The sequence below is a fragment of the Paenibacillus residui genome (genome assembly GCF_042677205.1).
Classification (GTDB): domain Bacteria; phylum Bacillota; class Bacilli; order Paenibacillales; family NBRC-103111; genus Paenibacillus_L; species Paenibacillus_L residui.
In genome coordinates this window covers 1-57671 of the sequence record NZ_JBHTIU010000012.1, presented here as the reverse complement: position 1 = coordinate 57671, position 57671 = coordinate 1, and the positions used below count along the sequence as shown (strand labels likewise).

Below are 57671 nucleotides of genomic sequence, written 5' to 3'. Positions count from 1 at the left end.
AAGGAGTCTGAAATTTGTTTATCATTTTCCGTAATACAGGCTCATTTGATTTGGAAGCTCCTACAGCATGCAGCTCAACCATTCTTTTGACCATTATCCTGTTGACTCAGACATGGCAGCTCAATCGGTTTTTTGCTCGTTATCCCAACAGCCCAGATAAGCGGCTCAATCAACCTTCTGACCGTTATCCCAACAGCTCAGCTACTCTGCTCAAACAGCCTTTTGACCGTTACCCCAACAGCTCAGATACGCGACTCGACACACTTTTGTCCGTTATCCCAATGACTCAGATACGCAGCTCAATCAGCCTTCTGACCGTTATCCCAATAGCTCAGATACGCGACTCGACCACACTTTTGTCCGTTATCCCAATGACTCAGAACTGTAATTTTCCCATTAGCTCATAAAGTCTACTGCAGCGCCTGGTACATCTCAACTTGGTTAGAAAAAGTAGGAATTATTGATTAAAAAACAAAAGACTTACCAATTTAGAGGAACATTGAGGTTTCCTGAAGTGAAAGGATATCGGTTCCAATTTGAATGAACGAAGTGTTATAAGGCAAGGAAGTGTCAGTAGGCCAACCGATTATATGGGATAGAGGTTGAAAGCAGGTAGGGGTACTCCTCCTGAACAGAGGGGATAACAGTCAGAGGCAGAGTGAGAGCAGTCCAACGAATCAAGCCCGGCAAAACGAACAGTTGAAGAATCAAGGAGCGGTGCAGCTTCCTGAACAGAGGGGATAACAGTCAGAGGCAGGGGAAGAGTAGACCAACAAATCAAGTGAGCTAAGTGGAGTGTTTGAAAATTAGGAAGTGGGTACAGTTCCTGAACAAAGGGGATAACAGTCAAAGGCAAGTAGAGGTGGCAATCATCGAATGAAATGTGCTAAAAGGGAACAGCCGAAAATTGAGAAACTGGTACGTTTCCTGAACAGAGGGGATAACAGTCAGAGGCAGGGGAGAGTAGATCAACAAATCAAGTGAGCTAAGTGGAGTGTTTGAAAATTAGGAAGTGGGTACGGTTCCTGAACAAAGGGGATAACAGTCCAAGAGATGTGAAGACAGCCATTCCAACTGAATCTGCGCGTTAGCAGTATAATGGAGGCTGATAGCGAAAGAAAAGGGAAGTGCTGGCTGAGCGGATTTTGGAAGGGACGGGTTGGGTTCGTTCGCCCGTTCCTTCAGTTTGTTGGAACCGAGTAAGTTAGATCTCGAGGAGCAGCCCTAAAAGTGCAGGTTTGCTAAATCGGACGCTGGAGTATTAACGTAGAGTATTTAACTTATGTAGAATGCTTCCCGAGTGTTGTGTTATGACTACTTTGTTACGATTGTCATACGATTGTTGCTGCGGCTCTAGGATTATGGGCCGGTTAATGGTAAAATTTCTATGAAACCGAACGGTCCTGTCTCCATGGCAAAAATCCTTCCATACTTTCGGCGAAGGGTAGGAGGTATCAAAACTTTCTACGGAGGTGTAAGAGGTATCAAAACTTTCTACGGAGAGTAAGAGGTATCGAAACTTTCCACGGAGGGTAAGAGGTATCAAAACTTTCTACAGAGAGTAGAGGTATCAAAACTTTCGACGAAGGGTAAAAGGTATCAAAGAGCTGACAGGAGATGATAGCAGGTACGCCATACTTATACACGAATATAGAGAGAAAAGGAGCTCGCGAATGATCATCGTACGCAATCTTACCAAACGATTTGAATCCGGGCACGAAGTGCTTTCCAAGATAAGCTTTCAAGCGGACAAGGGGGATTTCATCGCCATCCTTGGAGGAAGCGGCAGCGGTAAAACGACCTTGCTCCGTTGTTTGTCCTTGCAGGAATCCTGGAGCGAAGGGCAGTACATCTATGAAGGCAGCGACATTACGGAATTGAACTTTGTCGAGAAAATGAAGATGCGGCGTAAATGGGCCATGATTGAGGAAAAACCTTATTTGAATCTGAATTCGACGGCCATCCAGAATGTCTTGAGCGGCCGCTATAAAAATACGTCTGTCTTCCGGTTTCTAACAAGAATTGCAGCCAAGGACGACCATCTCGAGGCTATGGATTTATTGGAGCATGTGGGACTGCTGGATAAGGCCAGGGAGAAGACATCCAAACTAAGCGGAGGAGAGAGACAGAGGATCGCCATTGCACAGGCACTCGTCCAGGGGACCGAGATTTTATTCGCTGACGAGCCGGTCACGGGCTTGCCGCCTGAATCCGCTAACCGGGTGATGGAAGATTTGAGGAACATCAGCCGCAAGAAGCAGGTGACGATCATCTGTACGCTTCACAATGTGGAATTGGCTGAACGGTTCGCCAGCAGAATCTGGGGGCTTGCGAGCGGCAAAATTGTGCTCGACATTGCGGCCAGGAAGCTGACCTTGCGGGAGAAAGACATCATTTTTAAATAATCATCGGGTCAAGAAGGCTTAGCCGCCGATTTGCGGTATTGTATTCATTAATGAAAGGCTTATCAAGCAACAGGCACTCTTGAACCGCAGCAAAGGGGGAGTGGCCGGTTTGGGTCACCTAAGAACGAGTCAGAAGGAGCAAATCCATGTCATCTACATCGTTCGAGCGTTGGCCATTCTAGGAGTAATACTCGTACATGTCTCATCCCTTCCGATTGGAGAAATCATTGATAAACAATCATTCATGTATCAATTCTTCAATTTCATTAATGTATTTAACCGATTTGGGACAACGACATTTATTTTTCTAAGCGCCTTCGTTCTTTTTTACAGTTATTATGATCGCAAGATGGATAAGAAGCTGATCGCCACCTTTTATAAGCGAAGATTATTATACATACTTGTACCTTACCTGATTTGCTCGATTTATTATTATACGATCCAGATGTACTATTCTTATGGGGAAGATTGGAATCAGTTTTTTCAGAATGTATCGCTGGCCGATTTTTGGTCTGCTCTGGTGATGGGGAAAGCGTTTTACCATCTGTATTTTATTTTCATAAGCATTCAATTTTATTTATTGTTTCCGTTCTTCCTTTGGCTTCTGCAGCGGATTAAGCTTCTGGCCAAGCATTTGATCTGGATCGGTCTGGTGCTTCAATGGATCTTTGTTCTGCTGGATTATTTCTATTGGAATTATGCGGATAAATCGTTTCTGGCGACGAGCTATATGTCCAATTATTTGCTCGGGGCATTCTTCGGAATACATTATCATGCCATTAAAGGCTGGATAGAAGTAACTTGGAAAAAGCTGTTAAGCCGGCAGGCCTTCTATTGGATTCCATTATGGATAGTATGGGCGGGCGCGAGCTTAAGCCATGTGTACTTGTGGTATCGGACCAGGGCTTACGATGTTTTTGCCCATGGACTGGTATACGAAGGTCTATGGTTCTTACATAGCTATACATCCGGGTTAATCCTGCTTCAGCTCTCGGCCGGGCTCTATCGTTTACTAAGCCCTTTCTGGACAACTGTTCTGTATCGGCTTGGCATGGCCTCCTTTGGAATCTATATCATTCATGCGGGGATTTTGTTCTATTATTCCCTGCTTCCCGCCAGCTATAATCCGAAATTATACTACGCTTATGTGGCCGGCGGATTTGCGGTTACTCTCGGAGCATCCTGGGGAGTTGTGGCGCTGGCGCAGAAGTATATGAAGCATTCCTGGGTATTGTTCGGTGCTTTACCCAAGGGCAAACCGGTTATTCCTGGAAGGACGGCGCCGGTTCATGGACATTCGCGTACTGAGGCTGGCTAGCGGCAGATAATTTGAGTTTGCCCCCGTCTTTAATTAGAATGGTAGAAGGAATGAATTTGGATGGAAAGAGGAGGATAACAATGAAAATCACGTTTTACGGGCATTCGTGTCTGCTGGCGGAACATGAAGGAACTCGGGTTATTATCGATCCCTTCATATCGGGGAATCCCGCTTCGGGGATCCGTCCTGCCGACCTTCGCGTAGATGCCGTATTGCTGACGCATGGACATGATGATCATTTTGGCGATTCTCTGGAAATTGCCAAAGCGAATGATTGTCCCATTGTTGCCAACTTCGAGCTGGCAAGCTACTGCGAGCAGAAAGGAGCCAAGGTTCATGCGATGAACACTGGCGGTTCTTATTCATTCGACGGTTTCAGGGTCAAGTTTACATTGGCCTTCCATGGCTCTTCCCTGCGGGAAGGCGACAGCTTCCTGTATGCCGGACAGCCCGCGGGAATTCTGCTGACGATGGGGGACAAAACGCTGTACCATGCCGGAGATACCGCTTTGTTCGGGGACATGAAGCTGATAGGGGAATTAAACCGGATCGATGCGGCCGCGCTTCCGATAGGCGACAATTTCACGATGGGTCCGGAAGATGCGGTCCTTGCTGCACAATGGGTTCGGGCCAAGAAGGTCATCCCGCTGCATTACAACACGTTCCCGGTTATCGCTCAGGATCCCGACCGCTTCGTTGACATGCTGAAAGAGGTCGGAATCGAAGGGAAAGCGTTAGGTATCGGCGAAAGCCTCGAGATCTAGAAGCTAGATCATCTTCGAATGGCTCACAATATTATGCTGAAATTTTGGATTATCAATTTTTGAATGGGAAGGGAGTGCTTCCCGATTCAATAGCGCCTCCTGTCCACTATGTGGATAAGGAGGTTTTTTATGCTAACCCTAATTATATCGCAATAATGAGTGGTTAGAAAAACCTGCAATCGCAAAAAACAGGGGTGGATTTCATGACGGATAACAGCTTGCTGATGGCGCTCAGATTAAATTACCTGTATGCCGAAAAGTACTCTTTTCCGAAAAAATGGACTTATTACGAAACAATGCTTCCTTATTCGATGATCCGGTTTATTCACAAAGGGAAGGCCAAATTCATTATTGATGAGATGACATATGAGGTGGAGCAGGATGAGCTGGTCTATATTCCGCAGGGAAGCACCTTGTTTTGCGAGGCGCTGTCGGATGAATTTACTTTTACGAGTGTCCGCTTTACGGCTGCTTTTCCGCTGCAGGACAGCACGATATGGTCGGAAATACTTGGCTTCGACACGAAAGTGAAGTGCGACGATCCCCAGATCGGCCGTTATTTTGAGTGGATGGTTAAGGAAAAGAATGCCCCCAGCCGGGGAAAAAACTTTCTTCTGAGAGGGTATCTGGAGCTTATTGTCGGTTATATGGTCAACCAATCGGAGGCGTCTCCGAATAGAACCCGCAAGCCTAAGAAATTAAAGACGGACAGCAAGAATGATAATCGGGTGGAAATCGTCCTCGATTATATGATCAACCATTACCATTCGAATATCAGTATTGAAGAGATGAGCAAGATGGTACACATCAGCTCCTCTTCGCTCCGCCGATTATTTAAACGGCATACCGGCAAATCACCGAGTGAATTTTTGATTGAGCTGAAGATGGTTGTAGCAGCCAAAAAAATACTGGAAACCGACGAGCGAATTTCGGATATTGCTTACATGGTCGGGATTGAGGACCCGAACTATTTCTCCAGATTATTCAAGAAGCATTTCGGCGTATCCCCTCATTCATACAGACAGCTTGCGAGAGATTAGTTGGGTAAAACAGGATCGTATGATCGATTAGTGCTAGGATTGATTGATTTGCTATATTCAAGCCCTCTCTGCAGTTTGATATTGTTAAAGACATGGAAGGTCAAGCAAGCACACTTCAATACCGTATATTGAATATGGTGTAAGCGGATACTGATTGAGGGAGGGACAGGCCGTTTGCACCGCATTCTTCAAGGGTAATCCGTGTGTGAAGCAGTAGCATTATTTGATTACAGAGAGGGGTCACTGCACATGAAAAGAAAACTGCCGCTTATATTGACAGCCGCCATGGTTCTCTTGACGACGGCCTGCGGCAAAAATGCGGAGCAGCCGGCAGCCGGTGACGATGGAGCTTTAAAAGGCGAAATCGTGCTATGGCATTCTTTTACCCAGGGGGCAAGAAACGATTTCATGCGGGAAGCCGCGCAATCGTTTATGGATGAGCATCCGGGGGTTAAAATTACGATCGAAACCTTCGCATGGCCTGAGTTTTACACGAAGTGGACGACAGGCCTGCTGTCGGGACAAGTTCCGGATGTCAGCACGGCATTGCCGAATCATGTCGTAGAGATGATGGATGCCGACGCTATCCTTCCGCTTAATGACGTGATCGATCATATCGGTCGGGACCGCTTCTATGAAGCTCCTCTGAAAGAAGGGGATCTGGATGGGCAGAATTATTCCATCCCGCTATACTCGCATGCCCAGGTGATGTGGTACCGCAAGGATTTATTGGAGCAGGCGAATTTGCAGGTTCCGCAAACATGGGACGAGCTGTATGAAGCTGCAACCAAAATTAACAATCCGCCGGACGTTTACGGGTTATCCGTTCCGATGGGGCTGGGAGATATGATGGCGACACGCTTCCTGAACCTGTATGTCCGCTCGGCCGGAGATACTCTGATTACGGAGGACGGCAAGGCGAATCTGACGAGCAAGGCGGCGATCGACGGTATTAATTACTGGGTCAAAATGTATAAAGCAGCTTCTCCGAACGGCTCCGTCAATTTCAAGGTGCTGGATCAGGCCACTCTGTACTACCAGGGTAAAACAGCCTTCGACTTTAACAGCGGTTTCCAGATCGGCGGCGTAGAAACGAACTCTCCGCAACTGTTGGACAAAATCGATGCGGCTCCGATACCGAAAGTAAATGCGGAAGACCCGGCCCAAGGCATAGAAACATCCAACATTCCGATGGTTGTATGGAAAAACAGCAAGCATCCCGAAATTGCCAAGGCGTTCGTGGAAAGCTTGTACGAGAAGGAAAGGTATATCAAGTTTCTGCATTCGGTTCCTGCAGGAATGCTGCCGGCCATGAAGGATATTGCGGAAGCTCCCGAATTCCTGAATGAACCGACGATCCAGAAATTCAGCCACGCGGTGAAAGTAATCAGCGATGCTGTCGATCAGGGGACAGCGATTGGCATGGAGTACAAACCGACGCTGCAATCTGGAATTATTACCAGCCAAGGTATTATCGAGAAGATGTTCCAGGACGTTGTGCTGAAGAACGTGCCAGTGGAAGAAGCGGCACAGAAAGCGGAAAAAGAGCTTAATGACTTATTTCAATTAGCCAACTGAAAATAGGGGGAAGTCCCCCCTATTTTTTGAGGAGATCCAGAAGTCTATCGAGCAGACAGACTTGTTCAACGGTTAACTAAGCTTTGCTTAGGAAGGAGAGATTGTTTGAAATAGCCTTCAAAGAAGGAGTGACATCGATGATTTCCAGTGGTGGAAAAGCGAAAAGATGGAACGTGACAGGGCTGCTTTTTGTCCTCCCTGCCATATTAATCGTCATTCTATTGTTAATTTATCCTATATTTTCAAGTATTTATTTCAGCTTCACGTCTAAAAACTTGATCAAACTGAATTATTCCTGGGTATGGCTCGACAATTTTAAATTTGTTCTTACCAATGCGGACTTCTATAGAGCCTTTCTTAATTCAATCAAATGGACGGTCCTGTCCATAGCGGGTCAATTATTAGTAGGCTTTGCCGCGGCATTGGCGCTTAACAAGATCCCCAAATTTCCGGGGTTTTTCCGCACGCTGCTTATTATTCCATGGGCTTTCCCGGCGATCGTCATCGCTTTTTCATGGAAGTGGATTTTTAACGATGTGTATGGATTTGTTCCGAATTTATTGACGTTAGTCGGGATAACGGACCAGAATATGAATTTGTTGGCTGATCCGGCGTTCGTATTCGGCGCCGTCGTCTTCATAAATATATGGTTCGGAGCACCGCTGTTCATGGTGAACATTCTGTCAGCGCTCAAGACGATTCCGATGGAGCAGTATGAAGCGGCTCTGATGGACGGAGCGACCGCCTGGCAGTCGTTCTGGGCGATTACGATCCGCCACATCCGGGGAGTGATCGGATTGCTTCTGGTGCTAAGGACGATCTGGGTATTCAACAACTTTGATCTCCTGTACCTGCTGACCGGCGGAGGCCCCTCCGACTTGACGACTACGCTGCCTATCTTCGCTTACAAGGCGGGGTGGGGGCTGAAACAGCTTGGAGTGGCGTCGGCGATAACCGTTATCCTGCTGCTGTTCTTGTTGGCTGTCTGCTTGCTGTACTTCAGACTGCTCAATAAATGGGAAAGGGAGGATCGATGATGGCCGGTGTAAATAAAAATAAATTTACTCTAGTGTTGCTGTATCTTTTTCTTTCAATTTTGGCTGTCGCAGCCGTCTTTCCCCTGATCTGGATCATTCTGTCCTCGTTCAAATCGTCCGGGGAAATGGCCAGCCACCCTCTGTCGTTCTTCCCGCAAGAACTGACGTTTGAGTACTACAGCAGAGTGCTGAACAATTTGAATTTCACAACGAATATCAAAAACAGTCTAATAGTTTCATTATGTGCGACGTTAATTACGATTGTCGTTTCCTCCTTGGGGGCTTACGGAATCGTACGGTTCTTTCCAAGGACTGGCAAGAAAATGACCAAGCTGTTAATTACGACGTACATGTTTCCGCCGATTCTGCTTGCTGTTCCCTATTCCATTATCATCATCAAGATAGGATTGGTGAACACATGGACCGGTCTGGTTATTACGTATCTTTCCTTTTCGATTCCGTACGCTATATGGATGCTTATCGGATTTTTCCAAACGGTTCCGCTCGAGATCGAGGAAGCGGCGAGGGTTGATGGAGCAGGGAAGCTGCGGGTTTTTCTCCAGGTGGTCCTGCCGGTTGTCGCACCGGGCGTAGTTGCCACTGCCATTTATACTTTTATAAACACCTGGAACGAATTTTTGTTTGCTCTATTGCTTATTAACAGCTCGGAAAAAATGCCGATTTCCGTAGCTTTATATTCCTTGACAGGTTCGGAAATTCTCGATTGGGGAGAAATGATGGCGGCATCCGTCATTGTCATCCTGCCTTCGGTTGTGTTCTTCATGCTGATACAGAAGAAGATCGCCGGCGGTTTGGCGGAAGGATCTGTAAAGTAAATTTGTCATTCTGGAAGGAGTCATTATAAATGAATACAGTTAATTATGCTGTCGTAGGTACAGGTTATTTCGGTGCGGGTCTGGCAAGAATCCTTCATCAATTGGAAAGCGCAAGGGTCGTAGCGGTTTATGATCCCGCTAATGCCGAACCGTTAGCCGAGGAATTGAATTGCGATATTGAGCCCAGCATAGAATCTCTGTGCAGCAGGCCGGATGTGCATGCGGTCATCGTCGCATCGCCAAACGGTTACCATAAGGAGCCCGTTTTGTGTGCAGCCGATCATGGCAAGCATGTGTTCTGTGAGAAGCCCATTGCTCTGTCCTATCAAGATTGCAGCGAAATGATCCGCAGAACAAAGGAGAAGGGGCTTATCTTCATGGCCGGTCATGTCATGAACTTTATGAATGGGGTACGGACTGCCAAAAGATTGATTAACGAAGGCAAAATCGGAGAAATTCTGTTCTGCCACGCCGAACGGAATGGTTGGGAGGAGGCGCAGCCGGAGATTAGCTGGAAGAAAATCCGGAAAATCTCGGGGGGCCATCTGTACCACCATATCCATGAGCTGGATTTTATTCAGTTTCTGATGGGACCTGCGGAGAGAGTTTGCATGACAGGCGGAAATGTTGCTCATCAGGGAGAGCAGTTTGGCGATGAGGAGGATATGCTGTTCATTTCGCTGGAGTTCCCTAACAAGCGCTTTGCGACGCTGCAATACGGCTCCGCCTTCAGATGGAGCGATCATTATGTCAAAATCCAGGGTAACTTGGGAGCTATCTTGATCGATTTGCAGGATGTCAAGGTTGTTCTGAAGACACCGGAGGGAGAAGAGAGGTTCCTGTTACATGAATCGAAGGAGGAGGACGAAGACCGCACCCGGATTTATATAGGGCTGGAAACGGACGGGGCGATCGCCTATGGCAAACCTAGTCTAACGCCTCCGATGTGGCTTAACAGCATAATGAAGAAGGAAATGGCCTATTTCCACAGCATTATGCAAGGTGCGGAAGTCGAGGAAGAATTCAAGCCGCTGCTGGACGGAACCGCCGCCAGAGCTTCCATTGCGACGGCAGATGCCCTGACTCTGTCGCTTGCCGAAGACAGGAAGGTAAGCGTCATAGAAATTACCGGACGAGAGGCTGCCGCTCAATGATTTATGACAAAATCGCGAATGCCGGATTATATCGATTCGATCATCCGGGTTTAATGGGAGCCATCCGGGACATGCTGTGCAACCTGCACGGGGAATTCGCAGAAGGGGCAGGCTTCCGGAAAAATACGATCGTTTTTACCACGGTTCCCAAGGAAGAAAAAAGATACGAGGCCCATAAACGGTTTATCGATATACACGTTGTTCTGGAAGGTAAAGAATATGTGGAGATCGCCCCTGTTGACTGCTTGAGCAATTCAACGGCTTATGACACCGAAGCGGATATCTATTTCGGCGAAGTGACGGCGACCTGTAAATTCAGCGGTTATTTAGAGAAGGGGCACTTTCTCTTGTGCTTTCCCGAGGATGCTCATTTGGTCGGAGCCCATGAATCAGATAAGGAAGCAAGCGGGCAGCCGGTGAGTAAGATTGTTTACAAAATTGCCGTGTAGCTGTAAAAGAGCCCGGTTTGGTTAACAGCGGACGCGGTCGAAGACGGCACGGCGTGCCTATTCTGTCCAAGAAAAGGAATGAGAGGATGATGGAGATGGATTGGGCATCGAAGTTTGCAGGCATCTACGTGGCCATGTATTCCGCGTATGACGAAGCCGGAAATGTTGATTTGGCCAGAGTGAAGAAGCTTGCGCGGTATTATGTAACGACCGGCATCCGGGGCTTGTACGTTGGAGGCAGCTCCGGGGAAGGAATTTTGCAAAGCGTAGCCGAAAGAAGGCAGGTGGTGGAGGCGGTCATGGAAGAGGTTAAAGGAGAATTAACCGTAATCGTCCATGTCGGTGCCAATTCCACGCGGGACAGTGTCGAGCTGTGCAAGCATGCCGAGCAATGCGGTGCGGATGCCGTGTCCGCCATCCCCGCAATTTACTACCGGCTATCGGAGAAGGCCGTGGAAGCACATTGGCAGCAGATGATCGACAGCACCTCCCTGCCGTTCATTATTTACAATATTCCCCAAACGACAGGGTTCAAACTGACGATGAATTTGCTTAGAAGGATGGCTGAACAGGATAAGGTCATCGGCGTGAAAATGTCCGGAGAAAGCACGTTCGAGTTACAGCAATTCAAAGCGGCCGGTGGAGAACACTTCCTTGTATTTAACGGGCCGGATGAGCAGTTTCTGGCCGGGAGGATTATGGGAGCGGATGGAGGGATCGGGGGCACTTACGGCGTCATGCCGGAGCTCTTCTGCACGCTTAACCGTTACTATGAGGCAAATCAAATTGAAGCGGCCCGGGTGCTTCAGAATCAAATCAACGAGATCATCAAGAAGTTGCTGAGCTACCCGTCCTTATATGGAGCTTGTAAGTATATTTTGAGCCTGCGGGGCATCGAGACCGGTCAACCCCGGCTGCCGCTGCTGCCGGTTACATCGGAACATCACGCTTCTCTGGCAGAGCTGAATGAAAAAATTGAACAATTAACGGCCAGATATACGGGGACAACGACAGGCTAATTCCAACTTTGCTGAGAGAATGAATAAAACATATGCTTACCGCCCGATGCTGTTTCTACAGTATCCGGGCTGTTTTTTTTGCTCAAGTCATATTCCCCCGAAATGGAGTTTGGTCAGAGGAATAGTGCATAACCTTCCAGCGATTAACAAATAATACCTATGTTTACTAAGCAAGGAGGGTAAAAGGCGATGAGTGTTGGAATGCTTGGCAAGCGGGGGCTTTACGGCTTTTTTCTACTGCTGATGATCCTGTCGGCAGGATGTACGACCAACAATTCGGTCAAAGTCGGGATAGAGAGCAACTTCCGTCCGTTCACTTATACGGAAGCAGGGGAAGGCAAAGGGTTCGAGGTAGAGCTATGGCAAGCTATCGCCGAGAAAGCGAACCTGAAGTACGAGCTGATTCCGATGGAATACCGGGAATTAAATGAAGCGGTTAAATCCGGCAAAGTCGATCTTGCTATCGCCGGGATGACGATCAACAACGCACGTAAGGAGAAATTTGCCTTTTCCGACCCTTATTTTCAGACCGGGCTGGTCATTCTCACTGCTTCGGACAACGAAATGATCAAAACCGAGGATGATCTGGCAGGAAAGGTGGTAGCGACCAGGCTCGGTTCGACGGCGTATACCTATACCGGCGATATTAAGGGAATCAAGGAAATCAGAGGCTTCCCTTCTATAACTGAAGCCTACGATCAATTGAAGGATAAAAAGGTAGACGCTGTAGTTTTCGACGAGCGCAATGCCCATGATTTTATACAAAAATCCGGGGACGGAAAAGTGAAAATAGTAGGGGAAATGCTGAACAAAGAAAGCTATGGCGTCGTATCCAAGAAGCGAAACCAATACATCGGGAGGGTTAATCTCGGGATTGAAGCCGTCGTCAAAGACGGAACTTACGCAGCCTTGTATAAGAAATGGTTCGGCAGCGAGCCTTCCAAATTGCCGGGGGAATAGAAGATAAGGGCATACAGCAAGAGTTAAACCCGCATGATTTGCGGGTTTTTTTGTACTTCCAACATTTGCGGAAGGAATTTCATTTAGCTTCAGTAAGATCGTCGCTCTAGTCCTTCTAACCGGTATCCCCTTAAATCAGGAGGCAGCGAGAAACCATAATAAGCCCGATTGGGCTAGGGAAAGAATTTCGTGCGGAAGCCGGAATATGATCATTTTTGGACTACTAATGAAAGATAGAATAGTTTAATATACTTGCATAGGACTTGGCCCACCTATATGGAATAAATTCGGATATGATCATTTATCGGCAGGGGGCCTATAGTAAAAAGGAGATATGTTTCATGGAGATCATCGGAAAGCAAGTGGTCCTTGATAAAGTGACCGTTCATGATTTGAATTTTATATGCAGGATAGAATGCGATGAAGAGTTATGGCATTATGAAGAAGAAGTAGAGTCGGATGAAGAGGCGGTTAAGGAACAATATTTGCAAAAAATCAATGATGCCGATGAAGCGACAAGCTACGATTTTATTATAAGGCTAGTCAAGGATACGGGGAATACGCCTATCGGATTGGCACAAATTTGGAGCTACAGCGAATATAGAAAGAGCTGGGAAATAGGGTTTGCCCTGCTTCCCGAATATTGGGGGCATGGTTATGGAAGGGAAGCGGCCGGGCTTTTACTGACCTTTGCCTTCGAACAGTTGCAAGCCCATAAAGTCGTTGGTATGTGCAATTCCAACAATACTCGTTCAGCGGCACTTATGGAACATGTCGGCATGACTAAAGAAGCCGTTTTTAAGGAAGAGCTTTTTTGGAATAACCGTTGGACGGATCAATTTTATTTCTCTATTCTGGAAAAAGAGTATTTCTCGGCAAAACAATAGAGGCAAAGGTATACTCTTATGGAAAACTCCCCCGCTGTCGCAAAGGCGGGGCTGCATGAAGGAGGCTGAAGGTCCCTTGCTGGAACTTAGGAGCTTCGTGGGTGCGCATGATAAAGATTGGGAAGATCAGCGCCTCTGGAGCCATCGGGAGATGGACCATCCGGTCAGCTGAAGAAGAAGGAGGATAATCAATCATATGATAGATTTGAAATCGCTCGCTACACCCGAAGTACTGAGGAAACGGCTGCTTGTTGCGGCGGCTCTGGACTTGATCCTGTGTCCGGAGGAATGGCTTCGATACCACCACTATATCCCGCAATGGGCACCGGGCGTTACGCTTGCGAAAATCGATAACGGTGCAGGTGATCATTTGTTTGCGTTATTTACGGAGGATGGCACGATTATCAAAGGATTCGATCACGAATCTGCATTAAGTCCGCATGCCGGCGATGAATATGAGGTTTGGCCGGGAATTTACGAAGAGGTCCCCGCTTCACTGCTGTCCTTATTGGAAGCGGAAGAACTGGAGAAAGAAGAAGTCACCTTCTGCATATGGCGTGAGAACCAAGACACTGTCTGGAGGACCGGAGAGGTGGATATTCCTCCTGGGGAAGACGATGGCTCCGGATTTTTGCTGGGGACGATTTTTGAAACAGCGGAGGATTACGCAGATTGGGCAGAAGCTTACTTCGATATGCCGATTCCGATTGATATCGTTACAAGATTTTATGAGGATTCACCCATTACGGAAGAGATGGTCCACTTGTTGAATCCCGAAAGGGATACGGAGGAAGCGCTGAGTGAATTGAAGGAATTGGGAATGCGGATTGAAACCAATTGAATCCATGGCTTCACGCCTTTGTAAAATCGGCAGGACTTCTCCGGCTGATTTGAATAAAGTTCTAAAGCCGGCAAGAGTGCAGACTGGCAACAACGATGATATCCAACATTTTCTGAGGAAGGAAGGAGGATTGCCTATGATCGATCTCACTCATGTAGCCCCAACGGAAGCCATAAAGATCATTATCGGGGCTTCGTCGCAAAATTACCCGGGATGGATTCAAACCCAGGAGGACGAATTAAATTTACTTCAACGGCGCGATTGGGAGCAGAGCTTCGGGGATGCGAGAAAAGCGGATGTGATTCTGGCCGAGCATGTGTGGGAGCATCTTACGTATGAAGAGGGAGTAGAGGCTGCGAGGATTTGTTATGACTTCCTGAACGATGGAGGATACATTCGATGCGCCGTTCCGGACGGCTTTTTCCAAAATGAATGGTACCAAAATATGGTTCAGATTGGAGGGCCGGGCCCCAAGGATCATCCCGCAGCCAGCCACAAGATTGTGCATACCTATATAAGCTTGACCCGAATGTTCGAGGAAGCCGGGTTTAAAGTACGGCTGCTGGAATACTGCGATGAAGGGGGCCGGTTTCACTACCGTGAGTGGGATCCGCAGGGAGGCTTTATTTATAGGTCTTACAGGTATGATCATCGGAACAAGGAAGGAAATCTGGGTTTCGTATCCCTGATAGCAGACGCTGTGAAGGAATGAATGGAGAGAAGCGATTCTCTCCATTTTTGCTGGCCATTTAATGAGGAGGGAGAACAATTTTTTGATAACAATTAAAAATAATTATTTACATACATACTGTATGTATGTTAAGGTGAATTCGTTAATTCCAATACGAGGAGGACGTTATTATGAAAATTAACAGCTTCTATCCGGTCGTTCTAACGGAGAAGGTAGCACCAAGTGCGATGTTTTATACCCGTTACTTTGGATTTGAAAAGGTCTATGAGGCCGAATGGTATGTTAGTCTAAGAATGACTCGGGGCAGCGTTCCTTTCGAGCTGGCTCTGTTGGATGCTTATCACCCAACCATACCGGCAGCATACCGCAAGGTTTCGCAGGGGTTAATCCTTAATTTCGAGGTGGATGATGTGGACGCGGAATATCAGAGGCTGATTTTGGATGAGAAGCTGCCACTGGAGCTGGATATTCGGGACGAAGAATTTGGTCAGAGGCATTTTATAACATGTGATCCTAATGGCGTTCTAATCGATGTGATCAAGATCATTCCGCCGTCGGAGCAAGAAAGTGTCCAATATGTGGAGAAGATATGGTCATCTGCTGAAGAGGGCGTCAAGTGATGGGCGATACGGTGGCATTGAAGTATTATTTTGGCGAGGAACTGGCTTATCATCTTGCCAGCCTAATCCGGCCGCACTATCCGGATTTTCCAACAGAAACCTTCGTTCAATCCGTGGCCCGTCAGGTCGGACCGCTCGAGCTTAAGGGAAGGGTGGCTCTCATCACCGATGAATTACATAAGGCTTTGCCCCGGGAATACCCGGAGTCATTACGCATCCTCTTAAGTATCCTGGGACCGGAGAATGAAACGGAGGAGGGGATGTTTAAGAATGGCTACTTTCTGATGCCGGTCGCTTTTTTTGTGGAAAAGTACGGGCTTGGACATTATAAACTTTCCATGAATGCCCTGTACGAAATTACCAAGCGGCATACGTCCGAATATGCCATACGCCCATTTCTGGCCGCTTATCCGGATGAATGCTTCCGGACTTTGGGCCGGTGGACGAAGGATGTCAACCTCCATGTCCGCCGACTGGTCAGTGAAGGAACGCGACCGCGGCTCCCCTGGGCAAGAAGAATTGGCGTCATTCATGGCGACCCCGCCCATAATCTGGCTTTGCTGAAGCCGTTGCTCCATGATCCATCCTTCTATGTCCGAAAATCGGTAGCCAACCATCTGAATGATTTGACGAAGGACTATAAGGAGGTTACCTTGGAATGGGTGCGTGAGAATGGGAAAGACGGCGGTGAGCACTACGTCTGGATAGTTCGTCACGGGTTGAGGTCATTGGTGAAATCCGGAGATCGGGATGCCTTGACACTGATGGACAGGCTTAAGCGGTAGCCGGCAAGGTATCGACCCATGAAGATGACAGGCTAATGTAGGGAGGATGAGGGGGAACATTCGGCTGCAAGCTGTGGTCGCAAGCTTTAACGAAGAAATGCATAAAGCTGAAATCTATATCCCAAGGACGAAGAGATGGTGGAAGAAATAAACAAATAAACAGGAGAAAGATGGAACAGTGAGAAGAAACAAGGAAGAAACCAATGCAACGATTCACAAGCTGATTGAAACGGCCAGGAAGCACTTTACAATATATGGATATACGGATTCGGCTCTGGAGGACATTGTCCGGGAAGCGAAGCTGACACGCGGGGCGCTTTATCATCATTTCGGCAATAAGAAAGGATTATTTCTGGCAGTGCTGGAAGCGGTGCAAAGCGAAGTCGCGGAGCGCGTGGAATCAGAGGCAGCCAGGAGCGAGGATGTGTGGGAGCAGTTGATTTTTGGCTGCCGCGCTTTTGTTGCGGCTGCTGTCGAACCCCATAACAAACGAATAATGCTTATAGACGGGCCCGCTGTCCTTGGCTGGGATGCTTGGCGCAGGATGGATGAGCAGAACTCTATGCGGCTGCTCCGCGACCAGCTTCAATGGATGCAGCAGCTGGGCTACCTGAAGCCTGTATCTATCGAGGCTTTAACCCATGCGCTCTCGGGGGCCATGAACGAAGCCGCCCTCTGGATGGCGCAAATGCCGGAAGAAGGGCAGCCGTTGGAAGAGACGATGACGGTTATTTCTCTCCTGCTGGAAGGCTTTAAACAGCCTGGGCCAGGAAACGGTGACCGAACATGAAGACGGATTTCGTCAATCAACGGAATAAGAAACCTGTAATCTCCACAGAATCGGAGAAAATTGTTTAGTGAACAAACGATTTAAGACAAACCTGACGACAAGGTCAGGTTTTTTTGTTTGCTTGCGGCTTATATTCTGTAAAAAATTTATGCTAATTATTGTCTGGATCTGTTGACAAGGATAGCAGCATATGGTAATAATCAATAATGATAATCATTATCAATTAGATAAGCTGGTCCGCCTGTATTGCGAAGCTTGACAAGGAGAGTGTGGCCATGAAACGTTTATACACCGAACAGCTGACGATCGGTTATTCCGACCGGGTGATTGTGGAGAACTTGAACCTGTCCATTCCCGAGGGGAAAATAACCGCGCTGGTCGGAGCGAATGGATCGGGAAAATCGACGATTCTGAAAACAATGGTGCGAATCATGAAGCCAAATGGGGGAACTGTATATCTGGATGGCAAGTCGATTCACAGCCAGCCTACCAAAGACGTCGCCAAACAGCTTGCGATTCTGCCCCAAAATCCGGTGGCACCGGATGGCTTAACGGTATCCGAGTTGATATCCTACGGCCGGTTTCCACACCAAAAGGGATTCGGCTCGCTTACGAAAGAAGATAAGGAAATCATTCGCTGGGCGGTTCAAGTGACCGGAATGAACGCCTTCAGTGATCGGCCTGTGGATCAGTTGTCCGGGGGCCAGCGACAGCGGGCCTGGATAGCCATGGCGCTTGCGCAGGGAACGGATATGCTGTTCCTGGACGAACCGACGACGTTCCTCGATATGGCACATCAATTGGAAGTGCTTAAACTCCTGCAGCGTCTCAATGAAGAGCAGGACCGAACGATCGTCATGGTGGTTCACGATCTCAATCATGCCACCCGATTCGCCCACCATATGGTTGCCATCAAGCAGGGAAGCATTGTGAGCGAAGGAGCTCCGGAAGAAGTGATGACGCAGGAAGTGCTAAGGGAAGTGTTCGGCATCGAAGCGGACATCATTCCGGATCCGAGGACGGGAGTACCGCTTTGCCTGCCTTTTGAGCTGGCATCGATAGAGGGCGGCGGCCATCATGAGCAGCCGTATGTGCAGGCGGAACGCAAAGAAGCGTCCGCTTAAGGAGCGGCTCGGGCCAACCCGGACCATAATTTGCATAAAAATCCTTAATCGCGAGAAGAAGCTAATCCAGCCTACATATTTGATTCCAACAAGACGCTAAATACGCTGTCCGTATTATGAGGACGGCGATAATTCCGAAATCTATTGAGAATGAGTATCATTTGCAAAAAAAATAAGGCGGGCAGCTTTGCATCACTTGGCAGCATTGAAGGCTAACAAATTGGAACAAGAGGAGACGGAAAGATGGAGACATACCCTGTGTTTGACGTAACGATTATCGGGGGCGGGCCTGCGGGGCTGTTCTCGGCTTTTTACAGCGGATTGCGGGAGATGAGCACGAAAATCATTGAATTTCAGCCTTTTCTTGGTGGGAAGGTGCATGTTTATCCGGAGAAAATGATCTGGGATGTCGGCGGTCTGACCCCGGTGACCGGCGCGCAGCTCATCGAGCAGATGGTGGCGCAAGGTCTGACCTTCGGCCCGGAGGTGGTGCTTGGCGAGAAAGTCATATCCATCTCCAAAGACGAAAGCGGGCACTTCATCCTGCACACGGCATCCGGGGGAAAGCATGCTTCGCGCACGGTTATTCTCGCCATTGGGGGAGGCATTTTACAACCGACAAAGTTAAATATTGAAGGGGCGGAACGATTCGAGGTCACGAATTTGCATTATACGGTGAAATCTCTGGCCCGTTTTCGGGGGAAGACCGTTCTAATTTCGGGCGGGGGCAATGCGGCTGTGGATTGGGCCAACGAATTGGAGCCCATCGCTAAGAAAGTCTATTTAACCTATCGGCAAGATATGCTGAAAGGCCATGAAGCCGAAGTATCCCGGCTCCTGAACAGCTCCGTCCATTGTCTGCTGAATACGACGATTGACAGGCTGGTGGCCGCACCGGATCACGAAACGATCGGTACCGTTGTGCTGAACCACGTTGAAGATGGGACGAAGCTCGAGCTGGCGGTAGATGAAGTCATTATTAATCACGGATATGAACGCGACAACGGGTTGCTTAAGAACAGCGAAGTGAAGCTGGCGATGGAAAATGAATACTACATAGCCGGGAGCCCGATGAGCGAAACTTCGGTGGAAGGCATCTATGCCGCCGGCGATATTCTGCATCATGCAGGGAAGCTGCATTTGATAGCAGGTGCCTTCCAGGATGCCGCGAACGCGGTTAACAAAGCGAAGCAGTATATCTCCCCGGAGGCGAAGGCGTACGGGATGGTTTCTTCGCATAACGAGCTGTTCAAACAGCGAAACCGAGAGCTGATCAAGCACTTGTTTACCAACTAGCAAAAAACTTTATCCGGACTGCGGTGGCCAGCCATGCTCTCAGCCGGACCGCAGCGATATCACAACACTTATACTGGGGGATAAAATTATGCGTTTTCTTAAATGGCCAAAAACCGTCATTATTCTCAGCCTGCTGCTGTTAGCGGCCGCCTGCAGCCAGCCGTCGGGACAGGCACCGGCAACTTCTCCGAATCAGAGTCCGGCAGCCTCTCCGGAAGCCGGTTCAGCCGATGGCGGGGTCCGAATCATTAAACATGCATTGGGTGAAACACCCGTCACAGGTACACCCAAGCGAGTGGTTGCGCTGGAGTGGAGCGTCGCGGAAGATGTGCTGGCGCTGGGCATCCAGCCGGCCGGTATTGCGGATATTCAGAATATGAAGAAATGGGTACGTCTTCCAGTAGAGATTGCTCCGGAAGTTGTGGATGTAGGAGATCGTCTGGCTCCCAATCTGGAAGCGATTATGGCATTAAAGCCGGATCTTATTCTCGGATTGAAGAGAAATGTGGAAACAAACTATGCGGAATTAAGCAGCATTGCTCCCACTCTTGTCTATGAGCCGTATCCGGCGGAAGGCCAGGGGGATCAGTATTCGGTGATGATCGATACATTCAAGGAAATTGCGGATGTGCTGGGGAAAAAGGAGGAGGCGGACAAGGTTCTGAATGATCTGAACCGGACCTATGAAGAGGCCAAATCCAAAATCGTGGCAAGAGGAATGGATCAGCGGCCTTTTGTGCTCGCCATGGCATACAGCAACCAGAACTCGGTCGATTTTCGTTTATCTACGGATAACTCCACCGCTGTAAAAATATTGGAGCATATCGGGTTGACCAATGCGTATAAGCCCGCGAAATTCGAGGCGTACGGGTTTACGCTCACGGATGTCGAGGCGCTGCCGGCTCTGCAGGAAGCCAACTTCCTGCATATCATCCAAGAAACCGACAATGTCATTGACAATCAGTTGAAGAATAATCCGGTATGGAATGGCCTTGACTTCGTCAAGGAAAACCGAATCTACGCTCTCGGCGGCGACATGTGGCCGTATGGCGGACCGTTGTCCGCACAAATTATGGCTGAAAAAACCGCCGAATTGTTAACGAAATGATGTCGGCCGGAAGAGATATGGCCCGGGACGCCGGCCCGAAGCCCGCTTTCGCACTAAGAGAGGGGAAGGCCGGGGCATGGAAAGGGCTCTGGATGCTGGCCGGAGGCTTGGTGGTTCTAGGGTTGATCGCGTTCGTCAGTCTGACGCAAGGGCTTGCCGAGATCTCGCTGAGTTCCGTTATCCAAGCGCTGTTGTTCCCGCAGGATATATCGGATCACCACCTGATTCGCGGGGTCAGGCTTCCGCGAACGGTGATGGGAATATTGGCGGGGGCGGCGCTTGCCGTCTCCGGCGCACTCATGCAGACGGTAACGCGGAATCCGCTCGCCTCCGAAACGACGCTGGGGGTCAACGCGGGGGCTTACTTCGTTGTAGTGCTTGGCACGATATTCTGGCCGGCACTGCTGCATACGTACCCGCTTCCCTTCGCTGTATTGGGAGGTGCTTGCGCGGCGCTGGTCGTTTATATAATGGCCGGTGGGCGTCAGGGAACTCCAATCCGCATTGCGTTGTCCGGAATGATCGTCACCCTGGTGTTCTCTTCGCTCACCAGCGCCCTTCTCCTGTTTAATCAAGAAACGGCGCAGGGCCTGTTTCTATGGGGTTCAGGCTCGTTGAAGCAGAACGACTGGAGCGGGGTTCTCTTCAGCTGGCCCTGGATCATCGGGGGAATCGTTGCCGTCAGTTTGGCGGCGCGGCAGTTGGATTTGCTGTCCTTCCATGAAGAAACGGCAAAATCATTGGGGCAGAAGGTTGGAAAGACGAGGCTTCTGGCCATGGCCATGGCGATATTGGCGGCCTGCGTCAGCGTCAGCGTCGTGGGCCCCATCGGCTTCGTCGGATTGCTGGCCCCGCATTTGGTCCGCCTCTCCGGTATGGTGCGGCATGCCTGGCTGATCCCGGTCAGCGCCGTCTGGGGCGCGGCCATTCTGGTCGGCTCGGATACGATAGCCCGCACCTTCGTGAACGCCTACGGAGAGCTGCCCGCAGGGGCGGTCACCGCCGCGGTTGGCGCCCCGTGGCTCATCTGGCTGGCGCTGCGGGTATCGCGGGGAGCCGGGGGAGGCTCCGGCTCCGGTGCCGGCCAATCCATCCGGATGGGCGCATGGCAGCCGGGGATATATTATCCCGTGTGGATTGTGCTGCTCAGCGGGCTGCTGGCCGTTGTCTGGATCGGCAGCTTGACGAGCGGGACGCTGCATATTCCCGTATCCGATGTGTTCGCAGTGCTGACGGGGCGCGGAGAAGACTTCACCCGGCAAATTCTGTTGGAGCTGCGCCTGCCCCGATTGCTGACCGCCGGTCTGGCCGGAGTCGCCCTGGCGGTTAGCGGCAGCCTGATGCAGAGCGCGGTCCGCAATCCGCTTGCCGACCCGCAAATCGTCGGCGTCACGAGCGGCGCCGGGGTCGGGGCGATCCTGGTGCTGATCGCCGCGCCGCAGCTCCACGGCTGGATGCCGGTCGGAGCCGTGGTTGGCGGCATCGCCGCCTCGGCCATCGTCTATGCGGTCTCCTGGAGGCGGGGGCTTAACCCGGTGATCCTGACGCTTGTCGGCATAGCGGTAGCCGCGGCGGGCTCGTCCATGATCCAGATTCTGATCATTCAGGCCAAGATGACCGCCGCACCGGCGCTCGCCTGGATGGCCGGCAGCACCTATGGCCGGGGCTGGGCCGAGATCGGCCGCCTGGCTCCGACGCTCGCCGTTCTGCTGCCGCTCGGCTGGTGGCTCGGCCGCAAAGTGGATCTGCTCGCCTTCCGCGACGAGAGCTCGATCGGGCTCGGCCTGAAGGTTCGCCATACCCGGCTGCTCGCTTCCGTGATCGCCGTTCTGCTCGCGTCCATTGCCGCCTCGGCTGTCGGCACGGTCAGCTTTATCGGCCTGCTCGCTCCTCATGCGGCCCGCATGCTGGCCGGCTCCAACCACCGCCGCTCGATGGTCCTCTCGGCGCTGCTGGGTGCCGTCCTGCTGGCCGCTGCGGATTGGATCGGCCGGGTCATTCTCATTCCGAGGGACATTCCGTCCGGAATTGTCACCGCATTGCTTGGGGCGCCGTATCTGTTCTTCCTCATGTTCAGATCGGGGCGCAAGCAAGGGTAAGGGTTAGGCTAACGGTTCACTTCTTAGGTGAGGTTATAATGTAATATACGCTCAGTACCAACATCGGACTGCCTCAGGCAGCAGCCGTTTTCGGCTTCCAGATCGCTTATTTTTCGTTCCGTATAATCGATCAGGCGAACATCATTCAGGCGAACATCATTCGGTGGCAAACAGCACCTTCTTGGCGGGGAAAGATATCCCGCTGAAGGTGCTGTTTAGCATGCTTCAGCGCTTCGTAACATTCCTCGGAACGAATTCGGGGGATTGCTTTTATCCAGATAAGGTTATGCCGGTTTCAAAATTTGTGTGACATCAAGGCTAGGCTGAGGCAGGAAATAACTTTATAATTTAGGAAATCAGTTTGGCTGTTTTTGAAAACCTTTACAAACCTATTGGAAGGGCTGTTGCGAGATGGACAGGCTGTCTTCACTCCAGCGGCGCTTGCGCCGGATGATTATCCCTACTTCCCTGAAACGGAAGCTTGTTAACGTACTTCTGCTCAGCACGTTTATTCCTTTGCTTTTAATCGGTATCATTTCTTATACGTCCATGCACACCATTTTGGAGAATAAAATTACGAACGGAATCCACAGCAATTTGCAGCAGGTCCGGGTGTCTCTGGAAAATGTACTCGGCAATCTCAACTACGCTTCCCAGAATCTTGCTTTTGATGGGCGCGTGGGAAAGGACATTTACGCCTATATGTCTAATGATCATCCGTATGACCGCAAGAGTCTGGCAGGAAAAATCGAAACCGAAATGAATCTGCTGACATCGACCAACCCCAATATAGGGCTGATGTTCTATTACGTGCAGGGGACAAACCGGATTTTATTTCCCAATTTGCAGGTGAGAGAAGGAATCGACCCCGACGCGCTGCCGGTATTTACGAAGCTGCAGGACATGACTTATTACGGGCCGCACCAGACGCTGAATGCGCAATTTGACCGGAAGGTCATGTCCATCACGCGTAAAATCGATTATCCGGATCTTGAGGAATTGTACATCTATATGGAGACCGATAACCGCCTGGTCGACACCGTGTTTAATAAAATGCAGTACGGCATGGAGGTATACCACCTCATTGTGGATACGGACAACCGGATTGCGTACAGCGAGAAACCGTCGGCTTTTCCGGTGGGAATGAAGCTGGATCCGAAAGAGGAAGGAAGCGGCCGTTCCGTTTATGGAAACCAATATGTGTTTGAAGAAGCAAGCAATCAGGGCTGGCGGGTTGTAGCCGTCATCCCGATGAAATCTTATAAGCATGAAATTTTGAATTGGTTTATGCAGTTTGGACTGGTAGCTGTAGTATCTTTATTCGTCAGTTTAGGCTTCGCCTGGTTGATTTGGAGAATCGTCATGCGGCCGCTTACCCGGCTTAACCGTGAAATCCGCTTGATGATGCAGAACCAGTCGCAAGGGAAACTCCAATTAACGGGAACGGATGAGTTTGACTATTCGCTCCGGTGTTTTCATGAAATGAAGGGGACCGTCATTCAATTGATCGAGGATATCAAGGAAAATGAAAGGAATGAATCGCGGCTTGAAGTGGAAAAGATGATTTCCCAGATCAACCCGCATTTCGTCCACAATACGCTTGACACGATCCGTTGGCAGGCAAGGTTAAACGGGCAGGAGGACATCGACCACTTGATATCCACCCTGAACCGCGTGCTCCATTACAACCTGGGCAAAGGCGAGACGGCCACGATCCGCGAGGAATTGGAGGCGCTGAAGGATTATATCGCGCTTCAGGAGATCCGATATCAGTTCCATTTTGATATTCGCATTTCGGTTCCGGAAGAACAGCTTGAGATTCGCATTCCGCGGTTTATGCTGCAGCCGCTGGTGGAAAATGCCTTGTATCACGGTATCGCCGATGACGGCTTGATTCGGGTCGATATTAGCCGGGAGGGGCGGCATATCCGGATTGAAGTGAGCGATAACGGGGCGGGCATGTCTCCGGAAGAGGCAGAGCGGCTTTTGCAGGGGGACGATTCGGCCCATAAACGGCGCGGGATGGGAATCGGTATGCCCTACGTCATCCGGACGCTGAAATACCAATACGGCAAATCCGCCGGAATTGATATTCAAAGCCGCAGCGGGGAAGGGACAAGCATTATCATTACGATTCCGTCGTCAACAACCGGGAAAGGGGAGTAGCTTATGCGCGTATTGATTGTTGAGGATGACAGGCTTGTGCGGAAAGGTTTTATATCATTGATGCCTTGGGAGCAGTTCGGAATGCAGGTGATCGGGGAAGCGGGAAATGGGGAGGATGCCCTTGCGTTTTTAAGCAACCGGGAAGTGGATCTCTTGATTACCGATCTTTCCATGCCAAGGATGAGCGGGATCGAGTTGATCCGAACGGTAAGGCAGCTTTATCCGCGCGTTTGGACGGTTATTTTGACGTTTCATCAGGATTTTGAATATATACAGGAAGCGCTTCGGCTTGGGGCCATCGATTATATTGCCAAAACGGAGCTGCAGCAGGACAAAATGGAAGAGGTGCTGAGCAGAATCGAGCAGCGCATCAAATATGAAATGAAGCAGCAGGCGCGGGCCTGGGCGGAAAATGAAAAAGCGGCCCCGGATCGGGCGATCGTATGGCTGGCGGCTTGTATCGATGGGGACAGACAGATGTGCAGTCCGGTTTACCGCGGCAAGCCTGTGGAGGAAAGCGCTCCGGGGATTTGGTTTCTGCCCTGTGAGGAAGGAGAATGGACGGAGGAATGTAAGGCTCTCTTGCTCAAAGATCCTTTTCTTTGCGGCGGGGTCGCCATGCTTCTTGACGGCATCGGCTCCGGGGGCGGCAGCCAGGTGATCCGTACGCTTCAGGAGTACAGGGAGCGCTTTATGTTTTATGAATGGGACCCTGATGCTCCGCAGGTATGGAGAAGGAGCTTTCAGCAGCTGCAGGAGACGACGGGCCGAAGGCCGGTCTCCCTCGAAGAAGAACAGGCGCTTCAGGAAGTCTGGTCCAGCTTGCAGTGGGTGATTCATGATCGGCAGTATGAAGAAAACTTGGCTACGCTCGAAGCGATGAAGCTGCCCCCGCGGCAGTTGGGGATTTTATTTATAATGGCCTCTACCCGCTGGGAACGTGTCGTTCCGGCAGAAACCTGGACGGCCCCGCGCCAAGAACTGTCCTGGCAGACCTGGAAGAGGTGGCTGGAAGGCTTGCGGCAGGAGCTTGCATCCTATTTATTTAAACTCTCCTACTCCCAGGAAGTCATCTCTTGTGTCTGGAAAGCGGCCCAGATCATCCATCAGGACTTGAGCAGGGAGATCACGCTGCGGGAGGTGGCCGGGGAAGTCAATTTGAGCCAAAGCTATTTGAGCCAGTGCTTCCGGGATATTGTTGGCGTATCCTTCAATGAATATGTCCGCCGGGCCCGGATCGATTGGGCCAAGAAGCTGCTGCGAGACACCGACAAGCCGATTTATTGGATCGCGACACAGACCGGATATCCGAATGAAAAATATTTCAGCCGAGTCTTCAAGGACAAAACCGGGATGCTTCCCAGCGCCTATCGGTCAAGCAAGTAGGGCGGCCTGATGGCAGCCGGCGGCTCCCCATAACCGATGATTTGCCGATTGGGGTCTGCAAATGATCCGCAAGCAGGTGCACAAATGATTTGAAAAATTCAGGGGAAAGCCAGAATTAAAGATTTTAGCATAAGAAATGAGGACTGATCTGACGACGAAATGAAACTCCCGCAACTCCGGCGGAAGCTACAATAATGGTAAGGCTTACGACTTCCGCCGGCTTTGCGCCAAGGGAGTTGTAAGCGCAAACAATTATGAGACAGGGGGAGTTTTCGTGAAAAAATGGATGACTGTAATTCTGGCAAGTACCGTGCTGCTCGCAAGCGGATGCGGGGCAAAAGATCAGGGGGCTTCCACAACAGAAGAAGCAAAGACGCCGGCGGACCCATTCTATAAATTCCCCGAGCCTGTAACGCTCACGATTGCCAAGCCGCTGAATCCGGAGGACAAGACCCTTCCGGCAGAGGACACCGTAGATAACAACCAGTTCACCCGCTATATTTTCGACAAGACCAACATTAAATTTGATTACACGCTCACCGCCAAAAGCGGCGACCCGTTCACCCAGAAGGTTCAAGTGGCCATTGCCAGCAACGATATTCCGGATGTAATGGTCGTCGGCGAGAAAGAGCTGCGGCAAATGGTGGAAGCGGATCAATTGGAGGATATGACCGCAGTCTATGACAAATATGCATCGCCTCAGGTTAAGGACTTTTATGCTACAACGGAAGGCAAGGCTCTGGAGAAAGCAACGTTCGACGGCAAGCTGATGGCGATTCCGAATATCGTGCCGCAGGGCGACGCTCCGTATTTCCTGTGGGTGCGCAAAGACTGGCTGGATAAGCTGGGGCTGCAGGAGCCGAAAACGATGGAGGACATTGAGGCTGTTGCCAACGCCTTTATCGAAAAGGACCCTGACGGCAACGGCAAGGCCGATACGGTCGGACTGCCAGGTTCGCCTACGGATCTTATTTTCGGGAATAACGGGTTTGCTTCGATCTTCAGCTATTTCGGGGCTTATCCGACCTACTGGATAAAAGATAAAGAAGGTCAGATCACCTACGGCTCGATCCAACCCGAGGTGAAAGATGCCCTGGCCAAGCTGAGAGATTGGTATGCCGCAGGGCTGATCGACCAGGAATTTGCGCTTCGGAAGGAAGCTTTCGAGCTGACTGCAGGCGGCAAGGCCGGCATGTTTTTTGGCCTGTGGTGGATGCCTTGGGGGCCGCTTGGCGACGCAGTGAAAAACGATCCGAATTCCAATTGGATCGCGCTGGCCGCACCGCTGGATGCCGAGGGAAATTTCAGAACGCATACCGTTCCGGTCAGCAATTCCTTCGTGGTGGTCAAAAAAGGGATCAAGCATCCGGAAGCGGTGATGATCGCCGTGAATACGACGGTGGCCGCCGAGAGGGGAATGGATCCGGATGCGAAAAAACTGGATAACCGGGTGAATCCGGGATATTGGCCAATGCGGCTTGTTATTGAAAATGCAGACACGGTTACGCGTAAGCACGATATGCTCAGAGATGTGCTGGAAGGCAAAGCCAAGCCGGAGGATATGATTCCTGAAATGCAGGAAATCTATGCGAAAGCCAAGGCCGCGGATTTTGATCCGGCCAAGGATTTGGGGGCATGGCAGCCGTTTTACGCCTACACGGTTGGAAGCGACCCTTTGCATGGTCCGCTCAAGCCCGAGGAGAATCTGTTTACTTCCATAACCAAAACGATGGAGCTGAAGAACGCCACCCTCAACAAGATGGAGAAAGAAACATTCCTGAAGATCATTATGGGCAAAGAGCCGCTGGATGCGTTTGACAACTTCGTTGAACAGTGGAAGAAGCTGGGCGGCGAACAAATTACAAAAGAAGTCCGGGATGCGCTTGGGGAGTAGTTCAATACGGGCGCGGGAAAGCAAAAGGACCGCCTGCCTTTCCCCGCCCTTTCCGATCATCGATGAGAGGTGAGAGAGACCAGTGAAAAAACAGCCGTTTGCGCTTCATTATCACCTGATGCTGCTGCCGGGGATCGTGCTGCTGATCTTGTTCAGCGTCGTACCGATGTTCGGTGTTACGATCGCGTTTCAGAACTTCAAGCCGAATTTGGGCTTCTGGCGTTCGGAATGGGTCGGGCTGGACAACTTCCGTTATTTGTTCGAGCTGCCTGACAGCCGCAAAATCTTTTTTAACACGATCTATATCGCCGTGCTCAAAATTGTGGCCAATTTGGCGGTGCCTGTCTTATTTGCGCTGTTGCTGAATGAAGTCAGAACGGTTCTGTTTAAGCGCAGCGTCCAGACGATCGTGTACCTGCCCCATTTTCTGTCATGGGTTATCTTGGCGGGCATTATTACCGACCTTCTGTCCATGGACGGATTGATCAACCAGCTTTTGGCCGTTTTCGGCATGGAACCGATCATGTTTATGGCCAGCAATAACTGGTTCCCGGGGATTGTCGTGGCCAGTGATGTATGGAAGGAGTTCGGGTTCGGGACGATCGTTTATTTGGCCGCGCTCACAGGGATCAGTCCGGCGCTTTACGAAGCGGCCGCAATCGACGGCGCCAGCCGGCTTCAACAACTGCGATATATTACGCTGCCAAGCCTGAAGCCGACGATCATCCTGCTGGCTACGCTGAGCCTGGGCAATGTGCTGAATGCCGGTTTTGACCAGATTTTCAACTTGTACAATCCTCTCGTATACGATTCCGGCGACATTATCGACACCTACGTTTACCGCGCCGGTCTGCTGCAGGTTCAATACGGTCTGGCAACGGCTGTCGGCCTGCTGAAATCGGTCATCAGCTTTGTGCTTATCATCCTTTCCTACGTGCTGGCGTCGAAATTCGCCAACTACCGCATTTTCTAAGGGGGCGGATCGTTATGGTTAGAAATGTCACGTTGATGTCGCGTACGGCGGATACCATAATTATCGCTATATTGGTCATTTCGTCACTGTTGTGTATCTTTCCGATCTGGTACACGATTGCGGTGTCCTTTAGCGACAAGGCCGCAGTGGCTGCAGGCATGGTTACCTTCTGGCCGGTGGACTTTACGCTTTCCTCTTACAAAAAAATCCTGCAGGAACAGGCCTTCTTCACGGCATTCGGCGTTTCGCTCAAACGGGTTTTCCTGGGAGGGATCATCAACTTTGTCGTCTGCGCCATGATGGCGTATCCGCTGTCCCGCACACCGGAGCAGTTCCGCTTCCGCAATGTGTATATGTGGTTTATCGTATTTACGATGCTGTTTAGCGGCGGGCTGATTCCCTGGTTTGTTACGATCAAGTCGTACGGCTTGCTGGATACGATTTGGGCATTGGTGCTGCCGACGGCCGTTCCGGTGTTCAACGTCATTTTGCTTGTCAACTACTTCCGGAGCATCCCGAAGGATATGGATGAGGCCGGGATGATGGACGGGGCCGGACCCTGGTATATGTTGATCAAAATCTATTTGCCGCTGTCGGTGCCCGTGCTTGCGACCATCACACTGTTTAGTATCGTGGGTCACTGGAACTCGTTTTTTGACGGGCTTATCCTGATGAACAAGCAGGAGAATTATCCGCTGCAAACCTACATTCAGCAGTTGGTGGTGCAGATCAACACGGATAACATGACGACGGAAGAGCTGCGCCAGATGGCACAGTTGTCCAATAAAACATTAAATGCGGCGAAAATCGTAATTTCGATGCTGCCGATTCTGGTGGTGTATCCGTTTTTACAGCGTTTTTTCATTCATGGCATTATGCTGGGCTCGGTAAAAGAATAGGAGTGCGATACCGCAATTCCAGAACCGATAGAGGAGGAAGTCAATCATGTCATTACCCGCACAGGATGCTTTGATCCGGATCGGAGGTCCCCGCTGGGAAGCTGCGCTGCACCGGAACGGTCAGGTGGATCGCATGCGGCTGTTGTCGGATGAAGGCTGGATCGATGTTGATTTCAGAAAAGGGCCGTTTGCCGGCTTCACGTGGGTAGGGGAATGGAACGGCGAAAAACATGTGATCGGCGTAACGCTTGATGCGCAGAAGACGGATGAGGCGGTTTTTGCGGGAGGCTCGGGCGCTTTGGAATGTTCGCTGCGCTATCACAGTATAGGCGGGCAGTTGGCGGTTAGCGCGGCCGTCACCAATACGGGAAGGCTTCCGCTGCAGCCGCAATCGCTGGGGCTGATGACCGGAATCGATTCCTATATGGAGAAGTTCCCGGATTGGAATGATAAATTTTTCCCGACGCTGCTGCGGTGCGAGCGAACGCATTTCTGGGGCTACTGCATGAGACCGGAAGGGGCGCTTATCGCCCTTGCATGCCCGCAGCCGGTAGCGTCCTGGAGCCTGCAGTACAACGTCGGCTACATGGAAGGGGAACTGGAATGGGGCGGCCACCGCGTCGAAACGTTTACGATTGATTTCCTTCATGCAGGCCCCCTGCCTGAGCGCCACCCGCAGACGCAGTTCCAACTGCTTCCGGGCAAGACGAAGGAATGGACGCTCCGGCTGATTCCGCTTCAGCGTCTGGATGGGCTGCTGCCGGCGCTTGCGCCGGTCTGTGCCGCTCCCATGCTGGAAATCGCACGGACGACGCTGGCGAAAGGTGAAAGCACCCGCATGATTATTCATTCCGACGAGAGCGTCACGGCGCGGATTCAGATGCCGGATGGGCAGCGGATGACAGTGCGGCCGGAAGCAGCCGGCGGGAATAAATATGAGCTGTTGATCCAGGCAGGGGAGGCCCGGGGGCATATCCGGATCGATGTGGAGAATAGCTCGGGCAAGCAGAGCGAAGCGATTGTTTCCGTCAGACCCGACTGGCTGTGGTTTATGGACAAGGCGAGGGCGGCGGCGCTTGTCTATCCGCCGAGAGCGACGTCGCACTGCGAAAGCTGGTACGGGCTGTATACGCTCTACTTGTCACAGCAGTATTTTCCGGATCGGGAGCTGCTGGAACGGACGGAGCAAATTATGGAATCCATTTACCCATTGATGTTTGATATGGAAAGCCATGAACCGCTGCTGGTGAAGCACAGAATCCAGAACGTAAGCTCCATGGTGGGGATTCTGGTCGACCGCTACGAAGCGACAGGGGATGAAGCCGTACTGCAAAGAGCCTCTGATCTGGCGGATTGGCTCATACGGCATGCACAGCACCCGGACGGCTCCTACCGCGCCGGGAAAACACATTATACGTCGGTGATCTATCCGGCGAAGAGCCTGATGGAGCTGATCCTGGCGGAACAAGCTTTGGCCGCCGATGATCCGCTATGGCGTGAACGGCTTGTCCGGCATACCGCTTCCGTGCGCAGAGCGATGGATGAGCTGGCGGCGGCGGACGGCGACATCGATACGGAAGGCGAGCTGACTTATGAGGACGGCATGATTAGCTGCAGTGCGCTGCAGCTCGGGTTATTTGCGCTGATGCAGCCGGAGAATGAGCGTGCCGTATACCGGGAAGCGGCGCTGAAGCTGGTGGACGGACATGAGTGCCTGGCCAATCTTCTGATCCCGGACGGACGCCAAAGAGGGGCGACCAGACGGTTCTGGGAATCGCAATATGACGTGGCCATCCAGCCGAATATGCTGAATTCGCCGCATGCCTGGACTTCCTGGCGCACCTACAGCACCTGGTATGCTTATCTGCTGACCGGCAAGCTGTACTATTTGGAGCAGACGATGAACGCGCTGGGCAGCTGCGTGCAGATGGTCGACATGAATTTGGGAGCGTTAAGATGGGCGTTTGTTCCCGACCCGTACGTTCGGGCAAGGCAGATCAGCAAGCAGATGATGGTAAGCGATCGGAGACGTGCGCAGGAAGGGCATCATCATACGCTGAAATATCCTTCGCAGGAATTCGTCATCGGCGAGCAGTACATCGGGATGATCTCGGATTGGCATGAGACCAATCTGCAGGATAACGACGTGCATGAGCATTTTAAATGCCTGGCCGAGGTGGCGCTGGGCAAAGCATATGCGGCATACGACGAGCATGGAAGCTTGCGGACGTGGAACTGCCGCGCCGAAGAAAAGGACGGCGTGCTTCATGTGTATCCAACCGAGCCGAAAGTGGAACGGGTTCATCTTAACGTGGGTGAGAAGCAGGTCGCCGTTCATTTTGAAACGGGAGATGTTGCGGCCAATCTGCAGGAAATGGTTTGGGTCCATGCGGATGGAAGGATGATGCGGGATTTATATATGATATAAGAGAGTAAACGCCCACAGCTCCGACAACCCGCAAACGGTGCGAAGTCCGCATATCGAGCGTTTCACCCGCTGGGTGGACAGAGAAGCGGGCGCTGAGCCTCCGGAAGGAGTATTTTGCCCAGCGCCCTGCATCTCGTTTAAATTTTATAGATATTTCCTATTGAATATATTGGTTTTATATATTTCTGTTATAAGGAAATTTCCTGTACACTCCTGTTATTAAGCGGTTAATAAGGAGGAGATATGGGATGAATGGCATTTCTTTATCGGCCGGAGGAGTTCTTTTTCATGGGGAAGAATAGGAGGAAAACCATTCTGTTCCGAAACCAAACAGAATTATGACCGGTATATCTTGACAGGCATAATGTCTTCAAATTATAGTTGTTAGTAACATAACAACTGTTGTTTTCGGCCCGGAATCATGCGCGTTACATTCTCGCGAATCTACCTTCACAAATGATTAACGGTTCACATGGAGATGAACCGTTTTTCTTCAGCCGAAACTATAGTAGCTATAAATATAACTTCTATAACCCGGTTAAAGGAATGAAGGTTCGGGTCGGAGGAAGCAGGAGCAATAATAAAGGGTGGGATGCGAGAAATATGGATGCTGTTTTTAAAGAACTGCAGAAGCTCGGCTTTTCGCCGTACGAGTGTAAGGCCTATGTCGGATTGCTGAAGACACATCCGGTTACGGGATATGAAATCAGCAAGCGCTCCGGCGTTCCCCGGTCGATGATCTACGAGGTACTGGGGAAGCTGATGGACAAAGGGGCCGTTCATCTGGTGCCCTCCGAACCGGTTAAATATTCGCCGGTGCCTGCGGAGGAGTTAATAGACCGGCTAAGAAAGCAGTTCGAAGAATCGCTTTCCTATTTGGAGAAAGAGTTGACGATGCTGCAGCAGGAGCGGGACATAGACGTGATCTGGCACATCCGCAGCGACGAGATGGTCATGAATGAAATCACAGAGATGATCGCACGCACTGAGAAAGAACTATGGCTCTCGGTTTGGGAGCCGCAGGTTCCGATGATTCAGGCGGCAGTGGAACGTCATCTGCGGGAAGGAGTTCATGTTTTCTCTGTTCTGTTCGGGTCCCCGGACAAGACGATTGGAGCGACTTTCCATCATGATTACATGACGCCCGAGGTGGTCCGCGACAGGACGGGCGGGCACCTCACCATTGCAGCCCGGGACGGGGAAGAGGTCATCATCGCCAATTTTACGGATCAATCCACCTCCTGGGCGGTCAAAACCCATGATCCCGTACTCGTCCTCGTGGCGACGGAATATATCCGACATGACATCATGATCGAAAAAGTAACGGCACAGTTCGGTCCCGAGCGGCTGGATGCTCTCTGGCGCAATAACCCCGATCTTGTGCACGTGATGACGGGGCGGAGGCCCGACGTGCTAAATGATTTGGAGTAAAGTGCGGCTAACATTATGCTGGATCGGGTTAATCCCCTATCATTTATGGGCAGGCCCTGTATTGGGTGAGAAAGCAGCTTTATCCGCTTTCCCCCTGCAGAGCAGCAGTTGCATTATTTTAAACGAGCTAATCAATAAATAGAAAAATAGAGCTATGGAGGAACCATGAGTAAAAAGGAAGTTCTTTTGCGGTATCCAGCCGGTCAAGAGGAGAGCTTCATGCAAGGGGTAAAGGATTGCCTACCCACGGTGCTGGGTTATTTAAGTATCGGATTTGCCGCCGGTGTGCTGGAGAAGACGGCCGGTTTATCCTTGGCGGAAATCGCCCTCATGTCGCTGCTGCTTTATGCCGGATCGGCGCAGTTCATCGCCGCCGGGATGCTTGCCTTGAGCAGCCCGGCCACAGCCATTATTTTTACTGTCTTTTTTGTCAATTTGCGCCATCTTCTCATGAGTGCGGCGGTGGCCCCCTATTTTCGCCATCTGCCCGTATGGAAGAATGTTGTGATCGGCTCCCAGCTAACGGACGAAACGTTCGGCGTCGCCGTGACCAAGCTGGCCGGGAAGTCCAGGGGAAGCTACCGCTGGATGTTCGGACTCAATCTGACCGCCTATCTCAACTGGCTGCTGGCCAATTTGGCGGGAGGAATCTTCGGGCAGTGGATAGCTTCGCCGGAGGCCTACGGGCTTGATTTCGCCTTGGCGGCCATGTTCATCGGCCTGTTCATGCTTCAACTGACCGAGCGCAAAAAATATGGGCTGGATCTCATCGTTGCAATCAGCGCCGTCGTGGTGGCGGTGGCCGGATCGGTCTTTCTGTCCGAGAGTGCCGGTGTATTGATTGCTATTGTGATTGCCGCAAGTATAGGAGTGTGGGTGGAGAAATGGAAGTGAGATGGAGTTTTCTATGGATGCTGCTCGGGGCATCGGCAGTCACCTTACTGCCAAGGGTGCTGCCGCTTGTTGTACTGAGCCGCATACAACTGCCGGAATGGGGCCTGCGCTGGCTCCAGCATATTCCGATCGCGGTCATGTCCGCCTTGCTGGCTCAGGAGCTGCTGGTGTCCGGCGGCTCCTTGGCGCCGTCGTGGATCGGGCTGCTGGCCGCTCTGCCGGCTTTTGCCGTGGCGTATTTTACCCGGAGCCTGCTTGGTACGGTGGTGACCGGGATTATTGCGGTGATGCTGATCCGTTACTTGTCCGCATTGATTTAGCTTTATTGCTTTGCGGCAAGAAATTCCTCTATGATGCCCATGGGTAAAGTTTTTTTTGGCGTGAGAGAGGCAATCTAACTGTATTTTATGCAGGTAGATTGATGTGAATGGCGGAGGATGATTGAAGTAGCTGGAAACTACATTTAGATTCGTGCTTTTTTGCAGATATCGCCCTTTTGGCACAAAATAACTGTAGGTTTTCCAGTAAGTTTTCGATATTTCATCGGAAAGAGCCCATTTACCTGGATGAAATCCATTTAGACCCGTATTCCGCTGGCACGGCAGCATCCGACTAAGATAATTTTCAGGATGGCTGTATGCCTGCCGGAGGTCCATCCAGATGGACGGTTCATTTGCTATGGATGAAGTTAGCACATTCAGCCGGGGAGGCGCAGAAACTGCCGGTTGGATCAACGAAATGATAGATTGGGAAAGAAGATCCCCAAAGGAAAATTCCAGGGTCTGCTCCGGCGATGAATCACTTAATGGCCTAGCGGGCTTCACGGTTCGATTGGTGAAAGTCGGGACATAAGGATTCCCGGCAGACCTTTAGAGGAGGAATGGAAATGGCGACGATAGACGATTTTATGAAGCTGGATCTGCGTATAGGGACGATCAAGAAGGCCGAGCCGTTCCCGGAAGCGCGGAAGCCGGCGATCAAGCTGGAGATAGACTTCGGCCCTCTCGGGCTCAAGCGCTCCAGTGCGCAGATTACGAGAAGGTACTCGCCCGAGCAGTTGACAGGCCGCCAGGTAGTGGCGGTGGTCAATTTCCCTCCGAGGCGAATAGCGGGCTATGTCTCCGAAGTTCTGGTGCTGGGAGGGGTCCCGGAGGATGGGGATGTCGTTCTGCTGCGTCCGGATGAGGCCGTTAAAGACGGGACTCCCATTGCTTAAGCACGGTTACCTGTTCTTACCACATTAGAAAGTTTAAGTTCATTAAAGCATTAAAATGGAACAAACTTTCTAATTGGCATAAAAAGCTTCTTCTAATACCGGGTTATTCATCTTCGAGATGGCTCCGTTAGAAGCTTTTTTTACCACAATCAGAATTTATAAGTTATTGCGTCCTGAATAACTTCAAATTCTATTTGGCGATAAAAACATCCTTTAAACGCGGTCGCTCATCCATGAAATACTCCGATAGGAGTTTTTCTCATATTTCATCGGTAAACGCGCCTGTCCAAAGGACGGCGATAGCCGTTTATCCTTGTCTTGAAGTATTAAGTAGTAGCTGTTACTATTTGAATAACCGGTTCGAGGAACGGAATGGCGGGACTGAAGATAAAGCCCCCGCCTTTTTTTGGCGCTTTCTGGATCTCCATAAATTTCATGGTAGAAATGATGCCCGGTATGATTGGAAAAAGCCATGTTCCCCATCGACCTTCTTCAAACTTCATCTCAAAAAGGTTCCAGTTGGTTGACCTTCACCGCTGTCCGCGATCCGGACAATTCCGTTTGCTTCTACCCCCCTGGCTCTCATTTATTTGACCCAATATCCTTCCCGCTCGCGGCCGATGCTCAGCACAGGTTGCTGGAAAAGGTGGACATCGGAGCTTCATCGTCTGCATCTGGAATTCGGCCATGTATTCAGCCAGACCACTTTGAAGGTATACTCACGATGCTTATACTTCTTGAAAATTGCTTTCTCTTTTCAACCGGCCAAGGTAGGACCAGTCCATTTTCAAAAAGGAGCTTGATTCGATGTCCGAGTACTATTGGGATAACAAGGTGGACTATTTAAGCAACACCCGAGGGCTGTATTACAATGACGATTATTTGGAATTTCTGGTGGGAACCGTTTGGAAAATCAACGCTCCCGTGAACGTGATCGATTTCGGCTACGGTTACGGCTATCTGGGCCTGAAATTGCTGCCGCTATTGCCGGAAGGCTCCTCTTACACCGGGTTGGATCGAGGTGAGGAATTGATTCGGACGGCTCGGGAGGTTTTTCGAACGCTGCCTTATTCGGCCAGATTTATCGCGGGAGATTTGGAAGAACTCCAAGTGGAGCGAAAGTACGACATTGCGGTTTGCCATGCCTTCCTGTTACATATGACAGAGCCAAAAAAGATGCTCCGCAAGATGATCGACAGTGTCGTTGACGAAGGAAGGGTGATCTGCTTCGAGCCTCATTGGATCACCGGCATGGCCGGCTACCATCTCGAAGGGGCCGACTCCTCCCGGATCATTCCGCTGGACATCCTGCAGAAGCTGTATGAGAAGGACGGGGCCCGAACGGGCAAAGACGGAAACATCGGCATTAAGCTGCCTATATACATGAGCCAATTGGGCTTGCGGAATGTGCAGTGCAGAGTAAGCGATAAGGTGAATTTCCTGGATCAAACGATGGAGCAGCCGGATAAGGAAGATCTGTTTCGCTCTATCCAGGCGGACGGATTCGCGGCCAAACCGGGAAACCAAGAGCAGTTTGTCCGTTCTTTAGAGAAGCGGGGATTGACCCCGGAGGAAGCACGCAGACAATATGAAGCTGAGGTCCTGCTTTCCGGGCTTTTTAACATGGATTCCTATTTAGCTTATGCTCCCGCCATGAAAATCTCCTTCGGCACCGTGAGAAGGTAGGGGTTTATATCTGAAGGTTGATATAAAGGGAGGATCCCCTGGGAAAAACATAAATCATTTTATTACGGTATGATTTATTGTTCATTGATCTTTAAACTTCAAATTCATATAACCTACCATATTTTCGTCGATAACATCTGCTAAACATTCTTTAATTTCTTCCGGATTGGTTTGATTAACATCCGTAATTACAATAACTTTGTTTTCCAGATCTTTATATACGACTGATACACCATTAATTCCATAAGAACGGATGTAGTTATCGATCGTGTCTTTCGCTTCCTTTAATTCTTGTTTTGAGAATTTCACTTTTTCAAATTTTAAATATTCCGTATAACTTGTTTTACTCAATACGGTATCTTTAATCTCTTGCGATAAATTTTGGTATTGCAGAACTAAATTTCCATCATCATCATAATAGAAGCCATCCGGTTCAAAGCCTGCATTTTTAACATTGGTAATTAACTGCTGTAAGTCATTTGCCATCTCCTCTTTCTTTTTTAATTCTTCTACATCTTCATTGGAATTCTTTGATTCGGAGGCATGAATTCGAATTTCTCGGTCGTCGTCACTGTCTAAATTAGAAGATGCCCCATGAGAAGTATTGGGGATTACTAGAAGTATGGTAACTACAGACGTCCAAAGTAATTGTTTTTTGATTTTCATATTTTCGCCTTCTTTAGCCAATAGAATATACTAAAACTTATGTATATTTTGTCTTTAGCTTAATAAATAACTTACTTCAAACTAATGACGCTTCGTAAAGTGATGTTGTTACAAAAAAAGCATATTTTTTACATTGTAAGAAATGACAGTAATCGCGGTTTAAGGATTGAGGTTGTGTGCAAGTTCATATTTTGCAACCAAGCAAAAATGAGAGTTTGGCAACCGAAATAGTTCTGCTATGAACTTTGTAAGATAATATCTATGATTTCGCAGGAGAATATAGGAGGTAATAGACGTAACGTTTCTGTTATGATAGAGCAAAAGCTATGTTTTCTAAGCAATATAGCAGTAACGAAAGGTGAATCATCCGATCATGTATCTTCATGAAATTACTCTGCTGAAGGACAAGATCCGCAACCCCAAGGAATATCCGTTCAGCATTCCTTCGATTCGAACCTTGGGGACCTTGAAGCTAAGGAAAAATGTAACCTTCTTCGTCGGAGAGAATGGCTCGGGGAAATCTACCCTGTTGGAGGCAATCGCCTACCAATGCGGTTTTAATACCGCGGGAGGGAGCCGGAACAATCTGTTTGAACTTGCAGCCTCCGAGGCGAGGCTCGGGGACTATATACGGCTTTCGTGGCTGCCCAAGATCAACCAGGGCTTCTTCCTGCGGGCGGAATCCTTCTACTCCTTCGCCAACCACATAGACGAGATAGCCAAGGAAGACCCGCGAATCTACCGGGCGTACGGGGGGAAATCGTTGCATGAGCATTCGCATGGAGAGTCCTTCCTGGCGCTGTTCCAAAACCGGTTCGGGCGGAAAGGAATCTATCTGCTGGATGAGCCGGAAGCCGCCCTTTCCCCGGCAAGGCAGCTTGCTTTTCTGAGCATCATCCACGAGCTGCAGAAAGATTCGCAGCTCATTATCGCCACTCATTCTCCCATTTTGCTTGGCTATCCCGATGCGGAGATTTATCATTTTGACGAACCGCCAATTCGTCCGATCCCGTACGAGGAAACCTCTCATTATCAAATCACGAGGAGATTTTTAGAGAACCGCAAAGCTTATATGAAGGAATTATTGGACTAAGGAACAGCAGTAGAGCACTGTGACCGGCTCAACGGACGGGTAAGGAAGTTTGTTGATCGAACCGGGTTAACCTGCATGGAACCAAGAAGGATGGTGAGGAGGTGCGAACTTGTGAGTGAAGATATCTTGAATTTTCTTAATGAAAGGTATCCTGTCGTTCTGCAAAAAATTGAAGCCGTGAGCGACGGAATGTACCGCTGTTACGGAAATCAAGGGATATATTATGCACGGATCGGCCAATACAGAACCTATGAAGAGCAATTGGAAGAAGTCCAGTGGACTAATTTTCTGTACGAACAGGGAGTCGGGGTTTCGCCTGCCATAGCTTCCGTAAACGGGCATGAGGTGGAAACGATGCTTCCCGGGATGCATATGTACTGGGACCAGCGGAAGCTAAGCGAGGAGCAAGTACGGCTTATGAATTTGTATCGCATTAGAATAGAACAAGACCATCCTGTTATCGGCTGGTGACCTGTTGTTGGCTGCCAAGCTCAGGGGATAGATGAACTTTATGGCTGTAAATATCGATATGATCTGTAAGTTGGTATGTATAGTAATGCGTTATTATCCCATATAGCGAAAAGTCCATAGGTCGCGGAGTGCCGGGGAACGAAAGTAAAGAAGCGTACATCCAAGACAAGCAATAATGCATGTCTTTTGGCAAGAATCCGTCCAAACCCGGCCAAGACGCGTGCACTTTGCCGATCCTGTCCCCAAAGAAGAGCAAAAGTGCATGTCTTTTTGCGCAGATTCGGCAAATCTTGGGAAAGACGAGCAAAAATGCAGGTCTTTTCCCGCCAAAAGCGGAAAATCGGCAAAATCGCCAAATTTACCTGCACTATTGCTGGTCCTTTGCGGATTTCGGCCATAATGCCTGCAAAGACCTGCACATTTGCTGGTCTTCGTTCTTTAGGGGTGCATTTTGCCGATCCTGTCTGGTCCTTTTCTCTATCATCTTGGGGTGTCCCAGGCTTCTGTAAAACGGTTCGCGCAGTGGACCCGTTTTTTTTCATCTCAACATTTTTTTCATCTGAACAGTTGATTAGGTGAGCTCATTAATATATAATATTACACGAACTAACGTTCTGTTATTCCGATCCCGGCAGAAGAGAGGTGTGGGACTGTGACCGACCGATATCCGGAAATAGACGGGGTCATTGCCTATATTCACCAGCATATCTATGAACCGTTATCGCTTGACCGTCTGGCTCGTTATGCGGCTTACAGCCCCTATCATTTCGCCCGGATTTTCAAGGAGCGGATGGGGCTTCCCCCGCTCTATTATATTTCCTCCCTGCGGCTTCAGAAGGCCAAGGATTTATTATTGAACACGAATTTAAGCATTCGCGATATCGGTCTGGAGATCGGCCAGCAGAGTCTCGGAACCTTCACGACCCGCTTTACCGAACGGGTAGGCGTGACTCCGGCAGACTTTCGGAATCAGGTGCTGCAGGCGGATAACCATTTCCGTTCCTTGCAGAGGCTGGAGCGCTGGTCTGTCTCTCATGCATCGGCAAGCGCGTATTCACGTGTAGAAGGGAATATCCAGTCAGAGATTCCGTTCGAAGGGGTCATTCTGATCGGCTTGTTTGCCAAGCCTATTCCCGAAGGGATTCCGTTATACGGAACTCTTCTGTCCTCCGTCGGGGAGTTTTGCTTCGAGGGGGTTAAGCCGGGCACATACTATTTAATGGCCACATCGGTTTCCTGGGGGATGCAGGCGAAGGATATTCTGCTGCCGCATACCACCTTGCGTACCCGGTCCAGGCAGCCCATTATTGTGGAGCCTTATTCCGCAGTTCCTTATCAGCAGGTCATGCTGCGTACACCTCGCCTGGACGATCCGCCCATTCTCATTTCGCTGCCTTTATTGATGAACCAGTTTCTTAATCGCGTTCTTCAGCATACCCATTCATTATGAGCCGGGGTCTGCTTTCGCTGAGTGAAGAAAACCATCGCTTCGATGGTAAACGCTTTAGCTCAGGTAAATTCAATGAACAATAGGGCAATGGACGAAAAGTAAGTTGAAAATCGCAGCTAGGTTGATCAATAAAGCGGTTTCTGAAAAAGCTGCGATTTCAAGTGCAATTAGAGGCAAATCAGCTTATGAAATCCAGGCAGACATCCATAAATAAAGATCGGGTTGGTTTAAATATCGTTCCCTTGACTTTTTCGTTGTCATTATCATTGTCGTCATCATAGCAATCCATAAGAAATTTGCTGTCGGGTCATGTGCTACAATCAAAGTAATTCATAAACCTAGAGGTGATATCAATGAAAATGATTACGAAAAACATCTTTATTAATTTACCAGTTAAAGATTTGCAGAAGTCGATTGATTTTTTCACGGCATTAGGGTTTGAATTCAATGCCCAATTTACGGATGACAAGGCGACCTGCATGGTAATACACGACAATATCTTTGCCATGCTTCTGGTGGAAAGCCGCTTTAAAGATTTCACCAAGAAGGAAATTGCCGATGCCACGCAGAGTACGGAAGCGATCATCGCCTTGTCGGCAGAGAGCCGGGAACAGGTGGATGAAATGGTTAACCGGGCTCTGGCCGCCGGAGGAAAGCAGACGAACGAGCCGATGGACCATGGATTCATGTACCAGCGGAGTTTCGAGGATCTCGACGGCCATCTGTGGGAAGTAATGTATATGGATGCAAGTGTGATCAATAAGTAGTAAGATGGATAATAGATAACGATTATCCAAAGGAGAAAGCTATGTGCCGAAACATCAGAACCTTGTTCAATTTCGATCCTCCGGCCACCGATGAGGAGGTACAGGCGGCCGCCCTCCAGTTCGTAAGGAAGCTATCGGGCTATAACAAGCCTTCGAAGGCGAACGAGGAGGCGTTCGATCGCGCTGTCGATGAAGTGGCTTTGGCGGCCCGCCGTTTGCTGGATTCACTCGTGACCGAGGCCGGGCCTCGCAATCGGGAGATCGAGATCGAACGGGCTCGTGCCAGAGCTGCCAGAAGGTTTGGGAACGGGAACGGCTAGCTTGAGAGTGAATGTGAAGGAAGAGGGAGAACGTTAAGGTTCTCTCTCTTTTTTTTGTGGCTGACCAATACGAAAACCACATCATACAACAAAAATCCATTGACAACAGTCAAGAATGGTTTGTATTATAGATAAAAACCAACAGAACAGTCATTAAGAATGTGGTTTTGCAGAGGAGTTCCGCCCGATTTGGTGATTTCAGGAGGTGAAGGGATGTCATTAACCTTTGAAGAGCGGAAAAGGACGATTCTGGAGCAACTGATGAAAGAGGAAAAGGTCCGGGTACCTCAGTTATCGGAGCAGTTGAACGTTTCGATGGAAACGATACGCCGTGATCTGGATCGGTTGGAAAAAGAAGGCCTGCTCAAAAAAGTGTACGGCGGGGCCGTCAAAACGCGACTGAACATGATCGAGCCACCGTTTTTGCAAAGAGCGCAAATGCACCGGGAGGAGAAGGAGGCGCTCGGCAGATGCGCTGCCCGGCTCGTCAATGACGGGGAAACGATCATGATTGACAACGGGACGACTACAGTTGAAGTGATCCGTTATTTGCACGATCGGTCAGATGTAACGATTGTTACACATTCGATCTCGGCCATGCTGCTGGCGGCGGAGATGTTTCCGGGACGGATCTTTTTTGCCGGTGGCGAGGTGGACGTCAAGCTGCAGTCGGCTGGCGGATCACTGACAGAACGGATGCTTGAGCAGTTTAAGGTTCATAAAGCGTTTATTTCCGTCGGAGGTGTCTCGCTGGTGGATGGAATTACGGACTACGATGTCAACGAGGCTAGCATCTCCCGCAAAATGATCGAGCGCGCGGAAGAAGCAATCGTCTTGGCCGATCATTCCAAGCTGGGGGTGACTACATTTGCCAAAATTGCAGATCTTCAGGAAGTATCGATGATTGTGACCGATCGGAATTGCCCTGCGGAATGGATCAGGCACCTGCAGGAGAAAAATGTAGAAATCAGGTTGGCGGAGTAGAATCGGTGAAGGTTGATCTGATCTTCATCCGGAGGAAGGGCTCCATTTGACAGGGTGGCTGCTGCGTACGGCTAAACTTCGAAAGCGCATTCAATTAAATTGATATTGCGGTATGTTGCCCGATGAAGCAGCCGAGCGGTTATTGGCTTCAGCTATACGGCAGTCGTTAGTTTTTCAGGAATGGAAGGCAAGCAAGCTTACCGCATCCTTGCAAGATTAAGATGGGAGGAACAGATTCCTATGAAGTCTGTGTTCACTTTTCGCGAAAATAACACCTTTACGATTGCGCAGTTTACGGATGTCCATTGGAATGATTGGGGAGAGCCCGGACTGGATAGCGAACGGGAAAATACCCGCTCCCGCGAACTGATGCAGATGGTAATTCGGGAGGAGCAGCCCGATCTTGTCGTTTTTACCGGTGATGTGATTACCGCAGGAAGATGTCATGACCCTGTTAAATCGTTTCGCGCCGCCGTTTCCGTTGTCGAGGATCATCAGGTGCCATGGGCGGTAGTATTCGGCAATCATGATACGGAAGCCCAGATTACGAGACAGGAACTGATGGAGGCGGTGACGGAATACCGCTATGCGGTTGCCGAACCCGGCCCGGACGAAATCAGCGGAGTCGGAAATTATATAATACAAATACAAAATGCGGATGGGAAAACCGGAGCGGTGCTTTATTTCTTCGATTCCGGAAATATGTCCTGTATTCCGCATGTCAAAGGGTATGACTGGATTCGGCGAGACCAGGTCGCCTGGTATGAGCGCGAATCCGTCCGCTTGACGGCACAGAATGGGGGCAGCCCGCTGCCGGGACTTGCTTTTCTCCATATTCCGCTGCCTGAGTACCGCGAAGTATGGGAGCGAGAGGTGTGTTACGGGCATAAGTATGAGGAAGTATGCTGTCCGCAGGTGAACAGCGGATTATTCTCGGCCATGGTTGAAAGGGGCGACGTCATGGGAACCTTCGTCGGGCATGACCATATCAACGATTATACCGGCTGGCTTCACGGAATCAGGCTCTGTTACGGACGGGCGACCGGGTTCAATACGTACGGACGCGAAGGGTTCCCGCGCGGCGCAAGAATGATTCGCCTTCACGCCGGTGAACGACGGTTCGACACCTGGCTTCGACTGGATGACGGTTCTGTCGTGATGGAGCAGCAGGAGCACCAACCGGAGGGGAAGTAAACGTTAGAAGCTGCACGGGGCGGAAACTTCAAATTATCTACTGGGACAATAGGATAGGAACGAAAAACAGGCAGACCATCCTTCGGATAACGAGGGTAGGCCTGCCTTTGTCGTATTGCTATGATAATAACGGATCCGCTCGAAGCCGGAAAATTAGCGGACGAAACAGCCCGGCGACATTCCGGTAGCTATTCCGAGCCGGTTCCAGCCGTTGATGGTATTGATCGCCATGATCAGGTCAATATATTCCTTCTCGTCGAAATGGGCACGAACCTGATCGTACACATGGTCCGGCACTCCGGCTTCCCCAATGTTGGTAACATGCTCGGCCAGCTCCAGAGCGGCCTTTTCCTTGTCCGAATAAAGGGAGACTTCACGCCATGCGGTCAGAAGCAGGAGGCGGTCGATGCTCTCGCCATTCTTCAGCATATCTTTACCGTGCTTATCGATACAGAATGAGCAGCCGTTGATTTGCGAAACCCTCACTTTAATCAGCTCGTATAAGACCGGATCCAAGCCGCTTTTTTTGACGAAGGCTTCCAGTGCCATCATGGCCTCGTAGGCCCCAGAATTTGCTTGATAGTGATTGATTCTTAGACTCATTTCCAATTCCTCCTGATTAAATGTTTGCTTGCATTAGTTAAGACAATCAAGCCCCCCGATTTGTGACATTCAGCTTAGAGAGAAGTATAATATGTCAGAAAGAGCAGAGGCGCATCAAGTCTGGAGGGTGCCGGTTGATTAAACGGGAAGGAGATGGAGTTGTTGCTCGAAGAGTTTTACTCCGATTACAAAGGCCAACTGTTCCGGATCGCTTACCGCATGCTGGGATCGGTAGCGGATGCGGAAGATATCGTGCACGATGTATTTGTAGGTTTATCCAGGCAGGATTGGAACCAGGTGGTAAGCCCAAAATCCTATTTAGTGAAAACGACAATTAACCGCTGTCTTAATTTACTGCAGTCCGGTGCCCGCCAGAAGGAGCAGTATGTGGGCCCGTGGCTGCCGGAGCCGATCCTGGACAGCATCGATGGACAGCCGGAAGAGAAGGCGGAAAGGGACGAGCGAGTGAGATACGCGCTGCTGGTCATGCTGCAAACTTTGTCTCCGCAGGAACGGGCGCTCTTTATCCTGAAGGATATTTTGGGATATAGCTACCCGGAAATAGCTGGGATGCTGGAGCGGACCGAGAGCAACTGCCGGAAAATATTCAGCCGGGCCAAGCAGAAGATGAATCAGGCAGCACCGGAGCCGGCAGAGGGCTTGGAGGAAGAGTCAGGTGAAGTGGCGGCCTTTTTTGTCAAACAGTTCATTCATGCCGTTCAAACCGGGGACGTCCAAGGCCTCGTCAAGCATTTGCGGGAAGAAGTGACGCTCATTACGGATGGCGGCGGCAAAACAAAAGCAGCCTACAGGCCGATCTTTGGCATGGACCGCGTACTTGCTTTCCTGCGTGGCGTGAAGACCAAAGGCACCTTCGACGGGGAGATGGCAGCCGTTCATTTGAACGGGGAGGTCGGGGTGCTGTTAACCCGCCAATGGCGAGCCGTTCTGGCGATTTGTTTTCACTGGGAACCGCGCTCAAGACCAATTTTGAACATTTATATGGTCATGAACCCGGATAAACTTCGTCGTTTTCAGGAGATCAAGCACTAATGCAGAAAGTTTGGGATAGGAGGGTTTATATGGATGCGGATAAGAAGCTTAAGCGCACGGACGATGAGTTCACCATTGAATGCAGCGACATTATTTTACAAGAATATAGAGCTGAAGATTTGGATGACTTATATGCTCTGACGCAACAGCCCGAGATTACAGAGTTTTTGCCGGATTGGAACGTTCCTAAGGAGCAAAGGCTTCACTGGTTAATCCATTATGAAATGGTCGAGAATAAAAAATTCCTCCAAGCGATCACAGAAGGAGGGCATATTGATCAGCTTCGTCTTCGTCTAGGAATTATTTTGAAGGCAACCGGCGAGTTTATAGGCTGGTGCTGTACGGGGATAAAGGAGGAATTACCGCCGCCAAATAGAGAGATTGTGTTTGCCATCTCCAGAGATCATAGAAGTATGGGGTACACTACCCAGGCCGTACAGGCGACAATCAAGTATTTATTTGAGCACACGAAGGTGGAGGAATTGAACGCGGTAGCTCTGACCCATAACCTTCCCTCCAATAAAGTGATTCAAAAATGCGGGTTTGACCTTGTGAACAGGATTGAGATCGACAACGAGCCATATAATCATTACAAAATTCGCAGGAGTCAATGGATACAGTAGGCGAGTAGACTTGGATTATTCCGAACAAAGGCTTCTACAGTTTATTGAAGAATTTCGATTATATTGATGGTCAATTTTGGAACAGAGAGGAAGAAAGCTTAATGTCAGAGGTATATCTATGAACGAACATTGAACCATTGAGCTTACCAAGCAAAATAATAAACCCGGAAGAGATAATAAAGATAATTCCTATCAATCTTTGAATATATTAGAGCTTAATAATTCAACTTTCGCAGCTTAAATTCGGCAGATAAGCCTTGATTTTCGTTTTAGTAGTGAACTTTTTTGGACAACCCCGGATCGTCTACCGGATGGAGTAAAAGACAAGCAAAACTGCAGATCTTTTTTGGAAAAAACCGCGGAGTGCCCTATTCTAAAGCGATAATGCACGTCTTTTTTAGAAAAAGCCACGCAATGCCCTATTCTAAAGCGATAATGCACGTCTTTGGAGCGATTTTTGCGAAATGGCCCCATTTTGTGAAAAAGACGTGCACATTTGAGCGTCTTTCGCCTTCTTTTTGGAAAAGGGCACGATTTTAATGTATTTTTGCTCGTCTTTTCGATGTCTTCACCGACCCGGATGCGACGTTGGCTTTCCCTCAGGTCTCCGTCAGGAGCTTATTTTAAAAATATAGTGTATAGAGTATCCGGAAAGTTTGTGTGATGAGGCTGAAGGCTGCGATGATTAGAGGACAAGCTTCCAGTCCCTGGAGTTGTTGGCTATCAAGTGGAAAATGGACATGAGCATTTACTTATGACATTTGTGGAAGGTTGTTCCGCGAATCAATATGAATCGGAGGAAGGGCAAGGTTCAGCCCGAGAACCATCGAGATTGAGAAGGGATATAACCAGGAAAATGACGATTGGGACGCCAGATTATATTAATTTGAACATCAGGATGTCAATGACGGATTCATTCGGACTGCTCGAAAAAATAACGAGCTAAACATCGGCATCTCCGCTATAATACGGATAAACCATCATGATGTCGGACTTCATTCAAGAAAGTGAAAGGAGGATTCATGGACGATCAGGCTCTTTCCAGGCTAGGCCGGTACATCCCGTATTTGACGGGAGATCACAAGCTTGTCCGCATTCATAAAGGCTATTCGAATGACGAGAAATACCGTGTCTCACATCCGGATGGTAGGCGGTATCTTTTGCGAATGTTTGATTTGAAGCACTGGAACTCCAAAAAAAGCGAGTTCAATGTCCTGCAAAAAATGGAGAAATACAACGTAAAATGCTCGAGACCGGTTGATTTCGGAGCCGTGGAGCCGTTGGATAAAGGATACATGCTCCTATCCTATATTGAAGGTGAAGATGCCGAGGAGCATATCGGCGCTTTATCCGAACAAGCCCAGTATGCCATTGGGAAGGAGGCGGGGGAAGAGCTGCTCAGGATGCATCAATATACCGCTTCTGCTGAAGTCCCTGGATGGTTCGAACGCAAATATAAGAAGCACAGACAGTACATAGAGCAGTATCAAGCTTGCGGTTATAAGCTGAGGGAGGCTCCCCGGATCGGGTCTTTTATCGATGACTATATTCATCTGATGAAGCAGCGTCCCAACTTATTTCAGCATGATGACTTTCATGTCGGGAACTTGATCATTAAGGATGAGAAGTTGGCGGGGATTATTGATTTTAACCGCTATGACTGGGGCGACCCGATCCATGAATTTTTGAAAACGGGATTATTCAGCAGCGAAGTGAGTGTTCCTTTTGCGATCGGTCAAATCGTAGGGTATCACAAGGGGAGCCATCCGGATGAGCTTTTCTGGAAGTTATATTCCTTGTATCTGGCGATGAGTATTTTTTCATCCATCGTATGGATTCTGCGGGTGAAGCCGGAGGAACTGGATCAGATGTTGGAAAAGCTCCATAGAGTGATAGAAGATCACCATGGTTTTGAAGAAGTCAAGCCCGGATGGTATGCTTAGAGCAGCCTTCGTCCATAACGCAGGCAAGCTGAATCTATGGCACATGCGGAGACCTTGATTAGCCAAGGAAACAGAAGCTTAGCTTGGAAAATATATAAGTATAGGGGGAGAAGGGATGAGAAAATGGTTTGTTTTGTTCACGGTTTTGGCCATCCTTCTGGTCGGGTGCAGCAGCCGTCCGCCAATGCCAAGCCTAACCGCCGATAATATCAAAATTCCGGTCGTTCTGGGCACGTACTCCTGGAAAAATGTCGTTGCAGATGCGCCTGGACCGGATTATTTGGTCAAAGACACGGAGCCGGTCGCCGTTTCACCGGGTACAGAAGTCACCATTAAATTTTCGGGCAAGCCGGACCGCATGATCCTGTCCAGATGGGAAGGGCAGGAAAGCAGAGAAGAGGTTGAACTTGAGTCTAACAAATTTACTCTTCCGGAGGAAAAAGGGGAGTATATCTACTCCATTCGTGCCGAGTGGGGGAAGAATAAAAGCGGATTATATGCATTTATAGTTAAGGTAGAGTAGACTTAAGCTTCATCGTTGATCGGCTGCCTTGTATTCGGAATAGGACGCTTTATAGAATAATCATATAAATAAGCTCCATCCGGTTGACATGGATAAATTATTTCACTATACTGTTCTGTAATCTTATATGTGATATACGTTGAAAGAGCCCAGTAGTCGCTTAATCCCTGTTCCAGAAAGTCGGGGGTGATGGAACCCGATACACATTAAGCCGGCGAATTACACTCTGGAGTATCTCGGGTAATGCCGAGCGGAAGCGGCGAACGATATTTCGCCGAGAGCGGCACGAATGGAGCGCGCAAGCGCCGGCTCCCATTGGTGCAATCTGGGTGGTAACGCGGTTATACAATCGTCCCTATGTCTACAATAGACAAGGGGCGTTTTTTTATTTTCAACGTAAAATCATCTTGCTATGGCAGATATTAATTGAAGGAGTGGCAAGGCAATGAATATTATTGACGAACTCGAGTGGCGCGACGCCATCAATCAGCAGACCGACGCCGAAGGGCTTCGCGAATTGACTAATGAGAAATCCATTTCATTATACTGTGGTGTGGACCCGACCGGCGACAGCATGCATATCGGCCACTTGATTCCATTCATGGTACTGAAACGCTTTCAGCTTGCCGGCCATCGTCCGGTCATTCTGATCGGCGGCGCAACGGGGACGATCGGCGATCCGAGCGGCCGCCAAACGGAGCGCTCTCTGCAAACGCTGGAACAAGTCCAGGCCAATGTCGAGGCGCTGACGGCCCAGTTGAAAAAGCTGTTTATCACCGAAGGAGACAACCAAATTCGCCTGGTCAACAACTACGACTGGACGCACAAAATCAATATTATCGAATTTCTGCGCGATTACGGTAAAAACTTCAGCATCAACTCGATGCTTGCCAAAGATGTTGTGGCCAGCCGGCTGGAAAGCGGAATTTCGTTTACCGAATTCTCCTACCAGATTCTGCAGTCGATTGACTACCTGCATCTGTATGAGAATGAAGACGTACAGCTGCAAATCGGAGGCTCCGATCAATGGGGCAACATTACAAGCGGTCTGGATCTAATTCGTAAGAAGAAAGGACCTGAGGCCAAAGCATTCGGTCTGACCATTCCGCTAATGCTGAAGGCTGACGGCACGAAATTCGGCAAGACGGCGGGAGGGGCGATCTGGTTAGATCCCAACAAAACGACTCCTTACGAGTTCTACCAGTTCTGGGCCAATACCGATGACCGCGATGTCGTGAAATACTTGAAGTACTTCACTTTCCTGTCCAAGGAGCAGATTGACGAGCTGGAGGAGAAGGTACGGACCGAGCCGCATAAGCGCGAAGCGCAAAAAACACTCGCCGAAGAAATGACAAGGTTTGTCCATGGCGAGGAGCTGCTGGAGCAGGCGAAGCGGATCACAGCCGCTTTGTTCAGCGGGGATATTAAATCGTTGACCGCGGACGAGATCGAGCAGGGCTTCAAGGAAATGCCGACGTACGAAGCCACACGGGATTCCAAAAATATCGTTGAATGGCTGGTCGAGCTAGGCATTGAGCCGTCCAAGCGGCAGGCCCGCGAGGACATTACGAAGGGCGCAATCTCGATCAACGGCGAGCGCATCAACGATCTGGAACTGGTCGTGACTGCCGATCAAGCGATCGGCGGACGCTTCATCATTATCCGCAAGGGCAAGAAAAACTACAGCCTGGTCAGATTGTCTTAGACGTAAAGAATGATAAGAAGCTGCCCTTTGGTATAGCAGAGGCGCAGCTTCTTGTTTTGTTTAAGCAAGGTAAGATGACTCCGTCCTGAACAGCTTTTAACTTAAATTCGGCCTTAGTAAAATGTTATAAACTTGCGGTGTTTCAACCCGTATATACTCTTTATAATTGTTTTTGGGATTGATGCGGGGGCAGAAGTATGTATATACTGATTGATGACTGGGGGTGTTAAGGATGGCAATTTCAATTGCCGGAAGAAGAAGCTGCTCATGCAAAGCCTGGCATTAGGGCGATACTTTGCATGGGCGGACAGTTATTAGAGCATGTCGCCCGAGAGAGCTTATATCGTTTCTAATAATGGGCTTTGCACCTTGTTTTCGCTTTTATAAAAAATAAGGGGCTGAGAGCATGAACCAACCATTCATTAGAAACCATCAATATAACTTAATCAAAAAGCAGACAGGCCTGCTTAAGAATGCCTGCAGCAACGTTTCCGACCCGAAAGTGGTGGAATCGGTCAGATACAGCGCTCAATCGAAAATGATCGAAGCGTTCCCGGATGCCACAGAGCTTCAACAACAATTGCTGGAGAAGATTGCAACGCTTCATACGGCCGAACAATTCCAGCACTATCTGGAGTCGTTGGAGCCTTATTTGGCGGAGTTTCCGCAAATCACGGGAAAGCAGCTTAACAAGCTGTTCCCTAAAATCAAAAAAATGAAGCAGCCTGATTTGACCGCTCTCGATTACCGCCATCTCACTTATCTGGGCTGGGTAGATATAGCGACAAATAAATTGTTTCTTGTCTATCCTCTGAACGGGAAATTCGTCGGCATCGAGGGTAGATTTACTCCGACGAACAAGGGCGTGTGCTTTTTGTGCAATCGCCACGAAGACGTTGCTTTATTCTCTGCGATTACGAAACACAGACCGGCCAAAGCTTCACCTGACTACTACAAGGCTATCGGGAACTATGTATGCGTGGACAGCGAAGTTTGCAATAAGAATATTACCGATGTCACCGCACTGGAAAAGTTCGTTCGAGAAGTGACGGGATACGAGGAAATATAATAAAACTATAGAGACCTGGCAAGACGAAAGCCAGGGTCATCTATTCGAAACGCAGGGTGACTGCGGCGGCGCCAGGTCGCCCCGCAGCCTCCGGTTTCTTCACCCAGCTGCCGCCGCAGACCACGTCATAAAATCATGGTTTGTAGATGACTCTCTCTGTCAGCTAAAGCTCAAAACTCAGGGCAAAATGGCGAATGACCGGACCGGGAAGCCGGAAGCTTTCTCCGGTTTGGGGACAAGATTGAAAATGACGGCGCCGGTTGCCGGAACCTTGTCCAGATTCGTTAATAGCTCTACTTGATAAGTGTCCTGCTCCAGCACATAGTATTCGCTTATAAGCGACCCGTTTCTCCGATAATCGAGACTGGAATCCGTATCGAACGTTTCGTGACCGATCGCCTTAATTTTTCTCTCCTCGAACAAAACCTTCAGCGCCTCCAGAGACCAGCCGGGCACGTGGCTATGGCCATCGTCATCCTTGTTGTTGAAGGCTTCCACATCCGGCCAGCGCTTGCTCCAGTCCGTACGCAGCGCGACGAACGTACCGGGTTCGATATGGCCGTGTTCCTCTTCGAAGCGCAGCAGATCTTCAACGCTTAAGGCGTAATCGTTATTCTCCGCCGCTTCTTTAGACTTATCGATGACCACAAGCGGCAGCACCAATTCCTTCAAATCCAGTTCGTCCAAATATCTCGTATTCCGAACGAAATGAATAGGAGCATCCAGATGCGTTCCATATTGTCCGACAAATTTAAAGCTTTGGGCCAGGAAACCGTCGTCATGGGTAAACATGGCTGAAAATTCGGCGGCGGGAAAGGCGGAAAAATGCGGGGATTCCGGACCAAACGTGTGCGTCAGGTCCACCCATTCTTTTTCCTTCAGCAAGGCAAGGGCTTTGATCAATTCATTCGCCATCGGATCACCTCATCATATTTTCTACAGCTTGCTTAAGCAAAAAATAAAGCCTCATTCCAGAAACAGAAGAGGCTGCGGCAACAGGATGATTCTTCTTATCTTCAAGCTCTACGCTTCCGGAATTAGCACCCTTCACCGGATGACTGGTGCAGAGGCTTCCAAGGGCCAGCCACCCACTTCTTTCGGATAAGAAAATCGGTTATTGACTTCTACTTTAAATGCTTAAATAGCCGAGTGTCAAGGCAGTAAGACAGAGTCCTCTGCAAAAAAAGCGGGGTTTGTTACCCGTTGGCTTTCCTCGGCCAGACAAAATTGGAAATGGTTATGAGCAAATCAATTCCGAGCGCCAATGTCCATACTTTTAATATTTTAGACAGGGCTTCCGTCCGGTCGGGATCGTCAATGAAGTAAATGAGGGCGGCAAGGCATCCGGCGCCGATCAGATAAGCCAGCACGTGTTTCAACCAGCTTTTGAAATAATTGATCGCATACTCCATTCCGTACAGCTTGACCGGTTTGGGGCCTTGCTTGGCGACGTAATAGCGAAACCGTTCGTCTGCCCATTGGATCATGCTTTTGCCGAAGGCAATCGATACCCCTATATAGACGGCGGCAATTGCGTGTGCGGTAGTGGCGGTTGCTCCACGGTACAAATCGACGCCGGTCGTAATTAATAAAATCAAGTCCACAACCGGGGTCAATGCAAGCAGGAACACTCCCAGCTTCTGTTGTTTCAAGACGTATCTAGCAAATAATCCTAAAATAATGACGACCCAGAATGCAATTTCACAGGCTACAATCATCCAGGCTACTAAATTCATGCGAACGCTCCTTCTTCATCGGTGTATTCCTTGTTAACAAGAAACATTATAACAGGAGGCTTTAAATAATACAATTGTATTAAATAAATTGTGTAAAACTTTAGGGTCCGGTATAATAAAAGCATGCCAAAACTAGTGGATCATGAAGAAAGAAGAAATCATATCGCGGAAGCAACCTGGCGGGTCATCTTAAATCAGGGGATGAAGGGGGCGACGGTAAGAAATATTGCCAGAGAAGCGGGTTTATCCTTGGGCGCGCTGCGCCATTATTTCTCAACCCAGGATGAGCTGCTCGTCTTTGCAATGAAACTCGTCAAGGATCGGGCGACGGAGCGCATTCAACAAATCGCTATGTCCGACCTGCCTCCGAAAGACAAGATTTTGAACATTATGCTGGAGCTTGTGCCCTTGGATGAGAATAAGATGGCGGAAATGGAGGTATGGTTTGCGTTCACCTTCTATACAAGGCACAAGAACGATGTGCTTGATGCACAGCATGATGGAATTTATGCCGGAATGAAGAAGCTGATCGATTACATGGACCACCATCACATGCTGCGGAACAACCTGGACAAAGAAATCGAAACGGAAAAGCTGTACGCCCTGATCGATGGGATAGCCATCCATGCCTTGTTGGAGCCGCATCGGGTGAATAAAGAGCGGATCAAGGCCGTTCTGTCCCAGCATCTCGACTCCATTTGCGCTGAAGGCTGAATATCGGCAGTTGGCCGAGTACCGCAGGCCGGAGCTGATTCCGAAGGAAGACTTGACGAAATCGAAAGATTAACGTATGATTTACGTAAATTCAATGTGTAAGGGGAAATTTTGATGTCGGTGATCGTTCTTAACTCGTAATTGGATAAATTCAGTCATGATGAACAGAGTCGTTTTGCTTGCTGACTGCTATTTCAGCAGGTTTCTTTCGTGATGCTCATCGTGCTGATCTCTTGAGTTAAGAACATGACAATTTCCGCCTGCAGACGGCATAAAATTGCGTGCTCTTCGAGCACGCTTTTTTTATTCGGCCAACGATGCATGTTTGGGCACAGCCAGGGTCGGGGACATTCGTCCGAGACACAGATCCCGGAAGGTGCCGGACTTGATCCGCATCGTATTTGCCGTACCGCTATGACAGGGATGGGGAGCGTATGCTCTTACCCATCCCTGTTTTTTTGCAAATATATGGAAGTATAAGTTGGTTTCACCGTATACCTGTTCTTGTATTTCATCGGTAAACGCGCCTGTCCAAAGGACGGTGGCAGCCGTTTATCCTTGGTATAGCAGTGGTTTTCACCGTTGAATGCATTCTGCCGACTTAGGCTTATTACTATTATTGGAGGATATGAACCAATGAACGAAATGAATTTGAAGCGACTGGAATATGACAAAATTAAAAATCAACTGATCACTTTCACCATCTCATCTGGAGGCAGAAGCCTGGCCGAGCAGCATCAGCCAAGCCCGGACGAGGCCGTCGTCAGAGAATGGCTGGAGGAGACATCGGAGGCGGCCGCCCTGCTTGCAGCGGGCTCGAGCGTTCCTTTGTCGGCGATGGAAGGGATCGAACCGTTCCTGGCTGCGCTGGGCAGAGGAAGAATCTACAATGAGAAGGAACTCGGCCAATTGAATGGCTGGTTAAGCACGGTAGGACAGATGAAACGTTATATGGACGCTAAGCGGCAGATTGCCCCGACCATCAGCCGCTACTGCGATTCGTTGCATGAATGCCCGGCGCTCCGCGAGCATCTGGAACGCTGTATCCGCAATGGTGCTCTGACCGATCAGGCCAGCGCGGCCCTGGCCGATGCCAGACGTCACATTGTGCTGTTGGAGTCCAAGATCGAGCGCAAGGTGAGCCAGACATTGGGCAAATACAAACATGCGTTGCAGGAGCACCTGGTCAGCCAACGTCACGGGCACTATGTGCTTCCGGTAAGGCGGGATTTCCGCAAGCAGGTGCCGGGTACGGTATGGGATGAATCGGCGAGCGGACAGACCTTGTTTATTGAGCCTGCCGATGTAGCCGAGCTGCATACCGAATGGCAGATGTGGAAAGCGGAGGAGGAGCGCGAGCGGATGATGGTGCTTTCCGAGCTGTCGGAAATGGTGGAAAGCCAAGGCAGCAAGCTGAAAGCGAATTTGGAGGTCATGGCCTCCCTAGACTTCATATTCGCACGTGCCAAGCTGTCCCGCACCTGGGACGGCATCCGCGTTCGGCTATCCGCTCATCCGGTCATCAAGCTTGTCGATGCGAAGCATCCGCTGCTCGGCAAGGAATGCAAGCCGTTGAACGTATCGATCGGACGGCAGTGGAGGCAGCTCATCATCACTGGGCCGAATTCAGGAGGGAAGACGGTCACGCTGAAAACGATCGGCCTGCTGACGCTTATGGTGCAATCTGGCCTGCTGATCCCCGCCGGGGAAGGAACGGTCTTCGGGATATTCGAGCATGTGATGGCCGATGTCGGTGACGGACAGAGCATAGAGCACTCGCTCAGCACCTTCTCCGCTCATATGGCCAACCTCAAGGAGATGCTGGAGGTGGCAGGAGGCCGCTCGCTGCTGCTGCTGGATGAGTTGGCGGCCGGGACCGATCCCGGTGAAGGCATCGCGTTATCGATCGCGCTGCTGGAAGAATTTCTGCGGCGCGGTTCTCTCGTAGCGGCGACGACCCACTTCAACGAGATCAAACGCTTTGCCGCACAAACTCCGGGATGCACGAATGCGCGCATGGTATTCGATCCGGAGACGCTGCGCTCCTTGTATCGTCTGGAAATCGGCGAGGCCGGCGACAGCTTCGCCTTCGCGATCGCCCGCCGCTTCGGGCTGCCGGAGCATGTGGTCGTCAGGGCGGAGGAACGCGCGGCTGCAGGCCGTGCAGACGGGAGCGGCGAGAGGCCGGAAGCGGGCAGCGTAGTGGAATTCATTCCGCTGCCGGATGACGATGAAGAGGAGATTTCGAGGGGGAGTATGGACGCTTCACAAGGCGAAGAATTGTCCCAACAAGCTGCCGGGACGGGAAGCCTTCGTCAGGAGCCTGGAGCCGATCGGCAGCAGCCGGCGGCGAACCGTCCGCTGCAAGTGGGGGACAGCATATGGATTCTGCCGCTGAAGTGTACCGGAACGATACAGCAGTTGATCGATGCCAAGGAGGAGGCAGTGGTTCAGGTGATGGGCAAAAAGCTGACCATCAGCCATCGGTTCTTGTCGCTGGATCTCCCCGTGGAGGAGTCGCATTAAGACTTGAAGGCAGGAAGGCCCCGAGTACTTGCCAAAGCTGCCGCTGCCGTGTCCATCGCTCTGTCAAGGTGATACAGCAAGCGGTCATGGACTCAGACATAAGGTCACTCCGTTTTGCGTCAGTTCCGGGGCATATTGAAAGCTGAAGACTGAACGCATACAAACAATAACAACCACGTCAAATTGGACGTGGTTGTTTGCGTCCGTGCGAAGGCGGCGATAGATATGGTTGCAGAACAGGTTGCCGGGCGATTGGGGAGAAAAAGCAGTGGGGGTGGGTGATTTAACTGTATTGTATGTAGGTAAATTCAAGCGAATAGTAGAAAATGAATTAACTACCTTGAAAATTCGTCTATTTTACCGTCTGCAGGCATCGTTGCAAGCGGAGGAATCGGCTAGGCCCCCTAATTCCGGAGTCCGCACCATAAAAAAATAACCATGTATACAATTCCTCTCT

General features: G+C 49.9%; 52 protein-coding genes, 1 pseudogene and 1 other annotated feature. Of the genes and pseudogenes, 47 read left to right on the top strand and 6 right to left on the bottom strand.

Features of this window, described 5'->3' with window-relative positions:
* Positions 1-1673 precede the first annotated feature (1673 nt).
* The 31 genes from ACFQ03_RS04290 to csaA all read left to right on the top strand — a co-directional run bounded on the left by ACFQ03_RS04290 (position 1674) and on the right by csaA (position 36088).
* Positions 1674-2405, top strand: a complete 732-nt coding sequence (locus ACFQ03_RS04290; protein ID WP_144933825.1) for an ATP-binding cassette domain-containing protein — start codon at positions 1674-1676, stop codon at positions 2403-2405.
* A 109-nt stretch (positions 2406-2514) separates the two neighbouring features.
* Complete coding sequence (locus ACFQ03_RS04285; protein ID WP_186328235.1) at positions 2515-3723, top strand: acyltransferase; 1209 nt, start codon at positions 2515-2517, stop codon at positions 3721-3723.
* Between the two features lie 80 nt (positions 3724-3803).
* Positions 3804-4487: a metal-dependent hydrolase gene (locus ACFQ03_RS04280; RefSeq protein ID WP_144933823.1), complete on the top strand. Its 684-nt coding sequence runs from the start codon at positions 3804-3806 to the stop codon at positions 4485-4487.
* A 203-nt stretch (positions 4488-4690) separates the two neighbouring features.
* Complete coding sequence (locus ACFQ03_RS04275; RefSeq protein ID WP_144933822.1) at positions 4691-5527, top strand: AraC family transcriptional regulator; 837 nt, start codon at positions 4691-4693, stop codon at positions 5525-5527.
* 249 nt (positions 5528-5776) lie between these two features.
* Positions 5777-7105, top strand: a complete 1329-nt coding sequence (locus tag ACFQ03_RS04270; RefSeq protein ID WP_144933821.1) for an ABC transporter substrate-binding protein — start codon at positions 5777-5779, stop codon at positions 7103-7105.
* Between the two features lie 137 nt (positions 7106-7242).
* Positions 7243-8142 carry a carbohydrate ABC transporter permease gene (locus ACFQ03_RS04265; protein WP_144933820.1) on the top strand — a complete coding sequence of 300 codons (900 nt, stop codon included), beginning with the start codon at positions 7243-7245 and terminating at the stop codon, positions 8140-8142.
* The gene (locus ACFQ03_RS04260) at positions 8142-8978 is read left to right on the top strand and encodes a carbohydrate ABC transporter permease (RefSeq protein WP_222126605.1); all 837 of its coding nucleotides are present in this window, start codon (positions 8142-8144) and stop codon (positions 8976-8978) included. The genes ACFQ03_RS04265 and ACFQ03_RS04260 overlap by 1 nt, the downstream gene beginning before the upstream one ends.
* A gap of 29 nt (positions 8979-9007) precedes the next feature.
* Positions 9008-10132: a Gfo/Idh/MocA family protein gene (locus ACFQ03_RS04255; RefSeq protein ID WP_379286286.1), complete on the top strand. Its 1125-nt coding sequence runs from the start codon at positions 9008-9010 to the stop codon at positions 10130-10132.
* Complete coding sequence (locus tag ACFQ03_RS04250) at positions 10129-10581, top strand: YhcH/YjgK/YiaL family protein (RefSeq protein ID WP_144933817.1); 453 nt, start codon at positions 10129-10131, stop codon at positions 10579-10581. Before ACFQ03_RS04255 ends, ACFQ03_RS04250 begins: the two co-directional genes overlap by 4 nt.
* Before the next feature lie 95 nt (positions 10582-10676).
* Complete coding sequence (locus ACFQ03_RS04245; protein ID WP_144933816.1) at positions 10677-11600, top strand: dihydrodipicolinate synthase family protein; 924 nt, start codon at positions 10677-10679, stop codon at positions 11598-11600.
* A gap of 189 nt (positions 11601-11789) precedes the next feature.
* A complete protein-coding gene (locus ACFQ03_RS04240) occupies positions 11790-12560 on the top strand; it encodes a transporter substrate-binding domain-containing protein (RefSeq protein ID WP_379286283.1) in 771 nt (256 codons plus the stop codon).
* 341 nt (positions 12561-12901) lie between these two features.
* Positions 12902-13447: a GNAT family N-acetyltransferase gene (locus tag ACFQ03_RS04235; protein ID WP_144933814.1), complete on the top strand. Its 546-nt coding sequence runs from the start codon at positions 12902-12904 to the stop codon at positions 13445-13447.
* 196 nt (positions 13448-13643) lie between these two features.
* The gene (locus ACFQ03_RS04230; RefSeq protein ID WP_379286280.1) at positions 13644-14288 is read left to right on the top strand and encodes a hypothetical protein; all 645 of its coding nucleotides are present in this window, start codon (positions 13644-13646) and stop codon (positions 14286-14288) included.
* 136 nt (positions 14289-14424) lie between these two features.
* The gene (locus ACFQ03_RS04225) at positions 14425-15000 is read left to right on the top strand and encodes a class I SAM-dependent methyltransferase (protein WP_144933812.1); all 576 of its coding nucleotides are present in this window, start codon (positions 14425-14427) and stop codon (positions 14998-15000) included.
* A gap of 149 nt (positions 15001-15149) precedes the next feature.
* On the top strand, positions 15150-15599 hold the full coding sequence (locus ACFQ03_RS04220; RefSeq protein ID WP_144933811.1) for a VOC family protein: 450 nt from the start codon (positions 15150-15152) through the stop codon (positions 15597-15599).
* Positions 15599-16384, top strand: coding sequence for a DNA alkylation repair protein (locus tag ACFQ03_RS04215; protein ID WP_379286453.1), 786 nt, complete (start codon positions 15599-15601; stop codon positions 16382-16384). The genes ACFQ03_RS04220 and ACFQ03_RS04215 overlap by 1 nt, the downstream gene beginning before the upstream one ends.
* Positions 16385-16562: 178 nt before the next feature.
* Positions 16563-17174, top strand: a complete 612-nt coding sequence (locus ACFQ03_RS04210) for a TetR/AcrR family transcriptional regulator (RefSeq protein WP_379286277.1) — start codon at positions 16563-16565, stop codon at positions 17172-17174.
* A gap of 275 nt (positions 17175-17449) precedes the next feature.
* Positions 17450-18298 (top strand): ABC transporter ATP-binding protein, encoded by an 849-nt coding sequence (locus tag ACFQ03_RS04205; RefSeq protein ID WP_144933809.1) that lies wholly within the window; start codon positions 17450-17452, stop codon positions 18296-18298.
* Positions 18299-18541: 243 nt separating this feature from the next.
* Positions 18542-19594 carry an NAD(P)/FAD-dependent oxidoreductase gene (locus tag ACFQ03_RS04200; protein WP_144933808.1) on the top strand — a complete coding sequence of 351 codons (1053 nt, stop codon included), beginning with the start codon at positions 18542-18544 and terminating at the stop codon, positions 19592-19594.
* 88 nt (positions 19595-19682) lie between these two features.
* Positions 19683-20702 carry an ABC transporter substrate-binding protein gene (locus ACFQ03_RS04195; protein ID WP_379286274.1) on the top strand — a complete coding sequence of 340 codons (1020 nt, stop codon included), beginning with the start codon at positions 19683-19685 and terminating at the stop codon, positions 20700-20702.
* Positions 20702-22801, top strand: a complete 2100-nt coding sequence (gene fhuB / locus ACFQ03_RS04190; protein WP_379286451.1) for a Fe(3+)-hydroxamate ABC transporter permease FhuB — start codon at positions 20702-20704, stop codon at positions 22799-22801. Before ACFQ03_RS04195 ends, fhuB begins: the two co-directional genes overlap by 1 nt.
* 411 nt (positions 22802-23212) lie before the next feature.
* Positions 23213-24967 (top strand): sensor histidine kinase, encoded by a 1755-nt coding sequence (locus ACFQ03_RS04185; RefSeq protein ID WP_379286272.1) that lies wholly within the window; start codon positions 23213-23215, stop codon positions 24965-24967.
* Positions 24968-24970: 3 nt separating this feature from the next.
* The gene (locus ACFQ03_RS04180; protein WP_379286270.1) at positions 24971-26353 is read left to right on the top strand and encodes a response regulator transcription factor; all 1383 of its coding nucleotides are present in this window, start codon (positions 24971-24973) and stop codon (positions 26351-26353) included.
* Positions 26354-26627: 274 nt separating this feature from the next.
* Positions 26628-28247, top strand: a complete 1620-nt coding sequence (locus ACFQ03_RS04175) for an extracellular solute-binding protein (protein WP_379286268.1) — start codon at positions 26628-26630, stop codon at positions 28245-28247.
* Positions 28248-28329: 82 nt separating this feature from the next.
* A complete protein-coding gene (locus ACFQ03_RS04170; RefSeq protein ID WP_225312817.1) occupies positions 28330-29220 on the top strand; it encodes an ABC transporter permease in 891 nt (296 codons plus the stop codon).
* A gap of 14 nt (positions 29221-29234) precedes the next feature.
* Positions 29235-30119: a carbohydrate ABC transporter permease gene (locus tag ACFQ03_RS04165; RefSeq protein ID WP_144933804.1), complete on the top strand. Its 885-nt coding sequence runs from the start codon at positions 29235-29237 to the stop codon at positions 30117-30119.
* Between the two features lie 46 nt (positions 30120-30165).
* Positions 30166-32547, top strand: coding sequence for a hypothetical protein (locus ACFQ03_RS04160; RefSeq protein WP_379286265.1), 2382 nt, complete (start codon positions 30166-30168; stop codon positions 32545-32547).
* Positions 32548-33150: 603 nt separating this feature from the next.
* Complete coding sequence (locus tag ACFQ03_RS04155) at positions 33151-33978, top strand: TrmB family transcriptional regulator (RefSeq protein ID WP_150960581.1); 828 nt, start codon at positions 33151-33153, stop codon at positions 33976-33978.
* Between the two features lie 165 nt (positions 33979-34143).
* Positions 34144-34872 (top strand): AzlC family ABC transporter permease, encoded by a 729-nt coding sequence (locus tag ACFQ03_RS04150; protein WP_150960582.1) that lies wholly within the window; start codon positions 34144-34146, stop codon positions 34870-34872.
* Positions 34863-35192, top strand: coding sequence for an AzlD domain-containing protein (locus tag ACFQ03_RS04145; protein WP_144933800.1), 330 nt, complete (start codon positions 34863-34865; stop codon positions 35190-35192). Before ACFQ03_RS04150 ends, ACFQ03_RS04145 begins: the two co-directional genes overlap by 10 nt.
* 566 nt (positions 35193-35758) lie before the next feature.
* Positions 35759-36088, top strand: coding sequence for a chaperone CsaA (gene csaA, locus ACFQ03_RS04140; protein WP_144933799.1), 330 nt, complete (start codon positions 35759-35761; stop codon positions 36086-36088).
* Between the two features lie 213 nt (positions 36089-36301).
* Here the strand turns inward: csaA and ACFQ03_RS04135 are convergent, their stop codons facing one another.
* A complete protein-coding gene (locus ACFQ03_RS04135; RefSeq protein WP_379286261.1) occupies positions 36302-36562 on the bottom strand; it encodes a hypothetical protein in 261 nt (86 codons plus the stop codon).
* A 333-nt stretch (positions 36563-36895) separates the two neighbouring features.
* Here ACFQ03_RS04135 and ACFQ03_RS04130 point away from each other — a divergent pair, with 333 nt between their 5' ends.
* Entirely contained in the window at positions 36896-37774 is an 879-nt protein-coding gene (locus ACFQ03_RS04130) for a methyltransferase domain-containing protein (protein ID WP_379286259.1), read from the top strand.
* A gap of 81 nt (positions 37775-37855) precedes the next feature.
* Here the strand turns inward: ACFQ03_RS04130 and ACFQ03_RS04125 are convergent, their stop codons facing one another.
* A complete protein-coding gene (locus tag ACFQ03_RS04125) occupies positions 37856-38440 on the bottom strand; it encodes a hypothetical protein (RefSeq protein ID WP_379286258.1) in 585 nt (194 codons plus the stop codon).
* A 373-nt stretch (positions 38441-38813) separates the two neighbouring features.
* Between ACFQ03_RS04125 and ACFQ03_RS04120 the strand changes: the two genes are divergently transcribed.
* From ACFQ03_RS04120 to ACFQ03_RS04090, 7 genes are all read left to right on the top strand, one after another.
* Positions 38814-39533, top strand: a complete 720-nt coding sequence (locus ACFQ03_RS04120) for an AAA family ATPase (protein WP_150960598.1) — start codon at positions 38814-38816, stop codon at positions 39531-39533.
* Between the two features lie 111 nt (positions 39534-39644).
* Positions 39645-40004, top strand: a complete 360-nt coding sequence (locus ACFQ03_RS04115; protein WP_379286257.1) for a hypothetical protein — start codon at positions 39645-39647, stop codon at positions 40002-40004.
* A 652-nt stretch (positions 40005-40656) separates the two neighbouring features.
* Positions 40657-41454, top strand: a complete 798-nt coding sequence (locus ACFQ03_RS04110) for a helix-turn-helix domain-containing protein (protein WP_144933795.1) — start codon at positions 40657-40659, stop codon at positions 41452-41454.
* 353 nt (positions 41455-41807) lie between these two features.
* Positions 41808-42221, top strand: a complete 414-nt coding sequence (locus ACFQ03_RS04105) for a VOC family protein (protein WP_144933794.1) — start codon at positions 41808-41810, stop codon at positions 42219-42221.
* Between the two features lie 41 nt (positions 42222-42262).
* Positions 42263-42541: a DUF2277 domain-containing protein gene (locus ACFQ03_RS04100; protein ID WP_150960587.1), complete on the top strand. Its 279-nt coding sequence runs from the start codon at positions 42263-42265 to the stop codon at positions 42539-42541.
* A gap of 213 nt (positions 42542-42754) precedes the next feature.
* Positions 42755-43525, top strand: a complete 771-nt coding sequence (locus ACFQ03_RS04095) for a DeoR/GlpR family DNA-binding transcription regulator (RefSeq protein WP_379286255.1) — start codon at positions 42755-42757, stop codon at positions 43523-43525.
* Between the two features lie 240 nt (positions 43526-43765).
* On the top strand, positions 43766-44719 hold the full coding sequence (locus ACFQ03_RS04090) for a metallophosphoesterase family protein (RefSeq protein WP_379286253.1): 954 nt from the start codon (positions 43766-43768) through the stop codon (positions 44717-44719).
* A 153-nt stretch (positions 44720-44872) separates the two neighbouring features.
* Here ACFQ03_RS04090 and ACFQ03_RS04085 read toward each other — a convergent pair whose 3' ends face one another.
* The gene (locus ACFQ03_RS04085; protein ID WP_144933790.1) at positions 44873-45322 is read right to left on the bottom strand and encodes a carboxymuconolactone decarboxylase family protein; all 450 of its coding nucleotides are present in this window, start codon (positions 45320-45322) and stop codon (positions 44873-44875) included.
* A 162-nt stretch (positions 45323-45484) separates the two neighbouring features.
* Between ACFQ03_RS04085 and sigJ the strand changes: the two genes are divergently transcribed.
* The 6 genes from sigJ (at position 45485) to ACFQ03_RS04055 (ending at position 52238) form a co-directional block, all read left to right on the top strand.
* A complete protein-coding gene (sigJ, locus tag ACFQ03_RS04080; RefSeq protein WP_379286251.1) occupies positions 45485-46375 on the top strand; it encodes an RNA polymerase sigma factor SigJ in 891 nt (296 codons plus the stop codon).
* Positions 46376-46404: 29 nt separating this feature from the next.
* Positions 46405-46998, top strand: a complete 594-nt coding sequence (locus ACFQ03_RS04075; protein WP_379286448.1) for a GNAT family N-acetyltransferase — start codon at positions 46405-46407, stop codon at positions 46996-46998.
* A 1022-nt stretch (positions 46999-48020) separates the two neighbouring features.
* Entirely contained in the window at positions 48021-48941 is a 921-nt protein-coding gene (locus tag ACFQ03_RS04070; protein ID WP_379286249.1) for an aminoglycoside phosphotransferase family protein, read from the top strand.
* A gap of 115 nt (positions 48942-49056) precedes the next feature.
* Positions 49057-49464: a hypothetical protein gene (locus ACFQ03_RS04065; RefSeq protein WP_379286247.1), complete on the top strand. Its 408-nt coding sequence runs from the start codon at positions 49057-49059 to the stop codon at positions 49462-49464.
* Positions 49465-49594: 130 nt separating this feature from the next.
* Positions 49595-49824, top strand: a binding site (T-box leader).
* Positions 49825-49909: 85 nt separating this feature from the next.
* Positions 49910-51169 carry a tyrosine--tRNA ligase gene (tyrS, locus tag ACFQ03_RS04060; protein ID WP_379286245.1) on the top strand — a complete coding sequence of 420 codons (1260 nt, stop codon included), beginning with the start codon at positions 49910-49912 and terminating at the stop codon, positions 51167-51169.
* A gap of 406 nt (positions 51170-51575) precedes the next feature.
* Entirely contained in the window at positions 51576-52238 is a 663-nt protein-coding gene (locus tag ACFQ03_RS04055; protein WP_379286243.1) for a FusB/FusC family EF-G-binding protein, read from the top strand.
* Between the two features lie 5 nt (positions 52239-52243).
* Here ACFQ03_RS04055 and ACFQ03_RS04050 read toward each other — a convergent pair.
* From ACFQ03_RS04050 to ACFQ03_RS04040, 3 genes and pseudogenes are all read right to left on the bottom strand, one after another.
* Positions 52244-52368, bottom strand: a pseudogene (locus ACFQ03_RS04050) (formylglycine-generating enzyme family protein); the annotation flags it as partial.
* 47 nt (positions 52369-52415) lie between these two features.
* Positions 52416-53153 carry a cyclase family protein gene (locus tag ACFQ03_RS04045; RefSeq protein ID WP_379286241.1) on the bottom strand — a complete coding sequence of 246 codons (738 nt, stop codon included), beginning with the start codon at positions 53151-53153 and terminating at the stop codon, positions 52416-52418.
* 281 nt (positions 53154-53434) lie between these two features.
* Entirely contained in the window at positions 53435-53974 is a 540-nt protein-coding gene (locus tag ACFQ03_RS04040; RefSeq protein ID WP_379286239.1) for a hypothetical protein, read from the bottom strand.
* 123 nt (positions 53975-54097) lie between these two features.
* Between ACFQ03_RS04040 and ACFQ03_RS04035 the strand changes: the two genes are divergently transcribed.
* On the top strand, positions 54098-54688 hold the full coding sequence (locus ACFQ03_RS04035) for a TetR/AcrR family transcriptional regulator (protein ID WP_150960592.1): 591 nt from the start codon (positions 54098-54100) through the stop codon (positions 54686-54688).
* A 636-nt stretch (positions 54689-55324) separates the two neighbouring features.
* Positions 55325-57214, top strand: a complete 1890-nt coding sequence (locus ACFQ03_RS04030; RefSeq protein WP_379286237.1) for an endonuclease MutS2 — start codon at positions 55325-55327, stop codon at positions 57212-57214.
* Positions 57215-57671 lie beyond the last annotated feature (457 nt).

Bases quoted from the DNA above. Each gene is read 5' to 3' on its own strand.
- ACFQ03_RS04290 (WP_144933825.1), top strand. From the start codon at position 1,674: ATGATCATCGTACGCAATCTTACCAAACGATTTGAATCCGGGCACGAA.
- ACFQ03_RS04280 (WP_144933823.1), top strand. From the start codon at position 3,804: ATGAAAATCACGTTTTACGGGCATTCGTGTCTGCTGGCGGAACATGAA.
- ACFQ03_RS04275 (WP_144933822.1), top strand. From the start codon at position 4,691: ATGACGGATAACAGCTTGCTGATGGCGCTCAGATTAAATTACCTGTAT.
- ACFQ03_RS04270 (WP_144933821.1), top strand. From the start codon at position 5,777: ATGAAAAGAAAACTGCCGCTTATATTGACAGCCGCCATGGTTCTCTTG.
- ACFQ03_RS04265 (WP_144933820.1), top strand. From the start codon at position 7,243: ATGATTTCCAGTGGTGGAAAAGCGAAAAGATGGAACGTGACAGGGCTG.
- ACFQ03_RS04260 (WP_222126605.1), top strand. From the start codon at position 8,142: ATGGCCGGTGTAAATAAAAATAAATTTACTCTAGTGTTGCTGTATCTT.
- ACFQ03_RS04255 (WP_379286286.1), top strand. From the start codon at position 9,008: ATGAATACAGTTAATTATGCTGTCGTAGGTACAGGTTATTTCGGTGCG.
- ACFQ03_RS04250 (WP_144933817.1), top strand. From the start codon at position 10,129: ATGATTTATGACAAAATCGCGAATGCCGGATTATATCGATTCGATCAT.
- ACFQ03_RS04245 (WP_144933816.1), top strand. From the start codon at position 10,677: ATGGATTGGGCATCGAAGTTTGCAGGCATCTACGTGGCCATGTATTCC.
- ACFQ03_RS04240 (WP_379286283.1), top strand. From the start codon at position 11,790: ATGAGTGTTGGAATGCTTGGCAAGCGGGGGCTTTACGGCTTTTTTCTA.
- ACFQ03_RS04235 (WP_144933814.1), top strand. From the start codon at position 12,902: ATGGAGATCATCGGAAAGCAAGTGGTCCTTGATAAAGTGACCGTTCAT.
- ACFQ03_RS04230 (WP_379286280.1), top strand. From the start codon at position 13,644: ATGATAGATTTGAAATCGCTCGCTACACCCGAAGTACTGAGGAAACGG.
- ACFQ03_RS04225 (WP_144933812.1), top strand. From the start codon at position 14,425: ATGATCGATCTCACTCATGTAGCCCCAACGGAAGCCATAAAGATCATT.
- ACFQ03_RS04220 (WP_144933811.1), top strand. From the start codon at position 15,150: ATGAAAATTAACAGCTTCTATCCGGTCGTTCTAACGGAGAAGGTAGCA.
- ACFQ03_RS04215 (WP_379286453.1), top strand. From the start codon at position 15,599: ATGGGCGATACGGTGGCATTGAAGTATTATTTTGGCGAGGAACTGGCT.
- ACFQ03_RS04205 (WP_144933809.1), top strand. From the start codon at position 17,450: ATGAAACGTTTATACACCGAACAGCTGACGATCGGTTATTCCGACCGG.
- ACFQ03_RS04200 (WP_144933808.1), top strand. From the start codon at position 18,542: ATGGAGACATACCCTGTGTTTGACGTAACGATTATCGGGGGCGGGCCT.
- ACFQ03_RS04195 (WP_379286274.1), top strand. From the start codon at position 19,683: ATGCGTTTTCTTAAATGGCCAAAAACCGTCATTATTCTCAGCCTGCTG.
- fhuB (WP_379286451.1), top strand. From the start codon at position 20,702: ATGTCGGCCGGAAGAGATATGGCCCGGGACGCCGGCCCGAAGCCCGCT.
- ACFQ03_RS04185 (WP_379286272.1), top strand. From the start codon at position 23,213: ATGGACAGGCTGTCTTCACTCCAGCGGCGCTTGCGCCGGATGATTATC.
- ACFQ03_RS04180 (WP_379286270.1), top strand. From the start codon at position 24,971: ATGCGCGTATTGATTGTTGAGGATGACAGGCTTGTGCGGAAAGGTTTT.
- ACFQ03_RS04165 (WP_144933804.1), top strand. From the start codon at position 29,235: ATGGTTAGAAATGTCACGTTGATGTCGCGTACGGCGGATACCATAATT.
- ACFQ03_RS04160 (WP_379286265.1), top strand. From the start codon at position 30,166: ATGTCATTACCCGCACAGGATGCTTTGATCCGGATCGGAGGTCCCCGC.
- ACFQ03_RS04155 (WP_150960581.1), top strand. From the start codon at position 33,151: ATGGATGCTGTTTTTAAAGAACTGCAGAAGCTCGGCTTTTCGCCGTAC.
- ACFQ03_RS04150 (WP_150960582.1), top strand. From the start codon at position 34,144: ATGAGTAAAAAGGAAGTTCTTTTGCGGTATCCAGCCGGTCAAGAGGAG.
- ACFQ03_RS04145 (WP_144933800.1), top strand. From the start codon at position 34,863: ATGGAAGTGAGATGGAGTTTTCTATGGATGCTGCTCGGGGCATCGGCA.
- csaA (WP_144933799.1), top strand. From the start codon at position 35,759: ATGGCGACGATAGACGATTTTATGAAGCTGGATCTGCGTATAGGGACG.
- ACFQ03_RS04135 (WP_379286261.1), bottom strand. From the start codon at position 36,562: ATGGCTTTTTCCAATCATACCGGGCATCATTTCTACCATGAAATTTAT.
- ACFQ03_RS04130 (WP_379286259.1), top strand. From the start codon at position 36,896: ATGTCCGAGTACTATTGGGATAACAAGGTGGACTATTTAAGCAACACC.
- ACFQ03_RS04125 (WP_379286258.1), bottom strand. From the start codon at position 38,440: ATGAAAATCAAAAAACAATTACTTTGGACGTCTGTAGTTACCATACTT.
- ACFQ03_RS04120 (WP_150960598.1), top strand. From the start codon at position 38,814: ATGTATCTTCATGAAATTACTCTGCTGAAGGACAAGATCCGCAACCCC.
- ACFQ03_RS04105 (WP_144933794.1), top strand. From the start codon at position 41,808: ATGAAAATGATTACGAAAAACATCTTTATTAATTTACCAGTTAAAGAT.
- ACFQ03_RS04100 (WP_150960587.1), top strand. From the start codon at position 42,263: ATGTGCCGAAACATCAGAACCTTGTTCAATTTCGATCCTCCGGCCACC.
- ACFQ03_RS04095 (WP_379286255.1), top strand. From the start codon at position 42,755: ATGTCATTAACCTTTGAAGAGCGGAAAAGGACGATTCTGGAGCAACTG.
- ACFQ03_RS04090 (WP_379286253.1), top strand. From the start codon at position 43,766: ATGAAGTCTGTGTTCACTTTTCGCGAAAATAACACCTTTACGATTGCG.
- ACFQ03_RS04085 (WP_144933790.1), bottom strand. From the start codon at position 45,322: ATGAGTCTAAGAATCAATCACTATCAAGCAAATTCTGGGGCCTACGAG.
- ACFQ03_RS04075 (WP_379286448.1), top strand. From the start codon at position 46,405: ATGGATGCGGATAAGAAGCTTAAGCGCACGGACGATGAGTTCACCATT.
- ACFQ03_RS04070 (WP_379286249.1), top strand. From the start codon at position 48,021: ATGGACGATCAGGCTCTTTCCAGGCTAGGCCGGTACATCCCGTATTTG.
- ACFQ03_RS04065 (WP_379286247.1), top strand. From the start codon at position 49,057: ATGAGAAAATGGTTTGTTTTGTTCACGGTTTTGGCCATCCTTCTGGTC.
- tyrS (WP_379286245.1), top strand. From the start codon at position 49,910: ATGAATATTATTGACGAACTCGAGTGGCGCGACGCCATCAATCAGCAG.
- ACFQ03_RS04055 (WP_379286243.1), top strand. From the start codon at position 51,576: ATGAACCAACCATTCATTAGAAACCATCAATATAACTTAATCAAAAAG.
- ACFQ03_RS04045 (WP_379286241.1), bottom strand. From the start codon at position 53,153: ATGGCGAATGAATTGATCAAAGCCCTTGCCTTGCTGAAGGAAAAAGAA.
- ACFQ03_RS04040 (WP_379286239.1), bottom strand. From the start codon at position 53,974: ATGAATTTAGTAGCCTGGATGATTGTAGCCTGTGAAATTGCATTCTGG.
- ACFQ03_RS04035 (WP_150960592.1), top strand. From the start codon at position 54,098: ATGCCAAAACTAGTGGATCATGAAGAAAGAAGAAATCATATCGCGGAA.
- ACFQ03_RS04030 (WP_379286237.1), top strand. From the start codon at position 55,325: ATGAACGAAATGAATTTGAAGCGACTGGAATATGACAAAATTAAAAAT.